We start from the raw sequence: 54,100 nt of genomic DNA on the forward strand, positions 1-54,100 counted from the left end.
CCCGCTTCGCCGGGCTGATCAGGGGCGCCCCGCCATACCCATCCGGGGGGTCAAAGTTCGACGCCGATCCAGGGTCAATGTTCAACGCTGTTTGACAGACAGCAGGCCTACGATGCGCAGGCCGGCGCCGTGAACGAGCGGTCGCGTGGGCGCTACGACGGCTTCGGCGGCAAGCAGGACGGCCGGGCCGCCGCGCTCGGCGACCTGTTCACCAAGGGCCAGGGCGAGGCCCCCGGAGACGTCGGCGCCGGCTCGGCACCCGACGCGCTGCCGCAGTCCGGATCGAACCTCGTCGTGCAGGAGCAGGCCAAGCAGGGCGGCAAGGCAGCGGCCTACGGCCAACAGCAGGGCGCCGCGCTCGGCCAGCTTCGCGCTTTCGGCGACGTGATGGGCGACGCCAGCCGCGGCCAGGCGCGCGATGCCGGTGAACTCGGCCAGATCAACGGCTTCCGTCAGGGTTCATCGGCCGCCGTGCCCTACGAACTGGAGGCGGCCAACGGCAAGGGCGCGGGCTTCAAGATGCTCGGGGACATCCTCGGCGGTGCCGGCCAGATCGGCATGTCGGCTTCGCTGAACAGGAATGTCCGTCTCGATCCGAACGTACCGATTCCGTCGATGGCGAACGTAGAGGCGGCCTCGACGGGAACGATCGACGGCCTCGGCCGTGCTCTCCCGGCGCAGCCGATGCGGCTCGGATCGTCGTTCGCCGATTTCCTCCCGACCTTCGCGCAGGCGGGCAACGCCTACAGGATGCCCTGACATCAGCCGAACCCCCACGGTTTTGAGGTCGAGACGATCGCTTGCGAAGACGTGGCTGCAGTTCGTGAAATTTCCGCGATGGATCTCTGATCGCCTCCAACCTGCCGGTTTTGTCTTGAGGTCGAGGCCAAAGCGATCGACCACGCTGCCGTCCGCGGTCCGGTGGCCTACACAGTCGAGCGGGAACAGGTCCGCATTGAGCGTCGCGCTACTTTGGCAGTCTCGGCTGAAAAGCCCTGATGGCCCATCCTTTAGGTTAAAAAGACGTGAATTTCCTGATCTGAGGCACTTGAGATTGCGGCAGGCTCCGACAACGTTCCTGTTTCTGGCGCCCGTTTGGGTCAGCATGCCTTTTTGTCAAAGTAGTGCTATCACTCCGCATCCTCTGCGAAGTCGGCCCCATCAGCCTTCGGAAGCGCGCGGACGACACGTTCGAGCATGGCTGTCTCTGACATTTTGCAGCCCACAACGCTATTAATAGAAACCGCCGGGACAGTTGGCGGGCGAGGCTTGGCTTAAGCCGAGGACCTAAGATGGGAAACGCAAAGATGCATCTCGACTATGTCAAATTTTACAATGAAATGAAGCGCCTGACCTTCCCGGATGGTTATTTGCTATGCTTGCCTGAAGATGGTTCTTATTACACTATTAATGCTGTAGTTTTTCACCAAAATCTTGGAAATGGCAGTTTTAATATCCAAGTGAATGGTAGATCCGTAGATATAGAGCGCATTCCAATGCCGGCGGCTTTTGTCGACGTGGCAGCAAGATTGACCGTCCATGATCAGCCGTTCGCGGTGAAGTTCGAAAGCCCAAGCGATTTAAGAAATGCTGAACAGATAATACAGTGCTACGACGATCTTACCGGAAAGCAAATAGGTTGCGCATATCATCTTGCAAAACGAGACTATGACTTCGGCTCAGGTGCGCTTTCATCTGAAATGAAAAGGGTCTCACGCACAGATAATGAAAGTTATTATCGATTTACTGGCTATGACGACAGTAGAAAATTGCTTGGTTTATTTAAAAAGGTGATTAAAAAAAATAATATTAGCATTCTGGACTGGGGCGTTGGCGCCGGCAGAGTTGCATCTCACCTCCGGCGACTGGATGAAGTTGATGTTTTCGGGACTGATATCGATCCCGTTAACATGGATGCACTCCACAACAGGGGGTGGCCTCGTGACAATTTTAAACTAATGGCTCCAGGCGGAGACATACCCTTTGGCGATGCCATATTTGATGCCTGCTTTGGCATCTCTGTTTTTACTCACCTGACTGAAAAACTTCAGTTCAAATATCTTGGAGAGATAGCTAGGGTATTAAAGCCAGGCGGTGTCGGCGTCTTCTCGACCCATGGAATGTTGCAATTTTTTTCCCGTATCAATGACGGGAATTTGCTAAGCGAATGGGTCGGAGCTGGCATCCATGTAACCGGCAACAATTATGACATCAGCGAAAATTTTGCTGAAGCAGATGAAAAAACTCTTTATGTTGATACGCTGCACACGTCTAGCTACATTTTTGAGAAATGGACTGAATTTTTTTCTGACATTAGGATTTTGGCCGGACAAAACGTTCCTGGACACGATTTAATTGTGTGTAGAAAGGCGCCGTGAAGACAGTCTAATCCAAAGGCTAATAAAAAGCCCCGCCCCAGCACAAGCTGAGGCGAGGGTCGCTTCCGGGTCCTTCCAGAGGCGGCGGTTGCGGCTGATCCAGCCAAAGAAGCGTTCGACCACCCATCTGCGCGGGTGCACGGCAAAGCCGACCTGATCCTTGGGTTTGCGCACGACCTCGATGGAGATGAGTGTGGTGGTCGCGGGCCTGTCACCTGCATAACCTGCATCGGCAAAGGCCTCGGCGATGAACGGGAAAGTTCGCCGCGACAGGCGTAGCACCGGTCCAGCCCCATCGCGGTCCTGCACGTCGGCCGCCTGCAGATCAAGGACGAGCGCCCGCCCGTCCGTATCGACCAGGACCTAGCACTTGCGACCCTTGATCTTCTTGCCGGCGTCGTAGCCGCGCGGCCCGCCGCTCTCTGTAGTCTTCACGCTCTGGCTATCGAGCACCGCGGCGGTGGGCGAGGCATGCCGACCAGACCGCTCGCGGTCGGCCATGACGAGCGTGTGATTGATCCGGCCGAACAGGCCGTCGTTGCGCCAGCGCGCGAAGTAGCCGAACGTCGTGCTGCGCGGAGGCAGGTCCGTCGGGATCATCCGCCACGCGATGCCGCCCCAGAGCACGTAGAAGATCGCGTTCCAAATCTCACGCCTCGTCCAGACGGGCGGACGACCGCACATCGCGGGTTCTGGCATCAGCGGCTCGAGGAGCGCCCACTCGGCGTCCGTCAGGTCAGTGTCATAGCGAAGGCTCGCGCGGCTATGCTGCCGCCGGGTAGTCGGGGTCCACACGGCGTTTCCAAGTCAGGCTTCAGCACCCTCTTGGAATCATCGCCATCCCGGCCACTCAACCCCGCCTCAGACCCTTATCGGACGGGATCTAATACCAATCGGCATTGATCATAACTGATAGGCCCACTCGCGCAGTCCGAGGGACATGATCTTCCAGGGCTGTTCGATGAGGCGGTTCCAGGCCTCGCAGCAGCGCTCGACGATGTCGTCGTAGGAGCCGAAGATCCGGTCACCGAGCCAGTTGTCACGCAGGAACTGCCAGACGTTTTCAACCGGGTTGAGCTCGGGCGCGCACGGCGGCAGCGTCAGCAGGGTCATGTTGCCGGGTACGATGACGTCGTGGGCGCTGTGCCAGCCCGCGCCGTCCAGGATCAGCACGGCATGGGAGCCAAGATCGACGCATTGGCTGATCTCGGCGAGATGCAGGCTCATCGCTTCACTGTCGCAGCGGGGTAGGACGAGACCAGCGCCTTTGCCTTTCTCCGGGTAGATTGCCCCGAAGATGTAAGCGTAGCCCGTGCGCTGATCCTTGGGGGCCGACGGTCGGCTGCCACGACGTGCCCATCGGCGCGGCAAGGTGTTCTTCTGGCCGACCCGGGCCTCATCCTGCCACCACAACTCGACGGCTGTTCCAGGGGGTAGACCCGCGCGGATCGCGTTCACGGCAGCGGGCAGGCTTTTTTGAAGGCCGCCAAGGCGGCCGGATCCTGCTCGTGATGGCGCGGGCGCACCGACAGCTTGGCAAAGCCGAGCGCCTTGACCGTGCGCCCCACCGTGCTCTCATCGAGGCTGACACCGAAGCTGGCGTAGATCCAGGCGGCGAGGTCCTTTAGCCGCCAACGCACCACGCCGTGCCGGTCTGGGTCCGGCCCCTCCTCGATCACCTGCGCCAGCGCCTGTCGCTGGGCCGCATCCAGCTTTGGCCTTTGACCGGGTGCCTTGCCGTCGACCAGCCCGGCCGGGCCAACGGCGTTGAACGCCAGCACCCAATCCCGAACCGTCTGCAGGCTCACGGCCCCGGTCCGCGCCGCGTCCATGCGGCTGGCGCCGTCATAGATCGTTGCCGCGCCAACAGCCGCCGGCTCTGACCGGCATCCCGGGTCCTCCGAGCTAGCTGACGCAAATCATCGGCGCTGAAGTCCTTACGCAGCGGTACGCAAGCCGACATGGCGAACCCTCCCGGTCCGCCTTATCGAATCACAACGGCCCCGCCGAATAAACCCCGTGAGTCCCCCTCATCGCCGATTGGTATAAGACCGCTGGACTTCGTAATGAGAAACCGGAGCATGGTTTACATGCTCCGGACCATGCCGGCCGAGTCCGAGGAACACGGGGATCGCAAAATCGATTACGTGCCCGCCTGAGACAGCGTTCGCGGTTTGCCGGACGAAGACGTCGTTGCTGCCGGGGGTACGGACCAAATGCCAGCTGTCACCATTCGGGCTGGCGTAGAGCTCTTTTTCGTTGGGCATCGCGATACTGATTGCGATCAGAGGATTCGTGACACTTGAGTAGCCGTCCATTGACCGCCATGTAGTGCTCGAACGCCACGTTTGTTCAGCTCATTTGCGATACCTACCAGCGAGGTGTTGCCCCGTAGCTTCATTGCTTTGATAAGGCTCAACAATTCTGCCCGGCGGTCATTTACGTCGCTGCTCTGCTGAACCTGAAATAGGGTCGAGGCGTGCTCCTGATTTGACCCTGTGTCTTTTTAGATCTCTCTATGAATGTTCAAACGAGGGCTCATCACGTCTCCGCGGTAAGGTCCAACGAGCCCATGCTAGCGGATCGGCTTACCGAGCCAAGTCATAAATTGTAGTGAAGGAAGACATGGCGCCCCCGCTCCTACGAGGACTCAGAGGCTTTTCGTCTTCATTTGACGGCATTTCGGGACCGTCGCATTCTAGACAGGGCGTCCACGGAAGCGCTGGACCTCAATCATTCGCCCAGCGTGCCCTGAGCGTCTCGTCCTTTTTCACGTCGTCGTAAAGAGTCTGGACTTCGCGAATGGTGAGATGACCATGGCTCCAATTGGTCTCGAGCGTATTGGTTGGCGTGAAGGCGCTGTGCGAGGCGCCGCCGAAGCCGTTGAAGGCCACAAAGTTACCGTCCGCAGCCGGATAGTCCACGCGATATGAGGGGGCGAACCCCTTCGCTCCCTTGCTGCTGACGCCGATCCGCACGAAGGCGGCGCCGAAATGCTTTTGGCAGAAACGCATGTCGCCGAGGAGGCGGCGTAGATACTCCTCCGGTTCGGCCAGATCCCTAAAAACGTCGGCGAGGGTCGCGTTAAAAGGAAGATGCTTTCGGATCATGATGCCTCGGACAGGAACGACCGGCGCTCGCTTCAACGCCAGCTTCGCCTCAGGGTTCGAGATGATGCCCAGGCCGAAGTGACATGCGGACGCTGCATCATGCAGAGTGAGCCTTCGCCGTCTCTTCATTCGCCACCGCCTCGACGTCAGCGATGGCGTTCTCAAGTTCCGAGATCCGTCGAAGGGTGCTGTCGGCAGGAAGGCTATCGGATAGTGCCGCTTCCATGATGAGGTTGCGTTGGCGCCCCTTGAGGCGTTCGAGCAGGCTGTCGAGGTTGGGCATGGTGGCGCTGTAACGAACGGCGATGATCTCGACAACCACACCCCCGGTGTCGACGAAATTCGAGATGCGCAGCTCGCGCTACACGACGCAAGTGGCCGAACTGCCGATGGCGAGGGCCGAGCAGTAGAGCGTACTTGCGACCTCCGAGCTCGACAGACCGAGATCGTTCATGGAGCCATCGGTATCGGCCCATTGGATGGCAGAAGCAGATCGGGTGCGGTCCGGCGGATTGTGTCAGCGACATACGACGCTGCGAGGTGGGCGTAGTGCTTCTCGACCATTCGGGTGCCTGAGTGGCCGAGTGCCTCAGCGACCACGATCAGCGGCGCCCCGTTGCGTACCATCGAGCTCGCGTAGGAGTGCCGCAGTTCGTGCAGCGTGATGCTCTCGAGCTTTGCTATGGCGAGCGCCTCCTTGAAATTCCTTTGGTACTGCGCGGGCTTCCACGCCTCGCCATTCTCCCGGGTCAGTAGTGCCGACTTTGGCAGACGGCCAGCGGATAGGCGGTCGAACAGACCGGCGCCGCCGACGGTCAAGGGTATGTGGCGTGCCCGACCGTTTTTGCTCTTCTCGACGAAAATCGTGCCGTTTGCCCGATCGAAGTCTCGCACCGTCAGACGCGAGAGCTCACCGAATCGGGCGCCCGTCATAAGCGCCGCGGCGACGAGATCTCTCAGCGAGCCGTCCGACGTGTCGAGGAGCCGCTGCTGCTCGGTCGCATCAAGAAACCGGACACGGGCCGAGCCGGTGTCCCGAAAGGGCTTGAGCAGGCGCCAGGCGCGGTCGTTCTCGACGAGCTGGTGTTGGTAAGCCCAATTCAGCGCGGCCTTCAGTAGCGTCAGCGTCCGGTTGGCCGTGTCACGCCGGCGGCGCAAGGCCTCTGGGTCCGAGACATCAACCTCGCGCGTGTTGACCGTGGTGGCGAACTTGGCGGTTCGCAGCCGCTTCGGTGCGTGGACCATTGCGTCCCGCCAGCGCCGCAGCTTGTCGAGCGTTAGGTCGCTGACGCGGGCCGATCCGAGCCTGGGCTTGATATGCACCCGGGCGCGTGACTTGGCGTCATAGACGGCCTTCATGCCTTCGGCCGTGCGTGCCTCCAGGTAGCGGTCGACCGCCTCGTTGACCGTGAGGGCAGGGGAGGGGGCGGATCCCGACCGCAAGCCCTTCACCCACGCTCGCGCCGCATCCTTTGCCTGCTCGTGCGTGAGGATCGCTGTCCCGTCGGCTGTTGCCGCATCATCGGCCCTTCCAAGCCGGACCTGCACCCGCTTGCCCTCGGGCGAACGAGAGGCTGCCAGCCACGAGCCGCCCTGTCCGCGTGTACCGCGGCCGCTGCGGTAGCCGAGCCGAACGCCCGGACCGATCAGCTCCCATTCCGGCGCATCGGAGGAGGGGAGTTCGCCTCGGCTCGTCCGACTAGAGAGAACACTGCGTCGGCGCGGCATAGGCTACCCTTTTCGATGTCGAATTCGTTGACAACGATGCCATGAAACTAGATGATCCACAATGAGCAGATATGAGCCAAGCCATTGTCTTTCATGAAGTTTCATACGCTATCAGCCGGGATCATAAAGTCTTATTATTCGCCCTTTCACGGCGAAAACACGGGTTCGATTCCCGTAGGGCGCGCCAACTAAATCACCGCCTTGGGTCGTGGTTTGGACGTGGTTTCACAGAGACGTCTCACTTAGCACTGTGTGCCAAACGGTGGGCCGGAGGATTTCCCGCAACCCACGATCGCAGACGTTCGTCAGGAACAGACTGCGATTCCCGTTTTGGTGCGACGCCTCCACGACGTACTTGATGCTCGGCTAATTGTCGTCCGACATCACAGTCACGAGCCAAGTTGCGTACCGGCTCACCTGTGAGATGGACGACCCACCCCGCCGGCCCGTGATCAGATCGGGCGGCGGGGAGGCCTTGTTCGTCAGCTTTCGTGGTCTCTGTCGGAGCCCGTGAGCAGGCTCAGAAGAGGGTGGCTTCGCCAGCTAAGGTGAAACCGTCACGACGGGGTCAGTCGACAACCTTGCCGTCCGCGCCAACCTTGACGGTCTGCTCGTTGTCGGCGCCCGCCACCTTGATCTCGTACTGTACCGCAGAGCCGTCCTTGGACACGTCAGCCTCGAAGGCCTTGCCGCCAGGCACCTTCTGTTCGGCGATCGCCAGCGCGTCCTTGAGCGTGGTCTTAGCATTCTGGAAATCGGCAGGCTTTAGCCGGGTGAAGTACCGCTCGATCGGCTGGTTCTCGGTCTTATAAACTTCGCCCGTGTCGGCGTTGATGTAGTGCTCGACGAGCTTGCCGCTCGGGTAGACCACTTTGATCTCGTAATGCGCCGGGTCCTTGCCCTCGACGTTCTCGAAGTCGGCGTCGATGGCACGGCCGCCTTTCTCCTCGCCCTTGCCCTCGGCAGCCATCAGCGCCTTCGTCAGGCTAACCTTGGCCACCTTCGCAGCCTGCCATTCCTTCATGTCACCATTGGTCCGCATGGCAGGTGCATTGGTGGCTCCTCCAGCAGTCGATGGCGTACCCGGCGTGGGCGCGGGAGCCGGGGCGGTGGTCTGAGCCAGGGCAAGACCGGTGCCGAGTGCGAGTAGACCGGCGGTAGCGGCAAAACGCTTCAACATGCTGGTATCCATCTTCCATGTGATAGTGAGCCGAAGCCCGGGCAAAGAACGCGGTTCTGCGGATTGCGTTCACTGCAAGTGGCGGGGCTTGTCGGAAACGCGAACGTGCCGTCGTTCGCAGATCGCCAGCCATCCCTGATCCAAAAGGCCCTTCGCCGCGCGCTTCCCATGGGGAGGCGGGGGCGATAGCACTCGGAGCGCCTGACAGAATGGCACCGAGCGGAGTTTTGAGTTTTCGTTTGGCATGGCCAGGCCGCGTCTTCCCGATGATCTCGGGGATGAGATCGCTCCGCTCCTTCCACCGCCTCGGGCCCGTCCGAAGGGTGGGCGTCGTCCGATCGAGAACCGGGCCGCACTTGCGCTGGCCTGACGTCGCAGGTCCTGCGCGATCCGGCTTGGCACGGACCGGTTCCGCCGGGTGATCCCGAAGGACCTCAGGCCATTCCCGCCGCCCCCGTGGGCAGACAGGGTAAGAGCGGCCGACGAACTTGCGCGATCGCTCGCGGAGGATGAGGTGGAACGGTCTGCCGGCGAGGGGCGACGTCAGCCCGGTGAGCGTGCCGACGGCAACGGTCGAGAGCCACCCGTCGGCACGATGCGCCACGGCTCGTCCGAGGCCGACGGGATCGCGATTTTCTCAGCGGACAGCCACTGCGCTTCGGCAAGGCAACCGCCTCGCGTTTGAACGCAGGTGCGAGCGCGCTCATAACCATGTCCGGCCGATCACGTCGCGATGCCGACATGGGCTTCGCTCAGGCGCCGTGCGGGCCCGGTGATACAATCCCCGCTTGATTCAAGCGGAAACCGTCTCACTTATTCGTGCAGAGGCCCTGCGGCGAGAGGCGGTGATGATCGCGCGGATCGCAGTCGGTGGAGAGAAACGACGCCCATTCGGCCGTGGTCCCGTAGAAGGCGTTCCGGTCGACGTCGCCGCGCACGCCCGGCACCCGGCCCGTCGACGTGAACTGCCACAGCATCCACTTGCGCCGGGCATAGCGCTGCTCGGGCTCGGCCGCGGTGGAGCGGACCCAATGGGGATAGTCCGGCAGCTCGTTCTCGAGCACGTCCTTGTGGAAGGTGATGTCGGTGTAGATGATCGGGCGCTTGCCGGTGTACCGCTCCATCTCGTCGAGCATGTACTGCACCATCGCGAGCGCCTGCGCCTTGGGCAGCTTCTTTGGGCAGAGCTGGGAATGGCCGTTCCACTCCACGTCGAGGACGGGGGGGAGGGCGGTGGGGTCGTTGGGCACGTTCTTCTTGAACCAGGCCATCTGGTCCTGCGCCGAGCGGCACCAGAACACGAAGTGGTAGGCCCCGCGCGGCACGCCGGCCTGCGCCGCTCCGTCCCAGTTCTCGCGGAACCGCTCGTCGACGTGGTCGCCGCCCTCGGTGGCCTTGATGAAGGCGAACTGGGTGCCGGCCTTGCGCACCGAGGCCCAATCGACCCGGCCCTGCCACTTCGAGATGTCGATGCCCTGGATCGGGTGGCTCTTGGCGCGGGCGACGCCGGGGTGGGGCTTCACGTCGCCCTTGTCGGGATAGAAGTCCGTGGTGCCGCCCGCGCAGGCCGCCAGCCCCGCCATCAGCGCGATGGCAGCGGTCCGGCGCATCCAGGCGCCGGGGCCGCGACCCGTCGTCGGGGGGCGCTCGTTCGTCAGAGACATCGAACCCACGTCCATCACCCTACGCGCCACGCACTTCGATCATGCAAACACCTGGATCATGGATGCCCGAGCGCAGTTAACAGACGTTTGCCGAGATTGAGGCAGATTTCCGGAAGCCGTTGCCTGTGAGCAACGTGTGGACATCGCCCCCCCGCATGGATCGCACGATGACGCGGACCCTCTTCACGATCGGCTACGAAGGGCTCGACCCCGAGCGCCTGCGCGCCGCCCTCACAGGGGCCGGCGTCACCCGCCTCGCCGACGTCCGGGCGGTGGCCAATTCGCGCAAGCGCGGCTTCTCGAAGACGGCGCTCGCCGCCTTCCTCGAGGACGGCGGCGTCTCCTACGATCACCTCCGGGCACTGGGCACGCCCAAGGCCGGCCGGCAGGCCGCCCGGGCCCACGATGCCGGCCTCATGCGCAGGATCTATTGCGAGGCGGTGCTCGACACCGGCGACGGCGGCCTCGCCCTCGACGCCCTGGCCGACCTGGCGGCACGGGGACCGACCTGCCTCCTGTGCTTCGAGCGCGAGCCGGAGCGCTGCCATCGTCGCATCCTGGCCGAGCGCCTCGCCGAACGGGGCTTCGCGGTGGTCGACCTGTTCGGTTGAAGGACCGGCGACGACCGCTTGCATGGCGCTTGCGCAGGCAGGATCGCAGCGGGCGAGACCGGTCCGTTTTATCGACTTGAGATCATTGACAATGACTCTACGTCATATCTCTCTGTGACGATTGCGGACGGCGGGCGTAGTGACGGGGATGACGCGCAAATCCCTGGATCACACCCTCAGTTTCCTGCGCTCCCTGGACCGCACGGCCAGCAGCGGCGACGTGGCGGATCTTCTCCTGGCGGAACTGTCCGACCTCGGCGTCACCCACGTGATGGCCGCGACGGTGCCGACACCGGGCACGCCGGCCCGGCAACACCAGAACCACGTCCTGCTCAACACCTTCCCCAGCGAATGGGGCCGGCGTTATCTCTCGCGGGGCTATGCCTTCCACGATCCCACCGTCCGGCGCCTGGGGACGAGCGCGATCCCCTTCGCCTGGGGCGACGTGCGCGCGGCCACGGACGACGCGACCGCCTGCCGCGTGATGGACGAAGCCGCCGAGTTCGACCTTCGCGAAGGCCTGACGATCCCGCTCCAGACCCTGGACGGGGAGATCGCGGGCTTCAGCGTCTCGGGCGAGCGGCTCGGGATCGACCCGATCGACCGGGGCATGCTCCAGCTCGTGGCCACCTATGCCTTCGGGCACCTGCTGCTGCTCAACGGGCAGGGGCTCGCCGCGCCGGTGCGGCTGGCCCCGCGCGAGCGCGAGGCCCTGCAGTGGGCCGCGGAGGGCAAGACGGATTGGGAGATCGGCGAGGTCATGGGCATCTCGACCCACGGCGTCGATTTCCACCTGCGCTCGGCCCGTAGCAAGCTCGGGACCACCAACCGCACCCAGGCCGTCGCCATGGCCCTGCGCCGCGGCCTCATCATCTGACGGCCGGCGGGACAGCGCGCGACGAGGGCGGCCGCCCCGCCGTCGCCATCATCTCGTGGGAGCGGCGGGCCCGATGAGGCTCGATCACGACCCGACGGCGCGGGACAGCGCCTGGCGCCGCTTCGCCGTCGCCTTCGCGCTCGGCAGCCTCGTGCTCGGCGCCGGCGCCATCGGCTTCGTCGCGGCGACCGATCCCTACGGCCTGCGCGCCGCACCCGGGCGGGCGCCCGGCCCGCTCATGGATTCCAACCAGCGCTTCCTCTATCCGCAGATCGTGCGCGGAGGGGCCTACGACTCGGCCGTCATCGGCACCTCCACCGCCCGCCTCCTCGATCCGCGCGACCTCGACCGGGCGCTCGGCGGACGCTTCGCGAACCTCGCGATGAATGCCGCGACGCCCTTCGAGCAGCGCGCGATGGCCCGCCTCGTCCTGGCGCAAGGGGCGCCGAGGACGATGCTGCTCGCCCTCGATTCGACCTGGTGCGAGGCCGATGCCGACACCCGCCTCGTGACGCCGCGACCGTTTCCGAACTGGCTCTACGAGCCCGATCCGTCCCCCATGATGCGGCACCTCTCCGTTCTGCGGCAGGTGAACTGGCAGAGCCTCGTCACCGGGGCGGACGTGGTGCTGCACCGCATCGGCCACCGGCCCGCGCGCATCCGCAGCGACGGCTACGCCGTCTTCACCCCACCGGACGAGCACTACGACGCCGCCCGCGCCGCCCGGCACATCCACGGCGGCACCACGGCGGTGGAGGGAGCAGAGGGGGCAGAGGAACCCGGCCGGGCGCCCGAGGTCTCGCAGGCGATGCCCGCCCTCGACTGGCTCGATGCCCTACTCGCCGCGATGCCGAGCGCGACCACCAAGCTCCTGGCCTTCATGCCGGTCCATGTGGCGGTCCAGGGCCGCCCCGGCACGGCCAGGGGCGCCCGGGAGGCGGCCTGCAAGGCGCGTGTGGCCGCCATCGGCCGGCGCCGCGGCGCCACGGTGGTGGATTTCCGGATGCCGTCCCCCGTCACCACGCAGGACCGCAACTATTGGGACCCGCTGCACTACCGGCTGCCGGTGGCGGCCCGGATCGTCGAGGCCCTGGCCCGGGCCCGCACCACGGGCGCGGACGATGAAGCGGGATTCTTCCGGGTGCTCGCCCATGCTCCGGCCGAGGCGGCACCGGCCGAGCCTGCCCCAGACGGAGCCGAGTGAGGGTCGCTTCGCTTCAGGTCGCGGCCCGCTCGGCCTCGGCCCTGGCCCAGCCCTCGCGGGTCTCGGCGGCGAAATCCTGGAAGCGGCCGGCGGCGACGGCAGCGCGGATGCCCGCCATCAAGTCCTGGTAGTAGGCGAGGTTGTTCCAGGTCAGCAGCATCATGCCCAGGATCTCCTCGGTGCGCACGAGGTGGTGGAGATAGGCGCGGCCGTAGTCCCGCGCCGCCGGGCAGGCGGAGGCCTCGTCCAGCGGCCGCGTGTCCTCGCCGTGGCGGGCGTTGCGCAGGTTGATGCGGCCGTGGCGGGTGTAGGCGAGGCCGTGGCGCCCGGCCCGGGTCGGCATCACGCAGTCGAACATGTCGATGCCCCGCTCCACCGAGCGCAGGATGTCGTCGGGGGTGCCGACCCCCATGAGGTAGCGCGGCTTGTCCCGCGGCAGGTGCGGCTCCACCGTCTCGATCATCGCCAGCATCACGGCCTGGGGTTCGCCCACCGCCAGCCCGCCCACCGCGTAGCCCTTGAGGTCGAGGTCGACCAGCGCCCGCGCGCTCTCGACGCGCAGGGCCGGCACGTCGCCGCCCTGCACGATGCCGAACATCGCCTTGCCCGGCTGCTCGCCGAAGGCCACCCGGCAACGCTCGGCCCAGCGCAGGGACAGGTGCATGGCATTGGCGATGGTGGCCTCGTCGGCGGGCAGGCGCACGCATTCGTCGAGCTGCATCTGGATGTCGGAGCCGAGCAGCCCCTGGATCTCGATGGAGCGTTCCGGGCTCATGTGGTGGGAGGAGCCGTCCACATGCGAGCGGAAGGTGACGCCGTGCTCGTCGAGCTTCCTGAGCGCCGACAGCGACATCACCTGGAAGCCGCCGGAATCGGTGAGGATCGGGTGCGGCCAGTTCATGAACCGGTGCAGCCCGCCCAGCCGCGCCATGCGCTCGGGGCCCGGCCGCAGCATCAGGTGGTAGGTGTTGCCGAGCACCACGTCGGCCCCGAGGTCGCGGACCTGGCCCGGGTACATCGCCTTGACGGTGGCCGCCGTGCCCACCGGCATGAAGGCCGGCGTGCGGATGGTGCCGCGCGGCATGGCGATGGCACCGGTGCGGGCGGCACCGTCGGTGGCGTCGACGCGGAAGGTGAAATGTTGCGACATCGGCGGTGTCATACGGGCAACGCGCCGACACGGGCAACGTCGGCGAGCGCAATGCCGCCCGCTATCGGGGCGCGGCGGGAAACAGCAGGCTCGAATCCCCATACGAGTAGAAGCGGTACCCGCCCGCGATGGCATGGGCGTAGGCCGCGCGCATGGTCTCCAGGCCGGAGAAGGCGCTGACCAGCATGAACAGGGTCGAGCGCGGCAGGTGGAAGTTGGTCATCAGGGAGTCCACCGCCCGGATCGGCGTGCCCGGCGTGATGAAGATGTCGGTGGGCCCCGAAAAGGCGTGGAGCACGCCCTCGGCATCGGCGGCGCTTTCCAGGAGGCGCAGGGCGGTGGTGCCCACCGCGACGACGCGGCCGCCGCCCGCGCGCACGGCGTTCAGGGCCTCCGCCGTGGCCGCGTCGAGCACGCCGATCTCGGCATGCATCCGGTGGTCGGCGGTATCCTCCGCCTTCACGGGCAGGAAGGTGCCGGCCCCGACGTGGAGCGTCACGCTGTGGCGGGCGATGCCGGCGGCATCGATCGCGGCCAGGAGCGACTGCGAGAAATGCAGGCCGGCGGTGGGTGCGGCCACCGCGCCGGGCTCGCGGGCGTAGACCGTCTGGTAGTCTACGGCGTCCCGCGCGTCGGCCGGGCGCTTGCCCGCGATGTAGGGGGGCAGCGGCAGGGTGCCGGCCAGGGCGATGGCCGCATCGAGGTCCGGGCCGGAGGCCTCGAAGCGCAGCACCACCTCGCCGCCCTCGCCCTTCTCGACGATGCGCGCGGTCAGCGGCTCGGACGCATCGGCCCCCAAGACGAGGCGGTCGCCCACCGCCAGTCGCTTGCCCGGCCGCGCGAAGGCGCGCCAGCGGTCGGGCGCCTCACGCAGGTGGAGCATCGCCTCCATGCGCAATCCGGTCGCGTTCTTGCGGTGGCGGATGCCGTGGAGCCGGGCGGGAATCACCCGGGTGTCGTTGAAGACGAGGGCGTCGCGGGGGCTGAGCAGGCTCGCCAGGTCGCGCACGACCCGGTCCTCCGGCGGTGCCCCGGGACGCACCACGAGGAGCCGCCCCGCATCGCGTGGCTCGGGTGGCCGCAGGGCGATGCTCGCCTCCGGCAGGTCGAAATCGAACAGGTCGACGCGCATGGCGCGCCAACAGCATGGTTTGTGTGCCGGGATCAATGGCGCCCGGTTGTCGGGCGAGGCCCGACGGGGCGGTCCGCCCGTTCGGGCGGTGATCGAACAATCGGTGCCGTCCGGGAGGCATCGGGCGGGTTCGAAACCTGCGTCCAACCTTGACGTGTGGGTATTCCCATGGAACCACCGGCCCGGCCTCCTGTTCTTGCCGAGGCGTTCCGGTGCCGAATTCTTCGCCCGGCGCACGCGAGAGGACCTTCATGCCCTGGTACGCGATCCGCCCGCGCGATGCCGCCGACCCGCGCTGGCCGCTGCCGCAGAGCCCGGTGATCACGCTGAAGGCGGCCGACCCCGACGAGGCCAGGGCCCGGTTCCTCGAAGCCTATCCGAGCCGGCCGTTCGGAACGCCGGGGTCACCCGTGGCCGATGCGGGAGAGGCCGGGCTCCACGAGGACGATTCCCTCGTCATCGAACCCTGTGACGCACCCGCCGCCCCGGATCAGCCATGACGGACGCTACCATGACGGACGATCCGATGGGGCGCGAGAGGACGGCGCCCGCGCGACGGCCCAGGCCCGTCGTCAAGCGCGTGACCCTGGACGGGCAGCTCTTGTCCTATTGGGAACGCGAGGCCTTGCGCCTCGACCAGCTCGCCGCAAAGGCGAGCTGGGGCTGGATCGCGCGCGGCTACGCCCGAAAGGCGGCCCGGGCTCGGGCACAGGCCGAACGCAGCCGCGCGCGCGAGGCCGAGCGCGCGCCTCGCGTGCCCGACGACGCGCCGTCCTGACCCACCCCATCGGAGCGGGCCCTCGATAGCCCGGGCTAAACCCTGTGGGCGGCGGTTCAACCTGTGCCGTGGCCTTGGCGCGCCGGCCTGCCGTATGACGCCCCTCGTCGGCGGTTCGCCGCCCCGGAGGTTTCGTTGGACCGCACCCAAAAGGCCGCCCTGGCCAGCGCCGGCATCGGCGCGGTGGTCACGGCCCTCAAGTTCGGCGCCTTCTGGCTCACCGGCAGCCTCGCGCTCTATTCCGACGCGCTCGAGAGCATCATCAACGTGGTCGCGGCGGCGTTCGCCTTCGTCGCCCTGCGCGTGGCGGCCCGGCCGGCGGACGAGGAGCATCCGTTCGGTCACCACAAGGCCGAGTTCTTCTCGGCGGTGGTCGAAGGCGCCCTGATCATCGTCGCCGCGCTCCTGATCTTTCGCGAGGCGGTCCATGGCATCCTGGCCCCGACGCCCCTCGACGCTCCGCTCGCGGGCCTGGCGATCAATGCGCTCGCCACCGCCGTCAACCTCGTCTGGGCCACGATCCTGCTCGGCCGCGGCCGGGCCTGGCGTTCGCCCGCCCTGGTGGCCGATGCCCGCCACGTGATGGCCGACGTCGTCACCTCCGGCGGCGTGCTCCTGGGGGTCGCCCTCGTGACGGTGACGGGAGTGTTCGTCCTCGACCCGATCATCGCCGGCCTCGTCGCTCTCAACATCCTGTGGTCGGGCTGGGGCATGGTGCGCGAGTCGGTGAGCGGGCTGATGGACAAGGCGGCCCCCCCCGAGATGGTGGGCGAGATCCGCCGCCTCATCTCCGACCACGGCGCGGGCGCCCTGGAGGCGCACGACGTACGCACCCGGCACGCGGGCCAGGCCACCTTCATCGACTTCCACCTCGTGGTACCCGGCGAGATGACGGTGCAGGAGAGCCACGAGATCTGCGACCGGCTCGAGACGGTCATCGAAGGGGCGGTGCCCGGCGCGGTGGTGGTGATCCACGTCGAACCCGGCGAGCACGCCAAGGCGCGCGGGCTGCCGGTGATCTGAGCCCGAGATCCGAATCGGCCGGCGGCCGTCCTCGATCCGTCGCGGCGGAGGACGGCCGCCGGCCGGAGGATCGTCTCAGGCGAGCAGGTCGATGGCGGAAAATCCCGTGAGGAGGTTGAGGCCGTCGAGGCGCAGGACACCGGTGGCGCCGTCCGTGGCGATACCGTTGGCATCGAGGATGAGGTAGCCGTCGCTGGCCCCGGCGACGAAGGTGTAGGACGCGCCGCCGGCGGCCGGGTTGTCGTGCGTCGTGTTGGCGTAGACCAGCAGCGCCATCTCGGCGCTGGTGACGCGGACGTCGGCGAACTCGCGGTAGTTCGCATCGTTGCCGGCGCCGTTGCCGGTCAGGATGAAGTCGAACCCGGTCTGGAAATCGGTGATCGCGTCGGCGGTGGCCGTGGTCTTGCCGGTGACGAAGGTGCCCGACAGGTCGCTGCCGAACTTGAAGCCGTCGGCCCCGGCGCCGCCGCTCAGCCGGTCGATGCCCTGGCCGGCCGTGATGTAGTCGACGCCGCCGCCGCCGCGGACGATGTCGTCGCCGGCGCCGCCGTTCAGGTCGTTGAAGCCGCCGCTCGCGCCGTAGTCGATGGTGTCGTCGCCGTCGCCGCCCTTGACGATGTCCGAGCCGGCGCTGCCGGTGATGGTGTCGTTGCCCTCGTCCCCGAAGATCCGGTCGTTGCCGGCGCCACCCTCGATGATGTCGGCGCCGTCGGGGAGAAGCGGGCCGAATGCGGGGGTGGGGGAGGTCGTCCCGACATCGATCTGGGTGGCGCCATAGAGCATCGTCGACCCTCCGTAGATCGTGTCGTTGCCCGCCCCGCCCAGGATCGCGTCCATGCCCGACCCGCCCACCAGGACCTGGGAGAGGGTGGCTTGGTGGTAGTCGAGGCTGTCGCGGCCCTGGCCGCCCAGAACCGTATCGCTGCCGGCGCTGCCGGTGATGGTGTCGTCGCCCCAGTTCCCGTAGATGCGGTCGCTGCCGCCACCGCCGTCGATGACGTCGGCCCCGTCGCCGTCGTCGACGTCCTCGACGATGATGTAGCCCTGCGGCGTCGTGTGGATCGACCCGCCGAAGATGAGGTTGGACCCCGCCCCGCCCAGGATGGCGTCCGCTCCCTGGTCGCCGCTGATGCGGGTTGTTCCCAACGAAGCCGCATAGTCGATCGTGTCGTCCCCGGAACGGCCGTAGACCGACCCGCCGTAGGCGACCGTGCCGCCGGACTTCGCATTGCCGGTGATGGTGTCGTTGCCGTCGCCGCCGTCGACGAGGCTGGCCGAGCCGCTCAGGATGACGTCGTCGCCGGCGTCCCCGTAGAGGTCGGCCCGCACCGTCGTGCTGCCGGTGTAGTCGATCCGGTCGTTGCCGTCGCCGCCATGGACGGTGTCGAGGCCGTTGGCGCCGAGGATGGTGTCGGCGCCCTGGTCGCCGTCGACGGTGTTGTTTCCGGTGCCGCCGGTGATGACATCGCCCTCGCTGCCGCCCTTCAGCACGTCGTTGCCGGCGCCGCCGTCGAGGCGGTCCGCCCCGGCGCCGCCCTCCAGGGTGTCGTTGCCGTCTCGGCCTTCGAGGATGTCGTTGCCGGCCATGCCGTAGAAGGTGTTGGCGGTGGCGTCGCCCTTGATCGTGTCGCCGCCGATGCTGCCGACGATCCGCTCGATCCCGACGAAGCGGTCGCCCGCCGCGAGGCCGGCGTTCTGCTCCTGGCGGACGAGGTCGATGACGGCGCCGGTCTTCACGGCGGCATTGGCGAAGCTGACGGTGTCGACCTCGGGCGCCGGGAACGGGAAGACCGGCGTCCCGCCGGATTTGGGCAGCTGGCCGCCGACGTAGACGTCGGCGCCGTCGGAATGGAGGAAGAGATCGTTGCCGGTGCCGCCCACGAGGCTGTCGTCGCCGGAGCCGCCCTGGAGCGTGTCGTTGCCCGCGCCCCCGTCGATGCTCACCGGGCGCGTGCCGGTGTAGCGCAAGTCGTCGTTGCGGGCGGTGCCCTGGACGACGAGCGGCGCCTTGCCCGTGAGGACGGGAGTCTTGATCGGCGTGATGGCGACTGTGGTCTTCATCGATCCCTCCTGAAGAATAGCACGCGTCGAAGACCCATTCCCACACTTGCGAGGTCGTCGTTTTTCGTGACGATAGGTCTTGATCGAATGTCTTCAGCAGTGATGTCGTCTCGGAATCTGCAAAGATGTGTCTCGACGCACGCGAACCGAGCGTCCGCCATCGAGGGTCAGGTCTGGACGGCGGCGGGACCGATCGAGACCACTGCGGGCGGTGTGGGTGAGCACATCGGTTCGAGATCGTGGGCGGCCGAACCGGCCCTCGTCGGGCACGATCGATGATTCGGGGCTCGACGGGCGGTGGGCGGGAGGGTGCTGCGATCCCCGCCTCCGGTCACCCGTCGTCGACCGTCGGCCCGAACACCGTCTCGAAGGCGGCGCGCAGGGCCATGTCGACCTCCTCCATGCTGACGAGGTGGCCGAGGTCGACGAGGCTGGTGACGCCGTGCCCGGTGATGCCGCAGGGGACGATTCCGGAGAAATGCGAGAGGTCGGGCTCCACGTTGAGGCTGATGCCGTGGAAGCTCACCCAGCGCCGGACCCGGATGCCGATGGCCGCGATCTTGTCCTCGACGCCTGCGCCCTTCTCGGGCCGCCGCACCCAGACGCCGACGCGGTCCTCGCGGACCTCGCCGCGGATGGCGAAGGCGTCGAGGGTGGCCACGATCCAGGCCTCCAGCGCCGCCACATAGGCCCTCAGGTCGGGTCGTCGCCGGTTGAGGTCGAGCATCACGTAGGCCACCCGCTGGCCGGGCCCGTGGTAGGTGTATTGCCCACCCCGCCCGGTCGTGTGGACGGGAAAGCGGCCAGGCGCGACGAGGTCGGCCTCGCGGGCCGAGGTCCCCGCCGTGTAGAGCGGCGGATGCTCGAGAAGCCACACCAGTTCCGGAGCCTCGCCCGCAGCGATGGCCGCGGCCCGGGCTTCCATGCCCGCCACGGCCTCCTCGTAGGGCACCGGCGCGTCGCCGATCCGCCACGCCACCGGGCTACCCGGGCGGGTCGGGGTGAAATCGCCGGCGCGCCGGGCCGATCGCAAGGTTTCGTTTACCAAGGCTTCACCATCGGGCGTGGACAGTCGGCGCGAAGAGCCCGCCGGTGTCCGGCCGCTCGGGCGACGGGAGACGGGCGCGTGTCGGTTCTGGAAGACCTCAAGGTCGATCTGACGGTGGTGCTCGGGCGCAGCCACATGCCGCTGCACATGCTGCTGCGCATGGGCCGGGGCGCGGTGATCGAACTCGAATCCACCGAGAGCGATATGGTCGAGATCCTGGCCAACGACCACCCGATCGCGCGAGGCCAGATCGTGGTGACGGGCAACCGCATCTCCGTCGAGATCACGCAGCTCATCCGCAAGGCCGAAGTGGTGCGGCTGCCCGGCGTCACCATCGGCGAGGGCGCCGTGCCGATCCTGGAGAGCGGCGTCGACTTTCTCTGAGGCCCGTCGCATCGTGCGCGCAGCTATTCTTCGCCGTTCGTCGGTCGGGGGCCAAACGTTTGCGCCGCCAAAGGCTTGAGACCGGGCACGGCCCGATCCGGGCATCGTTTCCGGGCCGGTCGCGAAACGGGGCGCTTGTCGGGGCGGAATCGATCTGTTATCCGCTGCGCCGCTCCACACGGAACCGCCGACGTCCTCCGGGACACAGGGACGGACCTTCGTGGCGACGATGCGGCCATGGCGGAATTGGTAGACGCGCTAGCTTGAGGTGCTAGTCCTGCAAGGGGTGGAGGTTCGAGTCCTCTTGGCCGCACCAACTTGTTTTTGTTGGTGTTTTCCCCTCAATGATCTGAAGTCGGCATGCGTGCCGACCTATGTTTTGCAAAACTTTTTGCGGACGATGTTCACTTAGCGTTTCGCCGGTGGGCATCCAGCTTGACGATGGCGCTCTGCGCCAGGGACCGTGTTCGGGCGAGATAAACCTCCAGGATCTTGGTCACGGACGCGAGGGTGTGACCCGTGATGGTCGCAATTTCCTGCGGCGTGCATCCGGCCTCCGACAGCATCGTGACCGCCGTTCCGCGCAGGTCGTGGAAGTGGAGATCCTCGGCGATCCTGGCCTTCTCGAAGGCGGACTTCCACGCGTTGTGAAAGGCGTTCTTCGTCCAGCTCTTCCCGTCCGCCTTCGTCAGTACCGTCACGGCCCGCCTGGGCGCCGCCTCGAGCGCCGTGCGCAGCGCCACCGTGCACGGGATCCACACCTTGCGCCCCGACTTGCCCTGCCGAAGAGCGATGGCCTCGCCGTCGAACGCCGACCACGGCAGTCGTAGAAGATCGCCCTGGCGCTGGCCGGTGTGGAGCGCCAGGAGCAGCGACAGCCTGAGCTCCGGCGTCGCCACTCCATCGAAGGCTGCGACGTGTTCGGGGAGCCAGATCAGCTCGGCCCGGTTGCTGCCGTAGGCGCGCTCGAACGTCGCAATCGGATTATGGGTGAGGTGGCCGCGGTTGTAGCCCCACGAGAAGACCCGGGCGAGCGCGGCGAGCTTGTTGTCGGCCGCCCGCGGCTGAGTGCGGGCAAGTTCGTCGTGCCAGCGCAGGAAGATCGCTCGGCTCCTCGGGTTCTCGACGTGCTTGAGCGGGGTCGCCCCCCATTTCGCTTCAACGGCATTGAGGTTTAGGCGCCCGATCGCGCGGGTGGAATCGGCGAGCTTCTCCCACTGCCGGGAGCCGCAGTACTGGCGGATCAGCCACATCACCGTGCCGGTGCCGCGCGCCTGGGCGACGGACCGGCCGGCCTCCTCTAACGAGGCGATGAACTCGGCGGTCCCCGGCACGCCGGTGAGGCGCTTTCCGCTGGCGCGGTGGTAGAAGTACTTCGTCGTCGAGCCATCGGCGGCGGTGTGGCTGACGGTGTTGATGCCCTTGAGCTTAACCCGCATGACCCGCCGCCCACTCCTCGAAGGATGCATCGGCACTCTCGAGAAGGCCCGAGCGGCGATCAAGGGCTCTATCGATCGCCTTGCGATCCCACCTGGTCGTCCCGGCCATGGCTCTGGGCACGATGCCCCGGCGGACCCAATCGTCGAAGGCCGCAAGGGATTCGCAGCCGCAATACTCCGCAGCCTGGTCGCGGGTGAGCCCGCGCGGAACGAGGCCGATCGGCAACGTGGTCACCCGTGCCTCCCGTTGGCCAACATCACCCGCACCCCGTCGTAGATCCGCAGGCCTGGCAGGTCAGACAGGTGCCGGCCCTGCGCATCGCGAAGCTGCCGCATGTCCCGCAGGTGTCACGGGTAAAGCCGCGTGATCGTGCGATCTCGTGGGCCGGAGGCGTGCCCGCAGCCGGTGCTTGCACCGCGGGAAACGGCTCTGCCTGCGCGCCCTCGAACAGGTGGGTGCGCAGGATGCGCTCGATCTCCGCAGCGGCAGACCCGAGCGCGGCCGGGTGGATGGTGCGCAGGACGGCGCCGTCGGTCACGACGATGGTCCAGGCGATGGGGGTATCCGTAGTCATGCACGCACCTTGGGCATGCTGTTGAAGGGTCGATTGAAACCGACCGATTTCCGATACCTCCCGGTCATGGTTCTCGTGCTCCTCTCTTTGATGAGGAGATCCAAGCCATGTCGATCACCACCTCGATTACATCCGTGGGGCTGCTGAAAGCGACGGAACTGATCCAAGCGGCACGCACCGATGCAGCGATTGACCGTGAGGCTGGCCCGCGTCTCGTCTCGGTCGATATCGGGCGATCGGTGGATGCCGAAACGCGGGAGCAAGAATCCTCTCGGCCTCTTCCAGCATCGCAGAGCCGAGTGGTCGACATTTTGGTTTGAGACGGTGCCGGTCGCGCGAACAGACCTTCCCGCCAAAGCGTTTCCTGCAAAACAGGAGCGCAGCGCATGTCGAACGAACGGAAGACTGATCCCGGATCCTTGGCGGAATCGAGCTACGATCAGAGCAAGGGCCGGCTGTCCCGTCGCCCAGAGGAAGGCCTCGCTTCCGGTCCGCAGGATTCTGTCAGCGGCGAGGTGCAAGAGACACCGGTCGAGCCGAGCGAGCGAGCCACCGAGGCTGTCGAACGAGCCCAGAAAGGGGAGGGATAGCGGGAACGTCCCTTTCATCATGCGCTGATCGCTTCAGGTCCGTGCCCGAGGCGCGCGGCGGTACGGACGATGGCGAGCACGTTCCGGCGCAGGTCCACATCCTCGATCGCGGCGTAGGCCTTGAGCAGTTCGATAGCGCCTGCTTCGACCTGCAGGCCGGACATCTCGGACGTGCCTTCCTCGCCGCCCTCGTTTAAAAGGGTCGACACCGGCACTTCGAGGTGCTTAGCGATCTCGTGTAGGCGGCCGGCACCGACGCGGTTCAGGCCCTTCTCGTATTTCAGGACCTGCTGGAACGTCACGCCGATGGCGGCGCCCAAGGCCGATCGGCTGACGCCCTTGCCCTTACGCAGCGTCATGATGCGCAAGCCGACGGTGCGATCGTCGTCAGTGGTGGCTCTCGTGGTCATGGGCTCGCTCCTCGTGGGTGAGAATGGCGGCGGTGCACTGTGTCAGGCGGCCTCGCTGCGATCGCCGGGGAAGCTGTCGTTAGCGGCGTCGAAGTCGGATGCCCGACGCGTCAACTCGTCCAGGATCGGGAAGAGTGCCGTATCGGCGCGGGCATCGAGGCCGCGGCGGAAATCGGCGAGGGCCACGGCTCCTCGGTCTGCCGCCTCACGCGCGGCCACGTAGAGGCGCTCGCGTGCCGTCATCGGCGCTGCGCCGCCCTTCGCCCACGTCGCCAGGGCTCGGCCGACGCTCTCATCGATCCGCCTGTCCAAAGGCACGGCCGCCCGATGCTGGTCTTGCAACTTGATCGGGATCGGCACGCCGGGGTTGGTCGGCGCCAGGACGAACGACGTCGTCAGCTCGTAGGGGAATCGCTTCTCAACGATGGGCACCCACCGCTCGGCGAGCGGTAGATCCTTGGCGGCGGTGATGACTGTCTTCTTGAAGTTCTTGCCGTTCCGGCCTTCTTCCTCGACCGTCTCCATGCGCATCTTCTCGTCGGCGCGCATGCAGATCACCAGGTGCGCCCGGCATTGGAGCAGGCGGGACACCAGGCGCTTGTGCCGGGTCTTGGGCTCCTTCCACGCGCCGATCGACGCCTTGTCGCGCGTCACGGCCTCGTCGAACCGCCATCCCTTCTCCTCGGCGGCGGCGCGCGACTTCACCACCGACTCGTCGACGATGACGTCGTGCATCTCCTGCAGTCCGCCGTCGCCGTCCCAGACGTGGGAGAAGCTGTCGACCAGGATCACCTCGAAGCCGGCGGCGTCCGCGGCCGCGATCGTGTCGCGGTAGGCCTCGGGCGTGAACGGTGGGCGCAGGTCGCAGTGCTGGAAGCCGAAGACGGTCTCGGAAGGCTTCTCCCCCGGCGCCGGCGCGTAGTGCTTACCGCGGCCACCCTCGGTGTCGACGAAGGCGATCTTGCTGTCGTCGCCACCGGCGAGCCCGCGCCCGATCTTGAGGGCGGACAGGGTCTTGCCGCTGCCGGTCGGGCCGGCGAGACCGATGAGGAGGCCGACGCGATCACGGACGGCCGGTGCGAATGCGAAGGTCACGCCGCATCTCCAAAGCCATAGGGACGGTAAGGGCTGGTGGCGGGGTCGTAGTTGACGCCGGTGAGCTGCGGGTCGGACACCTCGCGCTCGGTCCAGCGGTTGGCCGCCCACTCCGGGTATTCGACGCGGATGATCTCGGCCGGGTAGCCGGGCCAAACCTTGGCCTCGAGGCAGCGGTTCCAGGTCTGGATCGCGACGTCGACCTTGCGGGCGCCGATGCCCATGCCAATCGCATCGGCCTCGGCCACCGACAGGCCGTGCGGCGCGTCGTTCTCGATGAAGGCCCACCGGAACCGCACGCGGCCGGCCAGGCGCGGAAGCAGGGTCTCCAAGGCCCGCACGTAGAAGGCAGCTTGCACCTCCATGCCCATCTGCTCGACGCGTCGGCCGAGGCCCTGCGGCGCAGCCGAGACGTTGCCGCTCTTCACGTCCCAGATCACCGCGCCGTGGTCGTCGATCTCGACCTTGTCCATCATGATCCGGAGCCACGCGCCGGATCGGTCCCGCACCACCGCGACGACCTCGGCCTGCGCCTGGGCGAAGCCTTCGCAGCCGGGGATGAGCGCCATGCGGGTGACGAAGCGGCCGGCCATGGCCTCGGCCTTGTCGATGTCCGGCTTCAGGATCGGGGCGTTGCCCTCGGCGTAGGCGGCGGCCCGCGCGGCCTTGGCGTCCTTCGTCCGGTAATCGTCGGCGTCGATGATGACGAGGTCGGCGCCCTGGCCGAGGATCAGCTTGTGGACCGCTGAACCGTTCTCCGTGATGCGGCTGGGATCGACCTCGTCGTCGGGGGCCTTGCCGAGGCGCGGATGCTCGGCCCAGGCGTGCTCTGGACTGTGCGTCAGGAACAGCTTGGCGATCGACGACGACAGGCTCGGCTCGGGCGCCGGATCGGCGTGGTAGACCTTGGCCGGCATCCGGTAGAGGCCCGGGCCGGGCACGCGGCCCTCGGTGTGCTCGATGATGTCCATGGTGTTCACTCCGCGGCGTCGGACAGGGGGCCGGGCGAGGCCCGGCGGACGAAGACGCGCGTCGTCTCGTTGACGGCGGCGAGATGGCGAGGATCGAGCGGTGCCTCGATGGGCGGCGCAGGGAAGCCGGCGGCGGCGTTGACGGCGGCGGCCATGAACTCGGCGAGCCACATGCGCACGGCCGGGTCGGCGAAGACGGGAAGCACCATGGCGACGGGGCGGCCCTGAGCGTCGACGATGACGGCCTCGGACGAGGACCGCACCGCGTAGGGGCCGGGGAACCCGGTGGCGGAGAGGAGGGCGCTCACGGCCACACCCTCCACCCGAAGAGCATGGCGGCCGCTGCGAGCACCATGGCGGGGACGAGGGCGACGAGGCGGGCCGTGTGGCCGGCCAGGACGCGGAACGTCTCGACCGGATCGGCCGGTGTGGCCAACATGCGGTTCACGACGTCAACGAAGGCCCAGAGCGCGCCGAAGATGATCGGGACAAGGGAAAGGGCGAGGCAAGAAAGCTGAGGGTCAATCATCAGGGCTAGCCTCCGCCTGGGCGAGCTTGGCGCGGCCGGTGTCGGTCAAGACGGGCTTGGCTCGGGATCCGTGGCCGGATGAACCGGATCAGGGCGGATCGCTGGAGCGCGGCATACTTCCTGGCAGTGGCTCGGCGTCCCTCCGCGATGGTGCGCAACGACGTGATCGTGTCGACATGGCCGATCATCACGCGGCCCTTGATAGTCCGATTTCGAACGCGTCAAGCCGGTGCTCGACGTTGGAGTGGGCGACCGGCGCGTCCGTGGGGTCATACCGCTCGACGCCGTAGGCCTCACAAGCGGCCCAGAGGCAGCCGGGAAGGTCGGCGTTGTAGGCGTCGCGCCACCAGTCGACAGCGGCATGAAGTGCGGCACAGGTGACGTCGGCGATGGTGCCGGACGCGAAGTCGACGCGATGGACTGATGCCAGAGGGAAGGGCGTTCCGTCGGCGACGCTGCGGACCGCCTGCGCGAAGCTCAGGCCAGCGCGGTCCTCCTGGTGGTACAGGCCGTCCGCCGCTTGGCAGGTGATGAGGTGAGAGACGAGAGGCACTGGCGAGACTCCATCACGATCTGCGATGGAAATAAGTAAGCATAACTTAATTTATTTAGCAAGCGCTTTTCGTAAGCCGAGCTTACGTCAGTAGCCAAAAGAGAGAAAAAGGCCGCTGTTGATAACCTGGCCAGGGCTGGACTCGCGATGGGATTGCCGCGATCAGAGGCATACTGAGAACAAAGAGCGAACATGTATGACTGGCGCACGGCTCGACGGTATGGACGACCTCGTGGCTCTAGGCGTCGCCTGCGAGAACTGTGGCCGGAAGCGGAGACTGGCCAAGTCGCACATCGTGCGGATGATCGGCACCGGCATTAACACCGTTGAGCAGCTTGGGCAGAAGCTTAAATGCCGGTCCTGCGCTGAGCGCGGCGTTATGAGCAAGAACATCACGATCACACCTTACTATCGGTGCGACATCGCCGCGAATGTAAAGGCTCTATGAAATTCCTAGCGCCTCTTCCCAAGGCACAACGCGATGGAGTCGCACGGCCGCGCGCTCGAACTCTATGTCCATCGGCGGGTTAAACTGCTCGACAATGACTTTTGTCGGGGTGCGTGACTTAAGACGCTTCAGAAATGCCTTGCCAGGCTCGCCGCTGTCGTCCGGCAGCATCTCAACGACGACATCGTCGCCGATCTGCGGCGCTCGGTTTGGATTGATGTAGAAGGTCGCGTTGGGGCGCCAAGCCGGATACATGCTATCGTTGCTTACCACGAGAGCGAAAAGCCCCTTGACGTTGGCGAGGCCCGGCGGGCGGATCGCGTAGTCGTTTTCCTGACCGTTCATCTGGAAATCGGCATCGTCTCCTCCGACCGCGATTCCGCGTACAGGCACGTCCCTGGCTAGACCTTGAAGGCTAGATATGGGCGGGGCCGACACGGCCTGCCGGACATTCTGCTCAGAAACGTCAAGGCCATAAGCGAAGCGGTTCCGAAGCGTCTGTCCAGCTGCTGCGGCAATCTTCGGACCAGCAGCGCCGGACCTCTCTATCGCTTCCTTAAACGGCGGTTCGTTGAGGACGATGTCAAATACGTGAGCTACTCGAAGGAGATTTTCGGGCGACGGCGTAGTTGTTCCCGATTCCCACTGCGAGATCGCCGAGGGGCTGATGTCCAGCATCCGAGCCACGCCGACCTTCTTCAGGCCTTTGGCCTCTCGCGCCTTGCGGAGTGCATCGCCTAGCTCGTTCGCCATGTGAAACTGAATAAGCGTCACTTACCAACTTTCAAGTTAATTCTCGCTTGTGCGCTATCGTAAGCCGTGCTTATGATGAGAACATGAGTGAAGCAGCCCTTAAAAAAGCTATCGAGTTGGCGGGTGGCCATGCTGCTCTTGCCCGGTCGTTGGGCATCAGCTCCGCGGCAATCAGCCAGTGGCAATCGTGCCCACCTTTAAGGGTGCTGAAGGTCGAAGCTGCGTCTGGCGTTCCCCGCCACGAGCTTCGCCCCGACCTCTACCAGTCGCCCGCGTCGGGAATGGTCGGGCCCTCCGAAGTGAGCGTCGCGTAATGGCTGCTATTGCTGCCGTCACCGGCCTCCTCGCCATTGTCCTCCTCGACGGCATGCATCACGGGCTGAGTATCCGCGCTTCTGGTTGGCCTCGTCGTCATGCTCATCGGCCTCGTTGCGTTCTGCCGCTGGGCGTGGACGCTATGAGCGCCGGGCTCAGCCGGCCGATCGCCGCGACCGTACAACGCCCCCTCGTTTCGACAGGCGGTTGCGGCGTCCAATCCCGAGATCACGCTCGTGGAAGGCGTCAGCCTCCGGTGCGTGAGCGAGCCGGCCGGACCCATCGCAATCTGACCCCGGCCGGCTCGTCCCTTTCCATGCGCCATCGGCTGATGCTCCCCAGCCAGCCCGATCGCGCCCTGTACCTGCGTTCCCTGCTGAACCTCCTGCATCTCCCTGCCCCCGCTGCCGTGCTCACCGTCGGGAACACCACGCGCGTTACCGAGCACGGCGTTGGCTCCGCGATCCTAGTCTTGGCCGAAGCGGGCGAGTTCTTTGGCGAGCGGTGGATCGCACGGCCGCAGCCGGACCAGACCAGCTTGCTCGACGAGCAGAACGACGAAGATGGCGAGGAAGCAGGGTCCGGCGACGGTACGCCCGCGCCGGTGGCGGAGGCTGATCGCGAGTTCGGCGGGGAGGGGCCGGCAGATGAGCCAGCCCCTAAGCGGCAGCGTTGCACTGCCCGCGAAACCGTAGCGGCTTGAACTGTCATGGCCTCGCCCATCATCATCCGCCTTTCAGGCCTACCGGTCGGGAAGGGACGACCTCGCTTCGCCAAGGCGACCGGTCACGCGTTCACCCCCGGCCGGACGCGCTCCTACGAGAGTGCGCTTAGGCTCGCAGGGCAGGATGTGATGGGCGAGGCCGCCCCGATCGACGGGCCTCTTGCCGTGTCGGTGGTCGCTGTCTTTCCCGTGCCGATGAGCTGGCCGAAGAAGCGGCGCGCTGCCGCCCTCTCGGGTGATTTGTGGCCAACGATCATGCCGGACGCCGACAACCTGCTGAAGGTGCTCGATGCCCTGAACGAGGTCGTCTGGCGGGACGACAAGCAGATCGCCAAGGCGGCGATCGAGAAGCGGTACGGCGCCAAGCCTGAGCTGGTGATCCAGATCGAGGAGCTGGCGCCCGTCGTATCGTCGCCCGTCCTCTTCCCTGGCTCTGCCACGGCTGGGATCGCGGCATGATCAGCTACACCCGCCCCTCCGACCTTCCCGAGCCTGCGCAGCGCGTGGTGGCCTGGTGCCTCGCCGGCTGGACGCTGGTGGCCGAGCCGGGCCCGCGCGGGCGCCGATACCGCCTCGATCCGCCTCCGGCCCGCCGACCAGGCCAGGGGCCGGCGCCGCACAAGACGATCACGCCGAGCGCGGCCGAGACCGCGATCGGGAGCCGGTTCCTGGTCGGTCGCGGCGATGGGCTATTCGGTGACGCGCAATCGTGGACCGCCGCATGAAGCCCGGCCCCGTCTTCCGACCCAGCCAGATTCACGCCATGGGCCTCGCCCTCCTCGAGAACGAGCGCGCCGAGGCCCGGGCCCGCATGTCCACCGGCGCTAAGGGCCGGAAAATTTCCGGACCCTCCGACGCTCGCGACCGTATCGCCCGTCACTTCGGGATCTCCGGGCGCCAGCTCGAAAAGATCGGTGACGTCTGCCGCGCCGCCGAGGCCGAGCCCGACCGGTTCGGACCGCTCCTCGCCGAGATGGACCGTACCGGCAAGGTCAACGGCCCGCACACCAAGCTCCTGCGCGCCAGGGACGAGGAGCGCATCCTCGGACTGCAGCCGGTCGCCGGCCGCTTTCGCACCCTCGTCGTCGACCCGCCATGGGGCGAGGACAACATCTCGGATGCGGCCGGGCACGACTATGCCCTGATGTCGCTCGACGAGATCCGGGCCATGCCTGTCGGCGAGTGGGCCGATGACGACTGCCACCTGTACCTTTGGGCGACGAACAACACGCTCCAGGTCGCCTTCGGCCTCCTCGAGCCGTGGGGCTTCGCCCACAAGACGGTCCTGACTTGGACCAAGGCGGACATCGGATTCGGGCGCTACTTCAGGAACAGGACCGAGCACGTCATCTTCGCCGTGCGCGGCACGCTGCGCACCCGGGCGCCGGCGCGCGCCACGCCGACCGATCACGACTGGCCCGTCGGGCAGAACAGCGAGAAGCCCAAAGGCTTCTACGACCTGGTCCGCGCCTGCAGCTTCCCGCCCTACGGCGAGGCCTTCCAGCGGCTTGCCCGGCCCGACTTCGTGAACCTCTACCAGCCGGCGCCTGCGCCGCTGCTCGTGGCGGCGGAGTAGCGCCATGGGTCAAGCTTCCCCCGACTGGATCGCCGACCGCCGCGCGGCCGAGCACGAGTTCCTGGAGCGGTTCGCCGACCTGGAGGCCGTGCTGCTCCGGGTCGACGGCTACATCCGCCGCGCCGACGAGGCCGCGGCCGCGCTGGCGAAACTGCCGAACGCCAACCCGGCCGACCGTCAGCGCGAGGCGGCCGACCTCCGGCGGGTCGCATTGATCGCTGCGCATCATCTCGCCAACCTCGATCGCGTGCATCTCATCGAGGAGCCGTCGCGGATCGTGCGCTCGAACGGCCGGACGGCAGGGGCACGCCGATGACGTGGAGCCCGCAGCAGGAACAGGCACTGAAGGCCGTCGAGGCCTGGCGTACCTCGGACGAGACGACGCCGTTCTACCTCGGGGGCTATGCCGGATCGGGCAAGACGACGCTCGCCAAGCACCTGGCCGCCGGCGTCGACGGCGACGTGCTGTTCGCGGCCTCCATCGGCAAGGCGGCCCTCGTCCTGCAGTCGAAGGGCTGCGCGGACGCCTCGACGATCCACAGCCTGATCTACCGCGTCCGGGGCGGCCGGCGCGGCGGCCCGCCGACGTTCGAGCTGAACCACGACAGCCCGGTGGCGGAAGCCGACCTCGTGGTGATCGACGAGGTGTCGATGGTGGGCCCGGAGCTCGGGGCCGACCTGATGTCGTTCGGCGCCAAGGTGCTGGTGCTCGGCGATCCCGCACAGCTCCCGCCGGTCAATGGGGCCGGGTACTTCACCGGCCGCCAGCCCGATTTCATGCTGACCGAGGTGCATCGGCAGGCCGCGGACAACCCGATCATCCGCCTGTCGATGACGGTGCGCGAGGGCGGCCGGCTGTCGTGCGGCGCCTACGGCGAGAGCCGCGTGATCCGACGCGGCGCGCTCGGCCAGTCGGCCGTGATCAAGGCCGACCAGGTCCTCGTCGGGCGCAACGCGACGCGCCAGTCCGTCAACGAGAAGGTCCGGGCGATCCAGGGGCGTGATCCGGGCGGGCCGGAGAAGGGCGACCGACTCGTCTGCCTCAAGAACAACCGGCAGCTCGGTCTCCTCAACGGCGGCCTCTGGACCGTCCGCGACGTCGTCGACCACGACCGGGACGCGATCCGGCTTACGGTGAAGCCGCAAGATGAGGCCGATGCCGAACCGCTCGGAGTCGCGGTGCGACCGGAGTTCTTCGCCGGCACTGAAGCGAGCCTCGAGGCCGACGATCGCCGCGGCTTCGACGAGTTCACTTATGGCTACGCCCTGACCGTCCACAAGGCGCAGGGATCGCAGTGGGACGACGTCGTGCTGTTCGACGAGGCCGGCGCCTTCCGCGAGCACTCCCGCCGCTGGCTCTACACCGGCCTGACCCGGGCGGCGACGCGCGTCACGGTGGTCCAGTCATGAGCCACCTGCGTCAGGTCGACCTCGACTGGTTCGTCGCGGGTGATGTCTCACCCTTCGCGCTGGCCGGCTATCTCGCCGATCCGCGCGAGACCCGGATCCCGTTCTCCGTGCCGTTCGATGCCCGCTTCACGGTCACCCGCGAGGCCGTGCGGTTCCTGCGCGGCCGTCTCTTTGTCAGGGCCGTGGACTGCCAGGGCGAGCCCGACGACCTCGTTGCCGCCTATCTGATCCCCGCCATCGAGGGCGGATGGCTCATCGACTGGATCGCTTGGCACCCGCGATCGGGCCGCCTCGCCACGCTCGAGGGGTGCGTCGGGTTGCTCGGCGGCGATGCGATCTGGCGCGCCAGCCGCGACGAGCCGCTGGTGCTCGCGGCCGACCCGCGCGCCTGGCTGGCAGGATGGCGGACCGGCGCCTGCATCGTCGACGAGACGATCGCGCGGCAGCAGCTGCTCGAAGTGCCGGCGATCCAGGCGCCGGATGTGGAGGTGGGCCAGAAGCTCAAGGCGATGCTCGAGGAGGTCCGTCTGCCCCGCATCGTGGTTCCCGTCTCGGCGATCGGCACGGTGGCGGCATGACGGACGTCATCCGGTTAGACGACGCCGAACGACAGCAGCGGCAACAGCGGCGCAGGAGCCGGCAGGAGATCGACCGCGCCTCGGACTCGAGCGAGGATCACGGCCTGCCCATCATTAAGGTGGTGGCGAGCGAGCTGCCACGCGTCGTCGACGAGGCGGAGCAGGTGCTCATCAACGCGGCCGAGCCGATCTTCTCGCGGGCGGGCAACCTCGTGCGCCCGATCACCGACGTGGTACCGACCGGCGGCGGCCGCCTGGTTCGCATCGCCCGGCTGCGGCCGCTCGGGGCCGATGCCCTCACCGACGTCCTGGCGCAGACCGCGAAGTTCCAACGGTACGACGAGCGCCGGCGCGCCTGGGGCAACATCGACCCGCCGGCGAAGGTCGCCGCGACGCTCCTGTCCCGCGAAGGCAAGTGGCGCGTGCCGCCGGTGGCCGGCATTATCACCACGCCGACGCTGCGGCCCGACGGCACCCTGCTCGACAAAGCCGGCTACGATCCGGCGACGCGTCTCTACCTGATGCTCGACGAGACGCTCGAGATGCCCGAGATCCTGGAGGCGCCGAGCCGCGAGGACGCCGTCGACGCGCTGACGCTGCTCAAGGAGCCCCTGGCGGGCTTCCCCTTCGTGAAGGCGGTCGATCAGGCCGTGGCGCTGTCGGGCATCCTCACCGCGGTGATCCGGCCCGCTCTGCCCGTAGCACCGCTGCACGGCATCCGGGCGAGCACGGCCGGGACGGGCAAGAGCTTCCTCGTCGACGTCCTGTCGACGATCGCGACCGGCCGGCCCTGCTCGGTCATGGCGGTGGGTAAAACCGAGGAGGAAACCGAGAAGCGCCTCGGGGCCCTGCTCCTCGACGGCGCGCCGGTCATCTCGATCGACAACGTCAACGGCGAGCTCGGCGGCGACATGCTCTGCCAGATGACCGAACGGCCGCTGGTGCGCGTGCGCATCCTTGGCAAAAGCGAGGTGCCGGAGATCGAGTGCCGGGCGACGGTTTTCGCCACCGGCAACAACCTCACCATGGTCGGCGACATGACGCGCCGCGCGGTGATGTGCACCCTCGACCCGCGCGTCGAGCGTCCCGAGCTGCGCCAGTTCGACTTCGATCCCATCGCCAGGATCCTCGACGACCGGGGCGCCTACATCGCGGCGGCGATCACCATCGTGCGCGCCTACCGCGCCGCCGGCTCGCCGCCGATGTGCGGGCCGATCGGCAGCTATGGGGCCTGGTCGGATTCGGTGCGGTCCGCGCTGATCTGGCTCGGCGAGGCCGACCCCGTCGCGAGCATGGACATCATGCGCGACGAGGACCCCGAGCTCGTCGTGATCAGCGAGCTGTTCGAAGCCTGGCGCGCGGCCCTCGTCGTCGGTGCGTCCTACACCTCGATCCAGATCGAGGAGGTGGCGTCCGAGCGCTTCATCGAGGGCGCGTACATGCACCCCGATTTCCGGGACATCCTCATGCGGCAGGCCAACGCCGGCCCCGTGATCTCCACCAAGCGCCTCGGCCGATGGCTCACGCGGATCAAGGGGCGCGTCGTCAACGGCTGGCGCCTGGAGATGCTCGCCGATGCCAAGCGCGGCAATCGCTACGTCCTGGTCCAGGTCGATCGCGACGTCCAGGAGACGATGCTGTGACCCCCAATCGCAGCCGCCTGACCTGGGGTTTGGGGTGTTTCAGGGGTCGTTTCCACGCGCACGCGCGAAACTCGCAACTGCATCTTTTTCCATTCCTACTGAGAACCACCCCAAAAACCATACAAACCCTCACACTAAGAGAGAGGAGGAAAGGTTTAGCCGGATGAGCACACGACAGGGTGGCGCCGATCCTCCCTTGTCTTCTCGGCGATGGACCTGCGCGGATGTCGAGCTGTGGCTGCTGGCGGCCTTCCGGGCCATGCCGACGACGGCGATCTACGCGCCGCGCGGCAACACCCTGATGGCGATCGGTCCCGACGTGCCGAGCGCCACCTTCGACATCGTCTCGTTCTCAGGCACCGTGCTCGGCGACAGATCCAACGAACGCCGGGCAGTGCTGATCTGGGCGCGGTGCAAGGCGACGAAGGGCTTGGTCGGCGGATCGATCGCGCAGTTCTGCATCGAGACGGGATGGCGCCGGTCGACCTTCGAGGACCGCCGCCGCCGCGCCTGCCAGCGGATCGCCGACGCCAAGAACAGCGCGGATGCCGCAATCTCAGCCCGCGACAGCGACTTGACACCCGTAAAGTCGGCATCGGACGCCATGCAGACAGTTTGAGCACAGGGGCACCACCGTGACCGCGTCGGCCAATCCGTCGTCCAGCACCACCCGCACCGCCAAGAAGCGCATCGCCTCGGCCGCACGCCGGCAGGCACGCCTCGTCCTGCCGTTGCTGGCGCGGGACGTCGAGGTCGAGATGGGCGAAGGCCTGTTCCCGGATGCCGAACGGCCCGGCTGCTACCACTCAGCGCCGATCAACCGCCGCACCGACGTCCTGGCGGCCGAGCGCGCCTCGGGCCGCATCACGCAAGCCCAGCTCCTCGTGGGCCGGATGATCCAGGTCGTCTACGAGCGCGGCTCTGGCGCCCGCCTCGGATCGGCCGGCTGGGGGGAGGGTGGTTCGCGCGACCAGACAGTCGCCCACGAGCTCGCGATCATCCTGTCGATCGAGGACGCCCAGAAGGTTCGGAAGTTCACGGCCCGCGTCGAGCTGGCGATCGGCATGGTGGGGGCCCGGTTCCTCCGCCAGATCCTGGCCGAGCGCGTCACCTTCGCGACCTACGCGGCCCAGCGCGGCAAATCCGGCGACAAGGCCGTGGCGCAGGTCGCGGCACACTTCCGGTTCCTGCTCGAAGGCCTGACCGAAGCCCAGTACACGTCGAGAGCGTCGGCGGCGACGCTGATCCGGGACGAGTACGCGGCCCAGGCTGCCGATGTCGGCGATCGCCTGAAAAGGTCGGCAGCAATGGCAGCGGCGTAGGAGGCGGAAGCCATCTAATGGTCGAAATCTAACCCTTGGTACCCACCGCCTAAGGCCCGCTTCCGACCTTTTGCGGACCCTCGGCAAGTCCGATTCGCATCAGCTTGATGGAGGATGACCTACGTCCGGGTATTTGGGAAGCGGACGTTCGGCATTGCGCCTAGACCCACAACCAGAAGCACTCAGAGCTGCGCCTGTGTATCCGTGACGTGCTTGTAAGAACAAACCTCATCAGGCATGGCTCGCCTATGTCCGTGCGCCGCACCGTTACCGTCTCGATCACTCCGGAACAGGACGCGCTCCTTCGCGCCTTCCTCGCCTCGGGCCGCTACCGCAGCATCAGCGAGATTTTGCGCTCCGCGCTTCGCCTGCTGGAGCGGGACGAAGCGTCAACCCTCGCGGCGATTAGGAGCCCGGCTGCGCATGGCTAGGCGAACCGTGGCTAATTCGGTGGGCTGGGAGGCTGCGTTCCTAAATGGCGGTGAGATGGGCGCGCGGATGCAGGCTCATGATTGGTCCCGTTCCCCGTTAGGTCCTCTCGACGCCTGGCCTGCACCGTTGCGTATGACGGCGAGCCTCATGCTGAACTCTGCATTCCCGATGTTTATCGCTTGGGGCCAGGAGCTCGGATTTATTTATAATGATGCCTACGCAGAAATCCTTGGCAATAAACACCCGGCAGCGCTTGGCTGTCCATTTGAGGTAATTTGGTCTGAGATCTGGCCTGACATCAATCCCCTAATTCAGCGTGCCATGGCCGGTGAGGCGACGTTCTCAGCAGATCTACCTTTGCACATGATGCGTCGAGGGCAATATGAAGACACATGGTTCACGTTCTCCTACTCGCCAATCCGCGACGAAGATGGCCGCGTAGCAGGAATGTTCTGCTGCTGTATGGAAACGACAGCAGGCGTTCAATCACAAGCTGATCTCGCCGATCTGAATCTTGACCTCGAAAGGCAGGTGGCTGAACGATCTCGCGAACGGGATCGACTCTGGCGTAACACGCAAGACATTCAGGTCATCATCAACGGTGCTGGCGTCTTTCAGGCCGTCAATCCTGCCTTCACCGCGATCCTCGGCTGGGCACCTGAAGATGTGTACGGCAGGTCGGTGTTCGACTTTGTGCTTCCGGACGATGAGGCGTTGACCAACCGTGCGCTAGAGCTTGCGCGTGTCGAGAACCTGCCGGTCGTCGAGAATCGCTACCGCCACAAGGACGGAGGCTTCCGTTGGATCTCGTGGGTTGCTGCCCCCGAGGCGGAACTGATCTACGCCAGCGGACGGCACATCACGGCAGAGAAGGAGCAGGCTGAGACCCTGAGCAGGACCGAGGAGGCCCTTCGTCAAGCGCAGAAGATGGAAGCCGTTGGGCAACTTACCGGTGGGCTGGCCCACGACTTTAACAACTTGCTCGCAGGCATCTCCGGCTCCCTGGAGCTGATGCAGACCCGGATACAGCAGGGCCGCCTTACCGATGTGGACCGCTACATGACGGCGGCTCAGGGGGCGGCGAAGCGCGCGGCTGCCCTGACGCATCGGCTGCTCGCGTTCTCGCGCCGCCAGACGCTCGACCCAAAACCGACAAATGTGAACCGGCTCGCGGCCGGCATGCAGGAGTTGATCCAGCGTACAGTTGGCCCGAACATACAGGTCGAGGTCGTTGGCGCGTCCGGGCTCTGGCCGGCTCTGGTCGATCCCTCGCAACTTGAGAACGCACTGTTGAACCTGTGCATCAACGCTCGTGACGCGTTGCCGGACGGCGGGCGCATCACCATTGAGACCGCCAACAAGTGGCTCGATGAGCAAGCGGCCATCAAGCATGCCATTGCCGAGGGGCAGTACCTCTCGCTGTGTGTCACCGATACAGGCGTTGGGATGTCGCCCGAGGTGATCGCGCGGGCCTTCGAGCCGTTCTTCACCACCAAGCCGATCGGCGAGGGGACCGGCCTTGGGCTTTCGATGATCTACGGCTTTGCCCAGCAGTCGGGTGGGCAGGTCCGCATCTACTCGGAGGTTGGACAAGGCACCACGGTGTGCATCTACCTGCCTCGCCATTACGGCGAGGTCGCCGACGATGACGCCTCCATGAGAGCCTCCGACCTTCCGCGTTCCGAGCAGGGCGAGACGGTGCTGGTCGTGGACGATGAGCCAACTGTCCGCATGTTAGTGACCGACATCCTTGAAGACCTTGGCTACGCGGCAATCGAGGCGGGCGACAGTGCGACAGGCCTGAAAGTGCTGCAATCGGATGTGCGCATAGACCTCCTTGTGACTGATGTCGGGCTCCCCGGCGGTATGAACGGGCGGCAGATGACTGACGCCGCGCGGGTCCATCGACCCGACCTCAAGGTGCTGTTCATCACCGGCTACGCGGAGAACGCCATTCTTGGCAATGGGCAACTCGCGCCTGGCATGGCGGTGCTGACCAAGCCATTCGCCATCGACACGATGGCAGCGCGTATCCGCTCGATGATTGAGGCAGCGCGGGAGGCAGGGCTGCAACGTCGAAGCTGATGGTCCGCTATGGCTCCTAGGCGGAACGTCCGCTTCAGGCCGAAGGGTCAGGGTCCGGTTCCATCCTTAGCGGACTTCTGCTGGTCCTGGCGCACCGGCTTATGCGAATAACTTGCAGCCTGCACTGCTTACGGCGAGGCTGACATCGTCAAACTCGCTCGAAAGGTGCCCCATGTCGACTGAGCTCACTAAGGGACCGGCGTCATACTTTCCTTCGATCGAGAAGAAGTACGGACGCCCAATTAGCGAATGGCAGCAGATTGTCCGGGACCGACTACCCGCAAAGCACATGGATTTGGTGTCGATACTAAAGAGTGAGCATGGGATGGGCCACGGTCATGCAATCGCGGTCGTCGCCTATGTGCTATCTACGGGGAAGGGGTAGCTGCTTTCTGCCGCAAAGGTGGCGCGGTCGCTTTCTACACATCGCGAACGAGAGCGCTTCCTTGACCCGACGGGCGAACCGTTGCAGAAAGACAGCGTCGCGAGACGTGGGGGCCGCAGCCGAAGGGTTGGCGGCCCTTCGCATGTCCGCTCCTCTGGCCGGTGGCTGGATGCCGTGAGGCACCGGCGGCATCGCGGAACGCCGGGATCGTGCCCCGGACCCCGGCCCTCCCCATTTCGCACGGCGAACCTGCCCGACAGCTTTCGCGTTGGGGCGGCAGACGCGCGCGCGGCTTTTCTGCCACGATCGGACCACGATGACGGATCGCGAGCGAGCCGAACAGGTCCACGACCTGCTCCGCCAGGCCGACCGGCTCCGGGTTCCGGGCCATCGGCACACCGTCGAGACGTTCCTCGGCGAGATCGGCGACCTGCGCCTCGGACTACGCCGCCTCTACCGTGATCTGACCGGCGCCGACCTTCCCCGCGAGGCGGTTCCGCGCCGCTCGGTTGCCGCATCCTTCCAGCCCGGATCGATCCCCGGCACCCTCGCGACCGTGGCGTTCCGGGCCCGGCCGAAGGCGCTCGCCGCGCGGGCCTGAAGCCTCACTCGAAACCACTCTCAACGCGGCTTTCGAGTGAGCTTCGTCGTTCGGCCCTGATCGGCTTTCGCCCACGATGAGCCTGGGCGCACGATAATCGCCCTTCTCGGGCCTCCAAACCAGGGTTTTCGGCATGTCGGAGGGCGCCCTTATCGTGCGTCCGGCGACGGCCGTCTCGACCTCGGTCGACGGTCTCGATGCCGCCGCCGCCGGGTTCGCCGCGGCCTCGAAATCGGACGCCACCCGCCGGGCCTACGCCGCGGACTGGCGCGCCTTCACCAGCTGGTGCGCCGACCAGGGCGCGGACACGCTGCCGGCCTCGTGCCGCACGGTCGGCCGCTACCTGACCCACCTCGCCGGGCTCGGCCGGTCCGTCTCGACGATCGACCGCCGGGCCGCCGCCATCGCCGCAGTTCACCGCGCCGCCGGCCACACCGCCCCGACCGCGCTCGAAGAGGTCCGGTCGATCCTGGCCGGCATCCGCAACACGCTCGGCCGCCGCCCCGTCAAGAAACAGGCGCTGACCGCCGATCTCGTCGCCAAGGTGGTGCGCAAGATCAGGCCGGACCTCGCCGGGCATCGCGACCGCGCGCTGATCCTGCTGTGCTTCGGCGCAGCGCTGCGCCGCTCCGAGCTCGTCGCGCTCGACGTCGTCGACGTGGAGACGCACCGCAAGGGGCTGCTCGTCCGCATCGGGCGATCGAAGACCGACCAGCAGGGCAGGGGCCGCACGGTCGCCGTGCCCGACGGCAAGCTCAAGGTCCCGGCGGCCCTGGCAGCGTGGCTCGCCGCCTCGGGCATCACCGACGGTCCGATCTTCCGCGGCGCCGACCGCGGCCGCCTCTCGTCCGACCGTCTCACGGCCGGCCAGTTCGCCCGCATCGTCAAGGCACGGTGCGCCGCCGTCGGCCTCGATCCGGAGGCCTTCAGCGGTCACTCGGCCCGGCGCGGATTCGCGACGACGGCCGGGGATGTCGGCGCCGACCTCCGGCACATCGCCGGTCACATGCGGCACGCCAAGCTCGAGACCACCCTCGGCTACATCGAGGACGGCGAGCTGTTCCGCGACAACGCCGGCAAGGGGTTCCTGTGATGCCCTTGCCCGTCCACATCGAGCTCGCATCGAGCTCCGACGCCGCCCCGCTGTTCCTGGCGCTCGCCGGCGAACGGATCGTCTGGACGCCGGACCGCGATATCGCGGCCACCTTCGCCGATGCCCCGCAGGCCTGGGACGCGGCCTTCGCGCTCTCCCTTCCCGTCGTCCGGGTTCGCTGATGACGCCGCCCGCCTTCATGCGCTGGCTCCGCGAGTTCGCGGTCCAGGTCGCGGACGGCCGCCCCACCGCGGCGCAATGGGTCCAGGTCCTGGCGACGCTGGCCAGCGTTCGCCGCAACACCGCCGACCCGCGCGAGCTGCAGATCACCTTCCTCCCCGGCGGTGCGGTGCGCACCGACGAGTTCCGCCTCACAGGATGCGCGCTTTGACCGATCACGATGACGAGGCGGTCTACCGCTGCCCGGTTAGCGTCCTGCGGCGGGTCCCGGGCTCGACGATCGTCGCCAGTCCAGCGGCCCGGCGACGGATGCGCGTCAAAGTCATGGGCTGCGAGATCAGCGCCGGCGAGGACTCGCTCGGCGTCACGGGACCGGACCCCGCGAAGCTCTCGGCCGACGAGGCTCGCCGGTGCTTCGGCGTCGAGCAGGGAGCAGCGTGATGCAGCTCCTCGCCGTCATCCTGGTCTGCGCGTCGACGATCAGCCCGGCCGACTGCACGCGCGACACGGCGCTCGACGTCGTCACGCAGCCCGCGGCCCTGCCGATGGAATGCATCAAGGCCGGCGAACTCGTCGGCGCCTCCGCCCTCGACGTGCGCCGCGAGGATCGCCGCTACGTCATGGTCCGCTGCGAGCGGCGAAAGTCCAGCTGAGATCAGGACCCCAAGCAATGCCATTCCAGCCTGGCCAGAGCGGCAACCCCGGGGGCCGCCCGAAGGCCTCCGCACGCGTCCGTGACGCCGCGCGAGAGCACACCGAAGCCGCCCTGCAGGTCCTTATCGACATTGCGGTCGGCGGTACGAGCGAGGCCGCCCGGGTCTCTGCCGCCTCGGCGATCCTCGATCGTGGCTACGGCAAGCCCAGCCAGCCGGTCGACGGCGACGGCGAGGGCGGCGAGATCCCCGTCGGTCTGACCGTGAAGTTCATCCGGCCGCCCGCCATCCCCTGATGACGATCGAGTTCCCCGAGAAGCTCGCGTTCCTGTTCGAGCCGGCTCGGTACAAGATCGCCTACGGCGGCCGCGGCGGCGCCAAGTCCTGGGGCTTCGGGCGGGCTCTCCTGATCCTTGGGGCACAGCGTCCACTCCGCGTGCTGTGCGCCCGCGAGTTTCAGAACTCGATCGCGGAATCGGCTCACGCGCTCCTGGCGCAGCAGATCGACCTCCTCGGGCTCTCGCGCTTCTACGAGATCCAGGAAAAGCGCATCTACGGGACGACGGGGACCGAGTTCATCTTCAAAGGGCTTCGGCACAATGTGGCCTCGGTGAAGTCGACCGAAGGCGTCGACGTGTGCTGGGTCGAGGAGGCCCGCACCGTCTCGAAGTCGTCCTGGGACGTGCTGATCCCGACGATCCGCAAACCCGGCTCGGAGATCTGGGTCAGCTTCAACACCGAGCTCGAGGGCGACGAGACCTATCAGCGGTTCGTGAAGCGCCCGCCGACCGGCGCGCAGGTCGTCAAGATCGGATGGGAGGACAATCCGTGGTTCCCGGAGGTCCTGCGGCAGGAAGCGCTCGACCTGAAGGAACGCGATCCGATCGCCTACGAGACGGTCTGGGGCGGCAACTGCAAGCAGGTGCTCGACGGCGCGATCTACGCCAACGAGATCCTGGCGGCAACGCGGGTCGGGCGCTTCACGAAGGTCCATTACGACCCGTCGAAGCCCGTGCACACGTTCTGGGATCTGGGCCGGGCGGACAAGACCTCGATCTGGTTCGCCCAGATCGTCGGCTTCGAGTTCCGGCTGATCGATTACTACGAGAACCGCGGCCACGCGCTGACGCACTATCTCGACGTCCTGAAGGCTCGCTCCGAGCCGGAGGGTGAGGCTCCGGGCTACGTCTACGGGGAGCACTGGCTCCCGCACGACGCCCGGAACGAGTTGCTCGCCTCCGAGCGGACCATCGAGCAACAGATGTGGGCCGCCGGGCACAACGTCCGGATCACACCGAAGCTGCCGGTCGCCGCCGGCATCGATGCGGCGCGCCAGATCTTCGACCGCTGCTGGTTCGACGAGGACCGCTGTGCCGACGGCCTGCAGGCGCTGCGGAACTATCGCTACGAGGTTGACCCCGACACGCAGCGGTTCTCGAAGACCCCGCTCCACGATTGGGCCAGCCACGGCGCCGACGCCTTCCGCTACTTCGCGGTCGGGATCGCCGAGCCGCGCGAGGACGCCCCGCCGCCGTCCGGCCCCAACGACGTCTACGCCCGCCGCCGCCGCGAGCGCCACGAGCCGTCCGGGTCGGGATGGTCGACCTGACCCGTCTGACGGCACCCATGCACATCTCGGCCCGACCCCGTTCGGCTTTACCCCTCGCACATCACGGAACCGGCATGAACGACATCGACGACGATGCCGGCGCGCCTGGCGCCGACAAGCGCGAGGCCATGGACCGCGATGCCTTGGTCCGCAGGCTGAAGGCCTGGTACCGCATCGACCGGGACGCATCGGCGATCTGGCGCAAGGAGGCGCGCGAGGACTACGACATGGTCGCCGGTCGGCAGTGGTCGACCGAGGACGAGGCCGTGCTCAAGGAGCAGGGCCGGCCGCCGATCACGTTCAATCGCATGCTGCCGGTGATCAAGGCCGTGGCCGGCTCGGAGGTCAACAGCCGCCAGGACATCCAGTATCTGCCCCGCGAGATCGGCGACGCAGCCAAGAACGAGCTGCTGACCGAGGCCGGCCGCTACCTCGCCGACGAGGCGCAGGCCGAGGACGAGGAGAGCGACGCCTTCGTCGACTGCGCGATCACCGGGATGGGCTGGGTCGAGATGCGTCTCGACTACGAGACCAACCCGGACGGCGCCTACGTCGAGGACCGGGTCGACCCCCTCGAGATGATCTGGGACTCGAGCGCCCGCAAGCGCAACCTCGCCGACGGCCGCCGCCTGTTCCGGGCCAAGACGATGGACCGGGCCGAGGCCGAGGGGCTGTTCCCCGACGCAGAACCGACCGAGCTCGACGCGGCCTGGGCCGAGAACCGCGACGACGACGCCCACGACAAGATCGCACCGGGCGAGTCCCGCGCCGATCGCGGTCTCGATCGCGATGCCGGCTCGGGCAAGGTCACGATCGTCGAATGCCAGTGGTGGGAGCGCAAGCGCGTCGTGATGGTCATCGACCCGACGACGCGCGAGCCGACGGAGATGGACGAGGCCAAGGCCGCGACCCTGCTCTCCCGCGCCGCGACGGTCGGCATCACGATGCAGACGTACCGGGTGACCAAGCGCGTCTATCGCCGGGCCTTCATCGGCGCCACCGTCCTCGAAGTCGGGCCGGCCCCGGCCGGCGACCAGTTCTCCTACGCCTGCCTGACTGGCGACCGCGACCACAACAAGGGCACCTGGTTCGGCATCATCCGGGCCATGAAGGACCCGCAGCGGTACGCCAACAAATGGCTGTCGCAGACCCTCGACATGCTCAACCGCCAGGCCAAGGGCGGCATGATGATGGAGAAGGGTGCCGTTCCGGACCAAGCCGCGTTCGAGCGCAGCTACGCCAAGCCCGGCGGCATTTCCTGGGTCAACGACGGCGCCCTGATGGGCGGGCGCATGAAGGAAAAGCCCCTGCCGCAGCTCCCGGCCGGGCACTACCAGCTCATGGAGTTCGCGATCATGTCGATCCGCGATTCCTCGGGCGTGAACCTCGAGCTGCTCGGCCAGAAGCAGCAGGAGCAGGCCGGCGTGCTGGAGTACCAGCGCAAGCAGGCCGCGATGACGATCCTCGCCACCCTGTTCGATGCGCTCCGCCGCGCGCGCAAGCACATCGGCCGGGTCCGGCTCTACTTCATCCAGACCTACCTCTCGGACGGCCGCCTGGTGCGCATCGCCGGCGATGGCGCCAAGCGGGTTGTGCCGCTGCTGCGCGACAGCACCATGGGCGAGTACGACGTCATCATCGACGACGCGCCGGCGAGCCCGAACCAGAAGGAAGTGATCTGGTCGACGTTCACCAGCGTCTTCCCGGTCATCAAGGACATGATTACCCCGCAGGTCCTCGTCGAGATCCTGCCCTACTCGCCGTTCCCCGACAGCTTCGTCGCCAAGATGCGCGACCTGCTCTCCCAGGCCGGCGGGTCAAGCCCGGAGGCGCAGGCACAGGCCGGCGTCGCGATGCAGACCGCGATGGCCAAGATCCAGGACCTGACCGCCGGCGCCAACCTGAAGAACGCCAAGGCCGCCCGTGAAGGCGCCGGGGCCGAGCGCGACGGCGTCGAGGCGGCGATCGCGCAGCTGACGATGCAGGCCGGCCCGCCGATGAGCGCGGCCGCCTGAACCCCTTCCGCCCGCCGGCGGCGCACGCCGGCATCCGTATCCTTCACGTCACGAGGACAGCATGGACGACCACGATCTCTCGTCGGGCGGCGACGCCTTCACGGCCGAAGAGCAGGCCGCCTTCGACGCCTATGCCGCCGACGATGGCGTTGACGCGGGCACAGGCGGCGTCGAGCCCCCCGCGGGCGAGGCGAGCACCGTTTCCGCCGCCCCGGCCGCTGCTGCGCCTGCTGGCGAACCTGCCGCACCGGGCGAGGTGGTAGATCCCGATGCTGCCGACGCCGACGATGCGGAGGCGAACAAGGGCCGGTTCGTACGCCATGGCGCGTTCCACCAGGAGCGCGAGCGCCGCAAGGCCGAGGCCGCCCGCGCCACCGCTGCGGAGGCCGCGCTCACCGAACTGCGCGAGAAGTTCGCGCGCGGTGACGAGCGCCTGAAGCTCCTGAGCGAGGCGATGCAGCGCCCAGCCGCGACGCCGGCCGCCGCCGAGCCGCCCAAGGTGATCGACCCGAACGAGGACATCTTCGGCGCCTACGAGCAGCTGAAGTCCGAGGTCGAGGCGCTGCGCACCAGCCAGACCCAGCTCACCGAGGCGCAGAAGGCCGAACGGGCGCAGGCGCAGGAGCGTGAAGAGCACGCCTCGGCGATGACGAGCTACGCCAGCGATGCGCAGCGCTACATGGCGACCGAGCCGGCCTTCGCGGACGCCTACAACCACCTGATCGGCTCCCGCGTCGCCGAGCTCAAGCTCTACGGCGTCGACGAAGCGACCGCGATGCGCGAGGTCGCGGCCGAGGAGGCCGGGCTGGTGAAGGCGGCGATCAAGGCGGGCAAGTCGCCGGCCGAGCACATCTACAAGATCGCCCAGGCGCGCGGCTTCATGCCGAAGGCGGCGGAACCGGCCAAGCCCGCCGCGCCCGCCGAGACCCAGGCCGAGAGGATGGCCCGCATCTCCGCCGGCCAGACCGCGGCGAAGTCGCTCTCGGCCGCCGGTGGCGCCCCGGCTAGCGAGGTCACCATGGATATGCTGGCCAGCATGAGCGAGGCCGAATTCGAGAAGTACGCGACCGCCAACCCGGCGCGGGTGCGTGCGCTGATGGGAGGCTAAACCAAGCCGCGCCAAATCCTAGGTTAAAGGCTTTGAAGCATATCTGAGGCGCGCGGAAGGGCGTCATTCGGAGCTGTGAGTGTCGGGATTTACCAGCCCAGTCGTGCTGTCGATGGCTACCTTCATGAGCAGTGAGACAACCAACGGCGGCGATACGGTTTTCCTTCGGTTGAACGCAGTCGACGGCAAAAAAGTTGTTCTGCTAATGCTTTAACACGCCAGCGTAGAATTTGCATCCTGTGCTTACAGGTTTGTTTCTGAGAACGTCGCAAACGTTTGTTAGCTCGCGTTCAGCATCTGTCCGTTTTAGGATCCCGCGCTGTTCTCCAGGCCGCTCTTAACTCAGCGGACGTGGGAGGAAGCAGGACAGGCACATGATTGAAGACAGCAGCTCCACTATGCCAGCACCTCTGCAGGCAGTAGTTCTAGCATCACTTCGCGCATTAAACTCCCAGGTTGAGCTGCCTTCAAATATCCGTGAACATCTCGGTTCTGAGATGCGAACATTTTACAACTATGTCTTCGCAGAGCGACCACCAACTCAACTGCTTGATCTCATAGCGCAGCTCGAATCCGTGTTGAGTTCGCGGGATAACTTTAGTGCTGAAACATTTCGAAATGATTTGCTGGCCGAGATTTCCGGATTACGAGCCTTTGCGATGTCGCTAGCCAACAGTTCGGCATTAGCTGACGATCTTGTACAGGAGACAATGGTTAAAGCCTGGGCGAACCAACATCGCTTTCAAGTTGGTACCAACTTTAAAGCCTGGCTTTACACGATCCTACGCAACCATTTTTATACCGAATGCCGGAAGCGCAGGCGTGAATTCGAGGACGTAGAGGGAGAGAAAGCAAACCAGATGACTGCGCTGGCAGACCAAGAGTACTGTGTCGATTTGCAGATAGTATGGAATTATATAGATAAGCTACCACCTCGTCAGCGTGAGGCCCTTGTTCTCGTGGCAGCTCAAGGCATGACTTACGAAGATGCAGCCAACCTTGTAGGCTGTCAGGTTGGTACAATGAAAAGCCGGGTCAGCCGGGCAAGAGATCTCTTGGCTCGGTCCTTAGGAATGGATGAGGAACGGCGCTCAGTATGAGCCAGCGCCTCTCGTTAAAAATACTGCCAACAGTCGACTGTATTTTGGCGAAATGGTATCGTTGGCGTGGCGGCTAAATAAGTCGCTGTTCCATTTCGCCAGGAATCATTACATAGGCAGTTCACTGGAGAGCCTAAGCTGCGGCGCACTCGGGCGAACTATGCTTCGGTAATAAAAGTGAAGCCTGCACTTGAGACCAGCGGCTCAGGAAAGCATTTACAACCGTCGGATCAAAATGTGTCCCTGCGTTAGCCACTAAATGTGCGTGAGCTCTTTCAGGCAACCAAGCCTGCTTATAGGGTCGCTCGGTCGTAAGTGCATCGAAAACGTCTGCTACAGCTACTATCCGCCCGGACAATGGCATAGCAATACCTTTTAAACCGTACGGGTATCCGTTGCCGTCCCACCGTTCGTGGTGGCTTGCAGCAATTTCGGCCGCGAGCTGCATAACAGGTGATGCACTCCCACCCAGAATGCGCTTACCTCTTTCAGCATGTTGTTCCATAAGCAGGCGCTCCTCAGGCGTAAGGGGCCCCGGTTTAAGTAGTATGGCATCTGGAAGAGCGATTTTACCAACATCATGCATAGCGGCAGACAGACTCAACAGCCGGCATTCATCAGAGGTAAAGCCTAGCGCCTGGGCAATCATCCCGGTGTACGCTGAGACCCTGGCGATATGATCGCCAGTCTCTGTATCCCGATTCTCCGCTGCACGCATCAGCGTTGAGATAATCTCACGCTCTCGCTCCTCAACCAAGGCTACAGCAGCGGCGACATCGCGAACGAGTTGAACGGCATGTTCTTGCTGAACCCTAAGCGCGTTGGAAAGAGCAAGTAAATTCGTAACCCGAGCACGAATTTCGAACGGGTCCACAGGCTTGCCCAGGAAATCCGTCGCGCCTGCCTCCAGTGCTTCACGGCGTAGTCCGCGTTGATCAAATGCAGTAACCATGACAGCAGGAACGTTCGCAAGGCTGGGAATGCACCGAACCGCCTGGATGAACTCGATGCCATTCATGCCCGGCATCTCATAGTCGGTTATCACGATCCCAATATCGGCTGCATTCTCTTTTGCGAACGCGAGCGCTTCCATTGGTAAGGTAAAATCACGAGGCCAGCATTCCGCAAGTGGCTGCAAGGCCGCAACCATTAGGAGGTTATTCATTTCAGAATCGTCGAGTACCAGCGCCAACATTAGGATCTAGTTCCCGGCCTGTTCGGCCCTCATATGTGATCGGCCTCTTTAAAGGAGCCGCTCTACGTGGTCTAAAGTTATACGAGCCCTCGCTTTCTAAGCGCTGAATCTCAAATTTCTCTGAATGAATTGTAGCGATACCGCAAAATATGCCTACTGGAACTTTTGTTTAAATTTAGAGACACTTAATAATTCTTTTTTGCCGTATCCAGGCGGGAACTGTATAACCAAGCCCGGGTGGCGCTTGAGCGACGTCCAAATCCTCCTAGCAAAGCAATCAAGATCGGCGACAGAATGTGCAGGCTCACAACGCAATTCGCTTTCGCAGGTGCAGATAAGAAGCATCGAACTCTGCAGCCTGAAGAAGCTCGTCCCAGGCCTCGATGACCAGGGTGTTTTTGCGCAGGGTAATCATGCCTTTAGCGCGCATCTCCTGAATGACGCGGTTGACGTGCACATTTGACAGGCCGGTCGCATCGCCAAGGTCGAGCTGCGTGACCGGCAAGGGACAGCGATAGCTATCAGCAAGACCAACGGCTTCTTGCTTGAAGTACAGCTCGCAAAATAGGTGCGCCAAGTGATCGAAGGCCGAGCGACGGCCCATGCAGAGTATCCACTCGCGAAAGATGCCCGCCTCCACGAGGGTGTCACGCCAGAACTTCGCTGCGATGTTGGGAAAGCGGGTCGTGAGATCGTGCATGGCCGCATGCGGGATGAAAGCGACGGTGGCGGCCGTGAGCGTGGCGAGGCTGTGATCCATGACCGGGATGTGCAAGCTCTGCAGGTCGGGGATATCGCCGGCAATGTGGAACGAAAAAATCTGGCGCTTGCCTGCGCTGATGATTTTGTATCTGCAGAGCCAGCCTTCGAGGACGAGGCAGCAGTGTGAGGGCTTGTCGCCTTCGCTTACGACGTCCTGGCGTGGCTGAAACGCCTGCATTCTAACAGGCAGGCTCTCGATGGCTGCCCGCTCCTCGTCCGAGATGGTGGTGATGCTCTCCAACTTGCGGATGAGCGGCAACAGGGGATGAGTGATGTTCGACGCCATGATGGCTTCGCCTTGTGTTGCAGGCGGAAGCGCGCGGCTCTCCCAGGCATCAGCACCTGTGACGGGACCGCTGACGATAAAAGCCGTCATAAAGCAGCTTTATGAAATATTCCTAATTTAAAATGTGATCGACCGAATATCTTTTTATATATAGCAATTATAGATTGCATCCAGCTTTTGAGTTAAGTCATTGCCGCCGCGCCTGACTCCCTTGACCCGACGGGCGAACCTCCTGCATTGACTACGCGTCGCGAGACGTGCGGGCCGGTCGGCCCCGTCCCCGCCCATCCGAGTTTTCCAGTTAGGCCGCCGGCGGTACCCCGGCTAGCGAGGTTACCCTCGATATGCTGGCCAGCATGAGCGAGGCCAAGTTCGAGCGGTACGCGACCGCCAACTCGGCGTGCGTGCTCTCATGGGAGGCTAAGACCGTGTTGGGGCCGATGATCACGGCCTAGATCGTCCACGACGCCAACGCGCCGCCAGCGCTATCCAATCTGTCCTTTGATCCAAGCCTGTGCTTCGTCAAGACTTTCGAACGTCGGTGGGTTGGGGTCGCCGACACGGCCGAAGCCCGCTTCCAGAGACCACCTTCCGGCCTCGTCTCCATGCGCGTCCGACAGGCGGACCAATACCGCAACGACACCGCCGTCGACGAACAGGATCTGGCGCTCCGTGTCGGAGAGGTGGATCGGCTGGAAATGCAGGCTCATTTCGCAATGCGCTTTCGCAGGTGTAGATAAGAAGCGTCGAATTCTGCAGCCTGGAGAAGCTCATCCCAGGCCTTGATGATCAGTGTGTTGCTTCGTAAGGTGATCATACCCATGCCGCGCATTGTCATCAGTACGCGATTGACATGTACGTTAGACAGGCCGGTTGCATCGGCGAGATCGACTTGCGTAATCGGTAAGGGGCAGCAATAGTCATCGGCAAGACCAATGGCTTCCTGCTTGAAGTACAGTTCACAGAATAGGTGCGCCAAGTGATCGAAGGCCGAGCGCCGGCCCATGCATACCAGCCACTCGCGGAAGATGGCCGCGTCCACGAGGGTGTCACGCCAGAACTTCGCAGCGATGCTTGGAAAGCGGGTCGTGAGGTCGTGCATGGCCGCGTGCGGGATGAAGGCGACGGTGGCGGCCGTCAGCGTGGCGAGGTTGTGGTCCATGACCGGGATGTGCAGGCTCTGCAGGTCAGGAATATCGCCGGCGATGTGGAACGAGAAGATCTGCCGTTTGCCTTCGCTGATGATCTTGTAGCGACAGAGCCACCCTTCGAGGATGAGGCAGCAATGAGAAGAAGCGTCGCCATCGCGCACGATGTCCCATTGTGCCCGCAGCGCTTGCACCTTGACGGGTAGACTTTCGATGGCAGCCCGCTCCTCGTCCGAGAGGGTGGTAAGGCTCTCCAACTTGCGGATGAGTGGCAGCAGGGGGTGCTCGACGTCTGATGCCATGATGGCTCCGCCTTGGATTACATGCCGAAGCGCGAGGCTATCCCGGCAATCCGCACCTGTAACCGGAGCACTGCCGATATAATTATCGCAGATTAATTCGGCTCAGAGATCCTGCCGAAGAGAGTCTGAAGACGGGCCATTTTCCCCAGGTCATCCGAGCGGCACATTTCAAGCTTTATGCAGCTTGCGGTTCGCTTCCGAATTAAATCACTACTAGCTCGCGCTCCCCCTTGACCCGACGGGCCAACCTCCTGCATTGACTACGCGTCGCGAGACGTGCGGGCCGATCGGCCCCGTCCGCGCCCATCCCAGTCTTCCGGACCTGCTCGACACGCCATCCGCCTCCCGCGGTCCATGGCGCACCCGCGCATGTCCGTCCGCCTGATCGCCCGTCACGCGATCCGCGCAGCCGCGTCAGAGCCCTCGCCCGATCCCCGTCACGGATCCCGTCCGACCACCGTCCCCAACGGCACATGGGGCCCGGCTTCCGTCCGCCCGCGACGCACGCGGCACGAACCCTCCCCACGGAATCCCAAGCCCCAGAGGCACCCCATGTCCTACACCGCATATGGCGCCAACGATGCCATGGCCATCAAGCTGTGGTCGAAGAAGCTCGCGGTCGAAGCCAACAAATCCATCGATATCGATCCCCTGATCGGCGAGGGCGACGGCGCGATCATCCAGGAGAAGACCGAGACCAAGAAGGGCAACGGCGACCAGGTCACCTTCGGCCTGCGCATGCAGCTCGTCGGCGACGGCTTCAGCTCCTCGGATGTCGCCGAGGGCAACGGCGAGCAGCTCGGCACCAACTCCGACAAGGTCACCATCGACGAGCTCGGGCACGTCGTCGGCGTCAAGTCCGAGAACACGATCGACCAGCAGCGGGTGCCGTTCAACCTGCGCGAACAGGCCCGCGGCGGCCTCGCCGACTGGTTCCAGACCCGCAAGACGAAATCCTTCTTCGCCCACGTGTGCGGCTTCACCCCCGTGAACGCGCTCGGGACCAACGCGAAGAAGTACAGCGCCAACAACGCCGTCACCGCGCCCTCGGCCGGCCGCATCTTCCGCCCCAACGCCCGCGCCAACGACACGGCGCTGGTCACGGGCGACTTCATGACCCTGGACCTGATCGACAAGGCCGTCGAGCTGGCCAAGACCGGCGGCTCCACCGGCAAGATCATGATCCGCCCCATCGTGGTCGGCGGCCGCAAGGTCTACGTGATGTACCTGCATTCGACGCAGGTCACCTCGCTGCGCACCAACACCGCGTCCGGCCAGTGGCTCGACATCCAGAAGGCCGCCATGGCCGGCATGGAATCGAGCAAGTCCCCGATCTTCTCGGGCGCGCTCGGCGAGTACAACGGCGTCGTGCTCCGCGAGGCGCAGGACGTGACCCAGGGCGTGTCCGCCGACGGCAAGACCGCGGTGCCCAACACCCGCCGCGCCGTGCTGCTCGGTGCCCAGGCCGCGACCATCGCCTACGGCAAGGCCGGCGGCGAGACCCGCTACCGCTGGAACGAGGAGCTCCTCGACCACAAGCGCAACCTCGAGGTCTCGGCCTGGGCAATCTGGGGCCTGAAGAAGACGACCTTCAACGGCGACGACTTCGGCACGATCGTGGTGCCGACCTACGCCGCCCCGGTCGCCTGACGCGATCTGACCTGAACCTCCGCGCGGGGCCGAGCCGGTCCCGCGCTTCGTCCGTTCCTCATCCTGATCCTGAAAGGGCCCGACATGGCCACCAACGTCGCCCCCGTGCGGCCGTCGACTCGCGAAGTCCGTGAGCAGATGGCGCACACCGTCCGCCGGACCGTTACCTTCGCCGAGGGCGCCTTCGCCTTCACGGCCTCGCTCCCCGAGGGCAGTCTCATCGTCAGCACCCTGGTGCTGATCGAGACCGCCTTCTCGGCCGGCGCCACCCTGACCGTCGGCACCACGCCGGCCGGTACCGACCTCGTCGCCGCCGCGGATTCGGCTGCCACCGCCGCCGGCGCCAAGCGTCCGGATACCGCGACCCTCAAGGGCCGCCTCGCCGGCGACACCGTGCTCTACGGTAACATCACCGGCGGCCCGGTCGCCGGCGTCGCCACGATCGTCTTCCTCTACGTGCCCAATAACGACGGCTGATCCGTCGCACGACAGCGAGGGTCCGGAAACTTTCCGGGCCTTCGTCCCTGCCGATACGACGAGCCGAGGGCCCCGATCCATGCCGAACGCCCAAGGCGCGCCGACGCTCGGCGACCTCCTCGACGAGATCGAGGACGATATCGCGCGCGCCGACCTCTCGGCGCAGGTCGCGACGGCGGTCCAGCGCGCGATCCGCCATTTCGAGACCGAGCGGTTCTTCTTCAACGAGCGGATCCTGACGTTCCAGACCCTGCCGGGCGTCGACGTCTACGGGGCCGGCGACACGGCCGAGATCCCCGAGCTCATGGCGATCGACAGTGCCGTGCTCCTCGAGGGCGACCAGGTCACCACCCTCCAGCGCATCGCCGAGGCGCAGGTCGAAGCCTGGGACGATCCGGCCTCGGGCTCGCGCCCCTGCGCGTACTCCTACTTCGACCGCTCGCTGCGGCTGTGGCCGATCCCGTCCGGAGAATGGACGGTCCGCCTTTCCGCGCACATCCGCCTTCCGCCGCTGCAGGACCGCGACGCCACCAACGCCTGGGTCGACGAGGCCTCCGGGCTGATCGCGGCGCGCGCCAAGTGGCATCTCGCCCTCAACGCCCTGCGCGACCCGGCCTTCGCCACGATGCAGGCGAGCATCGTGACCGACGAGCGCAACGCGCTGCGCGGCCGGTCCAACGTCATCGCTTCCTCTGGCCAGGTCATGGCCTACACCGTCTGACCCGGAGCCCACCCCGATGGCCGACCTCGCCCCGATCACCGACTATCCGAGCCTGCTCGCCGCGCTCGAGGCCTATCTCGCCCGCGACGATCTTCAGGCTTTCGCGCCGCTGTTCGTTCAGCAGGCGGAGGGGCGGTTCAACACCGACCTCAAGGTCGTGGACATGCACGCCTCGGTCGGCCCGACCGTCCTGGACGCGAGCGGCGGCGTCGCCCTGCCGGCCGATTTCATCGACTGGATCTCGGTGCGCTGGTACCCGGTCGCTCCGTCGACCCAGCGACCGCTCTTCCTGAACTATCGCGAGCCCGATAGCCCCGAGTTCCGCCACCGCCACCGGCCGAACGGCGTCCCGTCCTTCTACACCCTGCTCGGGGGCAAGGTGCGGATCGCCGCGGCCGTGCCCGGGTCGCTCGAGGTGTTCTATTACGAGCGCATCCCGCCGCTGACGGTGGCCTCCCCGGTCAACTGGCTCATCACCAAGGCGCCGGAGGTCTACCTCTACGCCGCGCTCTGGGAGGCGATGCTCTTCCAGAAGGACGAGGTTCGGTCGGCGCAGTGGTCGGTCCTGCTGAACTCGCGTCTGGCCGCGATCTTCGGGCAGACCGATTCTCAGAAGGTCGGGACGCGCCAGGCCCGCGCGGCCAACGATGCCGCCGACATGGCCGCCGCCAAGAACATGACCTGATCCGATGGCGGCGCTGGTCAAGCTCGCTCCCTTCGCGCCCGACGTCGCGTCGGTGGACGCCTCGGTCTCGAGCGTCGCCACGAACGTGACGCCGCGCGCCGACGGCTATGGCCCGGTGCTCTCGCCTCTGCCGATCTCGCTGCCGCTCCCGGCCGACTGCCGGGGCGGCGTCCAGGTCAACAGCCCGGCGTTCGGGTTCCCGATCTACTTCGCCGCGACGCAGACCAAGCTCTACAAGTTCAACGGCGGCACCTCGGGCTGGGACGACGTGTCCAAGCCCGGCACGGTCTACTCCGTGCCGCCGGGCGACTATTGGTCGTTCGCGCTCTACGGCTCGCGCCTCGTCGCGGTCTG

At 66.0% G+C, this 54,100-nt stretch carries 63 protein-coding genes, 1 tRNA gene and 3 pseudogenes (1 of these 67 cut by a window edge); 43 read left to right on the forward strand and 24 right to left on the reverse strand.

The window, feature by feature from the left end; all coding sequences use genetic code 11:
- Window positions 1–129: 129 nt before the first annotated feature.
- On the forward strand, window positions 130–759 hold the full coding sequence (locus ASG59_RS02030; RefSeq protein WP_056406739.1) for a hypothetical protein: 630 nt from the start codon (window positions 130–132) through the stop codon (window positions 757–759).
- A 548-nt stretch (window positions 760–1,307) separates the two neighbouring features.
- Window positions 1,308–2,378, forward strand: a complete 1,071-nt coding sequence (locus tag ASG59_RS19610; RefSeq protein WP_162245428.1) for a class I SAM-dependent methyltransferase — start codon at window positions 1,308–1,310, stop codon at window positions 2,376–2,378.
- Here ASG59_RS19610 and ASG59_RS02035 read toward each other — a convergent pair.
- The 6 genes and pseudogenes from ASG59_RS02035 to ASG59_RS02065 form a co-directional block, all read right to left on the reverse strand.
- A pseudogene (locus tag ASG59_RS02035) lies at window positions 2,352–3,173 on the reverse strand (IS5 family transposase). The gene ASG59_RS19610 and the pseudogene ASG59_RS02035 sit on opposite strands and share 27 nt — an antisense overlap.
- 108 nt (window positions 3,174–3,281) lie before the next feature.
- Window positions 3,282–4,341: pseudogene (locus tag ASG59_RS19615) on the reverse strand (IS630 family transposase).
- Window positions 4,342–5,107: 766 nt separating this feature from the next.
- The gene (locus ASG59_RS02050; RefSeq protein ID WP_056406743.1) at window positions 5,108–5,488 is read right to left on the reverse strand and encodes a hypothetical protein; all 381 of its coding nucleotides are present in this window, start codon (window positions 5,486–5,488) and stop codon (window positions 5,108–5,110) included.
- A gap of 97 nt (window positions 5,489–5,585) precedes the next feature.
- On the reverse strand, window positions 5,586–5,810 hold the full coding sequence (locus ASG59_RS02055; RefSeq protein ID WP_244475599.1) for a hypothetical protein: 225 nt from the start codon (window positions 5,808–5,810) through the stop codon (window positions 5,586–5,588).
- A gap of 128 nt (window positions 5,811–5,938) precedes the next feature.
- A complete protein-coding gene (locus tag ASG59_RS02060; RefSeq protein WP_244475600.1) occupies window positions 5,939–7,036 on the reverse strand; it encodes a site-specific integrase in 1,098 nt (365 codons plus the stop codon).
- 748 nt (window positions 7,037–7,784) lie between these two features.
- Entirely contained in the window at window positions 7,785–8,396 is a 612-nt protein-coding gene (locus ASG59_RS02065; protein ID WP_082494620.1) for a PepSY domain-containing protein, read from the reverse strand.
- A gap of 244 nt (window positions 8,397–8,640) precedes the next feature.
- Here ASG59_RS02065 and ASG59_RS20220 point away from each other — a divergent pair.
- Window positions 8,641–8,754: pseudogene (locus ASG59_RS20220) on the forward strand (IS5/IS1182 family transposase); the annotation flags it as partial.
- 451 nt (window positions 8,755–9,205) lie between these two features.
- Here ASG59_RS20220 and ASG59_RS02070 read toward each other — a convergent pair.
- Complete coding sequence (locus tag ASG59_RS02070) at window positions 9,206–10,060, reverse strand: GH25 family lysozyme (protein ID WP_056406914.1); 855 nt, start codon at window positions 10,058–10,060, stop codon at window positions 9,206–9,208.
- Window positions 10,061–10,227: 167 nt separating this feature from the next.
- Between ASG59_RS02070 and ASG59_RS02075 the strand changes: the two genes are divergently transcribed.
- The 3 genes from ASG59_RS02075 to ASG59_RS02085 all read left to right on the forward strand — a co-directional run bounded on the left by ASG59_RS02075 (window position 10,228) and on the right by ASG59_RS02085 (window position 12,752).
- Window positions 10,228–10,671 carry a DUF488 domain-containing protein gene (locus ASG59_RS02075; protein ID WP_056286108.1) on the forward strand — a complete coding sequence of 148 codons (444 nt, stop codon included), beginning with the start codon at window positions 10,228–10,230 and terminating at the stop codon, window positions 10,669–10,671.
- Between the two features lie 148 nt (window positions 10,672–10,819).
- Window positions 10,820–11,548, forward strand: a complete 729-nt coding sequence (locus ASG59_RS02080; protein WP_055888613.1) for a LuxR family transcriptional regulator — start codon at window positions 10,820–10,822, stop codon at window positions 11,546–11,548.
- 73 nt (window positions 11,549–11,621) lie between these two features.
- Entirely contained in the window at window positions 11,622–12,752 is a 1,131-nt protein-coding gene (locus ASG59_RS02085; RefSeq protein ID WP_056406748.1) for a hypothetical protein, read from the forward strand.
- A gap of 13 nt (window positions 12,753–12,765) precedes the next feature.
- Here the strand turns inward: ASG59_RS02085 and tgt are convergent, their stop codons facing one another.
- Both tgt and queA read right to left on the reverse strand, forming a co-directional pair.
- Window positions 12,766–13,914, reverse strand: a complete 1,149-nt coding sequence (gene tgt, locus ASG59_RS02090; RefSeq protein WP_056406750.1) for a tRNA guanosine(34) transglycosylase Tgt — start codon at window positions 13,912–13,914, stop codon at window positions 12,766–12,768.
- A gap of 49 nt (window positions 13,915–13,963) precedes the next feature.
- Complete coding sequence (gene queA / locus ASG59_RS02095) at window positions 13,964–15,034, reverse strand: tRNA preQ1(34) S-adenosylmethionine ribosyltransferase-isomerase QueA (RefSeq protein ID WP_056406751.1); 1,071 nt, start codon at window positions 15,032–15,034, stop codon at window positions 13,964–13,966.
- 251 nt (window positions 15,035–15,285) lie between these two features.
- On the opposite strand from queA, the gene ASG59_RS02100 reads away from it, so the two are divergent.
- The 3 genes from ASG59_RS02100 to ASG59_RS02110 all read left to right on the forward strand — a co-directional run bounded on the left by ASG59_RS02100 (window position 15,286) and on the right by ASG59_RS02110 (window position 16,835).
- Window positions 15,286–15,534 carry a hypothetical protein gene (locus ASG59_RS02100; RefSeq protein ID WP_055888622.1) on the forward strand — a complete coding sequence of 83 codons (249 nt, stop codon included), beginning with the start codon at window positions 15,286–15,288 and terminating at the stop codon, window positions 15,532–15,534.
- Between the two features lie 26 nt (window positions 15,535–15,560).
- Complete coding sequence (locus ASG59_RS02105; protein WP_055888970.1) at window positions 15,561–15,812, forward strand: hypothetical protein; 252 nt, start codon at window positions 15,561–15,563, stop codon at window positions 15,810–15,812.
- 135 nt (window positions 15,813–15,947) lie between these two features.
- A complete protein-coding gene (locus ASG59_RS02110) occupies window positions 15,948–16,835 on the forward strand; it encodes a cation diffusion facilitator family transporter (RefSeq protein WP_055888624.1) in 888 nt (295 codons plus the stop codon).
- 75 nt (window positions 16,836–16,910) lie between these two features.
- Here the strand turns inward: ASG59_RS02110 and ASG59_RS02115 are convergent, their stop codons facing one another.
- Window positions 16,911–18,896, reverse strand: a complete 1,986-nt coding sequence (locus ASG59_RS02115; protein ID WP_056406753.1) for a calcium-binding protein — start codon at window positions 18,894–18,896, stop codon at window positions 16,911–16,913.
- A 331-nt stretch (window positions 18,897–19,227) separates the two neighbouring features.
- On the reverse strand, window positions 19,228–19,929 hold the full coding sequence (gene lipB, locus ASG59_RS02120) for a lipoyl(octanoyl) transferase LipB (RefSeq protein WP_244475601.1): 702 nt from the start codon (window positions 19,927–19,929) through the stop codon (window positions 19,228–19,230).
- A gap of 93 nt (window positions 19,930–20,022) precedes the next feature.
- Between lipB and ASG59_RS02125 the strand changes: the two genes are divergently transcribed.
- Window positions 20,023–20,328, forward strand: a complete 306-nt coding sequence (locus ASG59_RS02125) for a FliM/FliN family flagellar motor switch protein (protein ID WP_055888628.1) — start codon at window positions 20,023–20,025, stop codon at window positions 20,326–20,328.
- 231 nt (window positions 20,329–20,559) lie between these two features.
- Window positions 20,560–20,644: transfer RNA gene (locus ASG59_RS02130), tRNA-Leu, on the forward strand.
- An 88-nt stretch (window positions 20,645–20,732) separates the two neighbouring features.
- On the opposite strand, the gene ASG59_RS02135 is transcribed toward ASG59_RS02130, so the two are convergent.
- Both ASG59_RS02135 and ASG59_RS02145 read right to left on the reverse strand, forming a co-directional pair.
- A complete protein-coding gene (locus tag ASG59_RS02135) occupies window positions 20,733–21,767 on the reverse strand; it encodes a tyrosine-type recombinase/integrase (RefSeq protein WP_056406755.1) in 1,035 nt (344 codons plus the stop codon).
- 257 nt (window positions 21,768–22,024) lie between these two features.
- A complete protein-coding gene (locus ASG59_RS02145) occupies window positions 22,025–22,342 on the reverse strand; it encodes a hypothetical protein (protein WP_056406759.1) in 318 nt (105 codons plus the stop codon).
- A 107-nt stretch (window positions 22,343–22,449) separates the two neighbouring features.
- On the opposite strand from ASG59_RS02145, the gene ASG59_RS19625 reads away from it, so the two are divergent.
- A complete protein-coding gene (locus ASG59_RS19625; RefSeq protein ID WP_082528580.1) occupies window positions 22,450–22,662 on the forward strand; it encodes a hypothetical protein in 213 nt (70 codons plus the stop codon).
- Window positions 22,663–22,949: 287 nt separating this feature from the next.
- On the opposite strand, the gene ASG59_RS02150 is transcribed toward ASG59_RS19625, so the two are convergent.
- The 6 genes from ASG59_RS02150 to ASG59_RS02175 all read right to left on the reverse strand — a co-directional run bounded on the left by ASG59_RS02150 (window position 22,950) and on the right by ASG59_RS02175 (window position 26,490).
- A complete protein-coding gene (locus ASG59_RS02150) occupies window positions 22,950–23,342 on the reverse strand; it encodes a helix-turn-helix transcriptional regulator (RefSeq protein ID WP_056406761.1) in 393 nt (130 codons plus the stop codon).
- 42 nt (window positions 23,343–23,384) lie between these two features.
- Window positions 23,385–24,548: an AAA family ATPase gene (locus ASG59_RS02155; RefSeq protein ID WP_082528582.1), complete on the reverse strand. Its 1,164-nt coding sequence runs from the start codon at window positions 24,546–24,548 to the stop codon at window positions 23,385–23,387.
- Window positions 24,434–25,408, reverse strand: coding sequence for a PD-(D/E)XK nuclease family protein (locus tag ASG59_RS02160; protein ID WP_056406916.1), 975 nt, complete (start codon window positions 25,406–25,408; stop codon window positions 24,434–24,436). Before ASG59_RS02160 ends, ASG59_RS02155 begins: the two co-directional genes overlap by 115 nt.
- A gap of 5 nt (window positions 25,409–25,413) precedes the next feature.
- A complete protein-coding gene (locus ASG59_RS02165; RefSeq protein ID WP_156399084.1) occupies window positions 25,414–25,716 on the reverse strand; it encodes a hypothetical protein in 303 nt (100 codons plus the stop codon).
- Window positions 25,713–25,847, reverse strand: coding sequence for a hypothetical protein (locus ASG59_RS21380; RefSeq protein WP_277996089.1), 135 nt, complete (start codon window positions 25,845–25,847; stop codon window positions 25,713–25,715). Before ASG59_RS21380 ends, ASG59_RS02165 begins: the two co-directional genes overlap by 4 nt.
- A gap of 277 nt (window positions 25,848–26,124) precedes the next feature.
- Entirely contained in the window at window positions 26,125–26,490 is a 366-nt protein-coding gene (locus tag ASG59_RS02175) for a hypothetical protein (RefSeq protein WP_056406769.1), read from the reverse strand.
- A gap of 220 nt (window positions 26,491–26,710) precedes the next feature.
- Here ASG59_RS02175 and ASG59_RS20775 point away from each other — a divergent pair, with 220 nt between their 5' ends.
- Complete coding sequence (locus tag ASG59_RS20775; RefSeq protein ID WP_162245429.1) at window positions 26,711–26,938, forward strand: hypothetical protein; 228 nt, start codon at window positions 26,711–26,713, stop codon at window positions 26,936–26,938.
- On the opposite strand, the gene ASG59_RS19635 is transcribed toward ASG59_RS20775, so the two are convergent.
- A complete protein-coding gene (locus tag ASG59_RS19635; RefSeq protein ID WP_082528583.1) occupies window positions 26,933–27,712 on the reverse strand; it encodes an XRE family transcriptional regulator in 780 nt (259 codons plus the stop codon). The two genes, ASG59_RS20775 and ASG59_RS19635, sit on opposite strands and share 6 nt — an antisense overlap.
- A 62-nt stretch (window positions 27,713–27,774) precedes the next feature.
- Here ASG59_RS19635 and ASG59_RS19640 point away from each other — a divergent pair, with 62 nt between their 5' ends.
- The 25 genes from ASG59_RS19640 to ASG59_RS19655 all read left to right on the forward strand — a co-directional run bounded on the left by ASG59_RS19640 (window position 27,775) and on the right by ASG59_RS19655 (window position 46,520).
- On the forward strand, window positions 27,775–28,005 hold the full coding sequence (locus tag ASG59_RS19640; RefSeq protein WP_082494625.1) for a Cro/CI family transcriptional regulator: 231 nt from the start codon (window positions 27,775–27,777) through the stop codon (window positions 28,003–28,005).
- Between the two features lie 317 nt (window positions 28,006–28,322).
- A complete protein-coding gene (locus ASG59_RS02190; protein ID WP_056406777.1) occupies window positions 28,323–28,709 on the forward strand; it encodes a hypothetical protein in 387 nt (128 codons plus the stop codon).
- 6 nt (window positions 28,710–28,715) lie between these two features.
- Window positions 28,716–29,189 carry a RusA family crossover junction endodeoxyribonuclease gene (locus ASG59_RS02195; protein WP_082528584.1) on the forward strand — a complete coding sequence of 158 codons (474 nt, stop codon included), beginning with the start codon at window positions 28,716–28,718 and terminating at the stop codon, window positions 29,187–29,189.
- On the forward strand, window positions 29,186–29,455 hold the full coding sequence (locus ASG59_RS02200; RefSeq protein ID WP_056406779.1) for a hypothetical protein: 270 nt from the start codon (window positions 29,186–29,188) through the stop codon (window positions 29,453–29,455). Before ASG59_RS02195 ends, ASG59_RS02200 begins: the two co-directional genes overlap by 4 nt.
- Window positions 29,452–30,306 (forward strand): MT-A70 family methyltransferase, encoded by an 855-nt coding sequence (locus ASG59_RS02205; RefSeq protein WP_244475602.1) that lies wholly within the window; start codon window positions 29,452–29,454, stop codon window positions 30,304–30,306. Before ASG59_RS02200 ends, ASG59_RS02205 begins: the two co-directional genes overlap by 4 nt.
- Window positions 30,307–30,310: 4 nt before the next feature.
- Entirely contained in the window at window positions 30,311–30,622 is a 312-nt protein-coding gene (locus tag ASG59_RS02210) for a hypothetical protein (protein ID WP_056406781.1), read from the forward strand.
- Window positions 30,619–31,716 carry an AAA family ATPase gene (locus ASG59_RS02215; RefSeq protein WP_056406783.1) on the forward strand — a complete coding sequence of 366 codons (1,098 nt, stop codon included), beginning with the start codon at window positions 30,619–30,621 and terminating at the stop codon, window positions 31,714–31,716. The genes ASG59_RS02210 and ASG59_RS02215 overlap by 4 nt, the downstream gene beginning before the upstream one ends.
- Window positions 31,713–32,294, forward strand: coding sequence for a hypothetical protein (locus ASG59_RS02220; RefSeq protein WP_056406785.1), 582 nt, complete (start codon window positions 31,713–31,715; stop codon window positions 32,292–32,294). The genes ASG59_RS02215 and ASG59_RS02220 overlap by 4 nt, the downstream gene beginning before the upstream one ends.
- Window positions 32,291–33,937 (forward strand): hypothetical protein, encoded by a 1,647-nt coding sequence (locus tag ASG59_RS02225; RefSeq protein WP_056406787.1) that lies wholly within the window; start codon window positions 32,291–32,293, stop codon window positions 33,935–33,937. Before ASG59_RS02220 ends, ASG59_RS02225 begins: the two co-directional genes overlap by 4 nt.
- A gap of 259 nt (window positions 33,938–34,196) precedes the next feature.
- Window positions 34,197–34,556, forward strand: a complete 360-nt coding sequence (locus ASG59_RS02230) for a hypothetical protein (RefSeq protein WP_056406789.1) — start codon at window positions 34,197–34,199, stop codon at window positions 34,554–34,556.
- Between the two features lie 16 nt (window positions 34,557–34,572).
- Complete coding sequence (locus tag ASG59_RS20865; RefSeq protein ID WP_056406791.1) at window positions 34,573–35,259, forward strand: hypothetical protein; 687 nt, start codon at window positions 34,573–34,575, stop codon at window positions 35,257–35,259.
- 248 nt (window positions 35,260–35,507) lie between these two features.
- On the forward strand, window positions 35,508–35,690 hold the full coding sequence (locus ASG59_RS02240) for a type II toxin-antitoxin system ParD family antitoxin (protein ID WP_056406793.1): 183 nt from the start codon (window positions 35,508–35,510) through the stop codon (window positions 35,688–35,690).
- A 55-nt stretch (window positions 35,691–35,745) separates the two neighbouring features.
- Window positions 35,746–37,776 (forward strand): PAS domain-containing sensor histidine kinase, encoded by a 2,031-nt coding sequence (locus ASG59_RS02245; RefSeq protein WP_082528585.1) that lies wholly within the window; start codon window positions 35,746–35,748, stop codon window positions 37,774–37,776.
- Between the two features lie 172 nt (window positions 37,777–37,948).
- Window positions 37,949–38,161 (forward strand): DUF4287 domain-containing protein, encoded by a 213-nt coding sequence (locus ASG59_RS19650; RefSeq protein ID WP_082528586.1) that lies wholly within the window; start codon window positions 37,949–37,951, stop codon window positions 38,159–38,161.
- Window positions 38,162–38,477: 316 nt separating this feature from the next.
- Complete coding sequence (locus ASG59_RS02250) at window positions 38,478–38,762, forward strand: hypothetical protein (RefSeq protein WP_056406795.1); 285 nt, start codon at window positions 38,478–38,480, stop codon at window positions 38,760–38,762.
- A 154-nt stretch (window positions 38,763–38,916) separates the two neighbouring features.
- Window positions 38,917–39,855, forward strand: coding sequence for a site-specific integrase (locus ASG59_RS02255; RefSeq protein WP_156399085.1), 939 nt, complete (start codon window positions 38,917–38,919; stop codon window positions 39,853–39,855).
- On the forward strand, window positions 39,855–40,037 hold the full coding sequence (locus ASG59_RS02260; RefSeq protein ID WP_056406799.1) for a hypothetical protein: 183 nt from the start codon (window positions 39,855–39,857) through the stop codon (window positions 40,035–40,037). The genes ASG59_RS02255 and ASG59_RS02260 overlap by 1 nt, the downstream gene beginning before the upstream one ends.
- On the forward strand, window positions 40,037–40,246 hold the full coding sequence (locus ASG59_RS02265; RefSeq protein WP_056406801.1) for a hypothetical protein: 210 nt from the start codon (window positions 40,037–40,039) through the stop codon (window positions 40,244–40,246). Before ASG59_RS02260 ends, ASG59_RS02265 begins: the two co-directional genes overlap by 1 nt.
- Window positions 40,243–40,476 carry a hypothetical protein gene (locus ASG59_RS20225; protein ID WP_156399086.1) on the forward strand — a complete coding sequence of 78 codons (234 nt, stop codon included), beginning with the start codon at window positions 40,243–40,245 and terminating at the stop codon, window positions 40,474–40,476. The genes ASG59_RS02265 and ASG59_RS20225 overlap by 4 nt, the downstream gene beginning before the upstream one ends.
- A complete protein-coding gene (locus tag ASG59_RS02270) occupies window positions 40,476–40,688 on the forward strand; it encodes a hypothetical protein (RefSeq protein ID WP_056406803.1) in 213 nt (70 codons plus the stop codon). Before ASG59_RS20225 ends, ASG59_RS02270 begins: the two co-directional genes overlap by 1 nt.
- A gap of 17 nt (window positions 40,689–40,705) precedes the next feature.
- The gene (locus ASG59_RS02275; RefSeq protein WP_055888684.1) at window positions 40,706–40,984 is read left to right on the forward strand and encodes a DUF5681 domain-containing protein; all 279 of its coding nucleotides are present in this window, start codon (window positions 40,706–40,708) and stop codon (window positions 40,982–40,984) included.
- On the forward strand, window positions 40,984–42,297 hold the full coding sequence (locus ASG59_RS02280) for a PBSX family phage terminase large subunit (RefSeq protein ID WP_055888686.1): 1,314 nt from the start codon (window positions 40,984–40,986) through the stop codon (window positions 42,295–42,297). Before ASG59_RS02275 ends, ASG59_RS02280 begins: the two co-directional genes overlap by 1 nt.
- A 74-nt stretch (window positions 42,298–42,371) precedes the next feature.
- Complete coding sequence (locus ASG59_RS02285; protein ID WP_056406805.1) at window positions 42,372–44,312, forward strand: portal protein; 1,941 nt, start codon at window positions 42,372–42,374, stop codon at window positions 44,310–44,312.
- A 61-nt stretch (window positions 44,313–44,373) separates the two neighbouring features.
- Window positions 44,374–45,420, forward strand: coding sequence for a hypothetical protein (locus tag ASG59_RS02290; RefSeq protein WP_056406807.1), 1,047 nt, complete (start codon window positions 44,374–44,376; stop codon window positions 45,418–45,420).
- 374 nt (window positions 45,421–45,794) lie between these two features.
- Window positions 45,795–46,520, forward strand: coding sequence for a sigma-70 family RNA polymerase sigma factor (locus ASG59_RS19655; protein ID WP_082528587.1), 726 nt, complete (start codon window positions 45,795–45,797; stop codon window positions 46,518–46,520).
- Window positions 46,521–46,653: 133 nt separating this feature from the next.
- Here ASG59_RS19655 and ASG59_RS19660 read toward each other — a convergent pair whose 3' ends face one another.
- The 4 genes from ASG59_RS19660 to ASG59_RS02305 all read right to left on the reverse strand — a co-directional run bounded on the left by ASG59_RS19660 (window position 46,654) and on the right by ASG59_RS02305 (window position 50,213).
- On the reverse strand, window positions 46,654–47,715 hold the full coding sequence (locus ASG59_RS19660) for an HD domain-containing phosphohydrolase (RefSeq protein ID WP_082528588.1): 1,062 nt from the start codon (window positions 47,713–47,715) through the stop codon (window positions 46,654–46,656).
- A 304-nt stretch (window positions 47,716–48,019) separates the two neighbouring features.
- Window positions 48,020–48,853: a Crp/Fnr family transcriptional regulator gene (locus ASG59_RS02295; protein ID WP_244472443.1), complete on the reverse strand. Its 834-nt coding sequence runs from the start codon at window positions 48,851–48,853 to the stop codon at window positions 48,020–48,022.
- A 395-nt stretch (window positions 48,854–49,248) separates the two neighbouring features.
- The gene (locus tag ASG59_RS02300) at window positions 49,249–49,473 is read right to left on the reverse strand and encodes a hypothetical protein (protein WP_055888694.1); all 225 of its coding nucleotides are present in this window, start codon (window positions 49,471–49,473) and stop codon (window positions 49,249–49,251) included.
- Window positions 49,470–50,213, reverse strand: a complete 744-nt coding sequence (locus tag ASG59_RS02305; protein ID WP_055888696.1) for a Crp/Fnr family transcriptional regulator — start codon at window positions 50,211–50,213, stop codon at window positions 49,470–49,472. The genes ASG59_RS02300 and ASG59_RS02305 overlap by 4 nt, the downstream gene beginning before the upstream one ends.
- A gap of 552 nt (window positions 50,214–50,765) precedes the next feature.
- On the opposite strand from ASG59_RS02305, the gene ASG59_RS02310 reads away from it, so the two are divergent.
- The 5 genes from ASG59_RS02310 to ASG59_RS02330 all read left to right on the forward strand — a co-directional run.
- A complete protein-coding gene (locus ASG59_RS02310) occupies window positions 50,766–51,863 on the forward strand; it encodes a N4-gp56 family major capsid protein (RefSeq protein ID WP_056285888.1) in 1,098 nt (365 codons plus the stop codon).
- 138 nt (window positions 51,864–52,001) lie between these two features.
- A complete protein-coding gene (locus ASG59_RS02315; RefSeq protein WP_244475603.1) occupies window positions 52,002–52,340 on the forward strand; it encodes a hypothetical protein in 339 nt (112 codons plus the stop codon).
- Between the two features lie 79 nt (window positions 52,341–52,419).
- Window positions 52,420–53,061 (forward strand): hypothetical protein, encoded by a 642-nt coding sequence (locus ASG59_RS02320; protein ID WP_056285892.1) that lies wholly within the window; start codon window positions 52,420–52,422, stop codon window positions 53,059–53,061.
- A gap of 16 nt (window positions 53,062–53,077) precedes the next feature.
- Window positions 53,078–53,746, forward strand: a complete 669-nt coding sequence (locus tag ASG59_RS02325; protein ID WP_055888706.1) for a hypothetical protein — start codon at window positions 53,078–53,080, stop codon at window positions 53,744–53,746.
- A 4-nt stretch (window positions 53,747–53,750) separates the two neighbouring features.
- Window positions 53,751–54,100 carry the 5' end (the start) of a hypothetical protein gene (locus ASG59_RS02330; protein ID WP_055888708.1) on the forward strand. It continues 1,135 nt past the right edge of the window, so only the first 350 of its 1,485 coding nucleotides appear in the window; the start codon lies at window positions 53,751–53,753; its stop codon lies beyond the right edge, outside the window.

The sequence above is a fragment of the Methylobacterium sp. Leaf466 genome (assembly GCF_001425565.1).
In the GTDB taxonomy this organism is placed as follows: Bacteria; Pseudomonadota; Alphaproteobacteria; order Rhizobiales; family Beijerinckiaceae; genus Methylobacterium.

Coding starts and splice junctions, on each gene's coding strand:
- ASG59_RS02240 (WP_056406793.1), top strand. CDS start 35,508: ATGTCCGTGCGCCGCACCGTTACCGTCTCGATCACTCCGGAACAGGAC.
- ASG59_RS19640 (WP_082494625.1), top strand. CDS start 27,775: ATGAGTGAAGCAGCCCTTAAAAAAGCTATCGAGTTGGCGGGTGGCCAT.
- ASG59_RS02050 (WP_056406743.1), bottom strand. CDS start 5,488: ATGATCCGAAAGCATCTTCCTTTTAACGCGACCCTCGCCGACGTTTTT.
- ASG59_RS02210 (WP_056406781.1), top strand. CDS start 30,311: ATGGGTCAAGCTTCCCCCGACTGGATCGCCGACCGCCGCGCGGCCGAG.
- ASG59_RS02215 (WP_056406783.1), top strand. CDS start 30,619: ATGACGTGGAGCCCGCAGCAGGAACAGGCACTGAAGGCCGTCGAGGCC.
- ASG59_RS02160 (WP_056406916.1), bottom strand. CDS start 25,408: ATGGACATCATCGAGCACACCGAGGGCCGCGTGCCCGGCCCGGGCCTC.
- ASG59_RS02310 (WP_056285888.1), top strand. CDS start 50,766: ATGTCCTACACCGCATATGGCGCCAACGATGCCATGGCCATCAAGCTG.
- ASG59_RS02070 (WP_056406914.1), bottom strand. CDS start 10,060: ATGTCTCTGACGAACGAGCGCCCCCCGACGACGGGTCGCGGCCCCGGC.
- ASG59_RS02150 (WP_056406761.1), bottom strand. CDS start 23,342: ATGACCACGAGAGCCACCACTGACGACGATCGCACCGTCGGCTTGCGC.
- ASG59_RS02320 (WP_056285892.1), top strand. CDS start 52,420: ATGCCGAACGCCCAAGGCGCGCCGACGCTCGGCGACCTCCTCGACGAG.
- ASG59_RS02305 (WP_055888696.1), bottom strand. CDS start 50,213: ATGGCATCAGACGTCGAGCACCCCCTGCTGCCACTCATCCGCAAGTTG.
- queA (WP_056406751.1), bottom strand. CDS start 15,034: ATGCGCGTCGACCTGTTCGATTTCGACCTGCCGGAGGCGAGCATCGCC.
- ASG59_RS19610 (WP_162245428.1), top strand. CDS start 1,308: ATGCATCTCGACTATGTCAAATTTTACAATGAAATGAAGCGCCTGACC.
- ASG59_RS02105 (WP_055888970.1), top strand. CDS start 15,561: ATGGGGCGCGAGAGGACGGCGCCCGCGCGACGGCCCAGGCCCGTCGTC.
- ASG59_RS02085 (WP_056406748.1), top strand. CDS start 11,622: ATGAGGCTCGATCACGACCCGACGGCGCGGGACAGCGCCTGGCGCCGC.
- ASG59_RS02205 (WP_244475602.1), top strand. CDS start 29,452: ATGAAGCCCGGCCCCGTCTTCCGACCCAGCCAGATTCACGCCATGGGC.
- ASG59_RS02075 (WP_056286108.1), top strand. CDS start 10,228: ATGACGCGGACCCTCTTCACGATCGGCTACGAAGGGCTCGACCCCGAG.
- ASG59_RS02280 (WP_055888686.1), top strand. CDS start 40,984: ATGACGATCGAGTTCCCCGAGAAGCTCGCGTTCCTGTTCGAGCCGGCT.
- tgt (WP_056406750.1), bottom strand. CDS start 13,914: ATGACACCGCCGATGTCGCAACATTTCACCTTCCGCGTCGACGCCACC.
- ASG59_RS02135 (WP_056406755.1), bottom strand. CDS start 21,767: ATGCGGGTTAAGCTCAAGGGCATCAACACCGTCAGCCACACCGCCGCC.
- ASG59_RS02325 (WP_055888706.1), top strand. CDS start 53,078: ATGGCCGACCTCGCCCCGATCACCGACTATCCGAGCCTGCTCGCCGCG.
- ASG59_RS02115 (WP_056406753.1), bottom strand. CDS start 18,896: ATGAAGACCACAGTCGCCATCACGCCGATCAAGACTCCCGTCCTCACG.
- ASG59_RS02225 (WP_056406787.1), top strand. CDS start 32,291: ATGACGGACGTCATCCGGTTAGACGACGCCGAACGACAGCAGCGGCAA.
- ASG59_RS02220 (WP_056406785.1), top strand. CDS start 31,713: ATGAGCCACCTGCGTCAGGTCGACCTCGACTGGTTCGTCGCGGGTGAT.
- ASG59_RS21380 (WP_277996089.1), bottom strand. CDS start 25,847: ATGTTGGCCACACCGGCCGATCCGGTCGAGACGTTCCGCGTCCTGGCC.
- ASG59_RS19660 (WP_082528588.1), bottom strand. CDS start 47,715: ATGTTGGCGCTGGTACTCGACGATTCTGAAATGAATAACCTCCTAATG.
- ASG59_RS02290 (WP_056406807.1), top strand. CDS start 44,374: ATGGACGACCACGATCTCTCGTCGGGCGGCGACGCCTTCACGGCCGAA.
- ASG59_RS20775 (WP_162245429.1), top strand. CDS start 26,711: ATGGACGACCTCGTGGCTCTAGGCGTCGCCTGCGAGAACTGTGGCCGG.
- ASG59_RS02145 (WP_056406759.1), bottom strand. CDS start 22,342: ATGACTACGGATACCCCCATCGCCTGGACCATCGTCGTGACCGACGGC.
- ASG59_RS02065 (WP_082494620.1), bottom strand. CDS start 8,396: ATGTTGAAGCGTTTTGCCGCTACCGCCGGTCTACTCGCACTCGGCACC.
- ASG59_RS02265 (WP_056406801.1), top strand. CDS start 40,037: ATGACGCCGCCCGCCTTCATGCGCTGGCTCCGCGAGTTCGCGGTCCAG.
- ASG59_RS02270 (WP_056406803.1), top strand. CDS start 40,476: ATGCAGCTCCTCGCCGTCATCCTGGTCTGCGCGTCGACGATCAGCCCG.
- ASG59_RS02100 (WP_055888622.1), top strand. CDS start 15,286: ATGCCCTGGTACGCGATCCGCCCGCGCGATGCCGCCGACCCGCGCTGG.
- ASG59_RS02300 (WP_055888694.1), bottom strand. CDS start 49,473: ATGAGCCTGCATTTCCAGCCGATCCACCTCTCCGACACGGAGCGCCAG.
- ASG59_RS02230 (WP_056406789.1), top strand. CDS start 34,197: ATGCCGACGACGGCGATCTACGCGCCGCGCGGCAACACCCTGATGGCG.
- ASG59_RS19625 (WP_082528580.1), top strand. CDS start 22,450: ATGTCGATCACCACCTCGATTACATCCGTGGGGCTGCTGAAAGCGACG.
- ASG59_RS02200 (WP_056406779.1), top strand. CDS start 29,186: ATGATCAGCTACACCCGCCCCTCCGACCTTCCCGAGCCTGCGCAGCGC.
- ASG59_RS02295 (WP_244472443.1), bottom strand. CDS start 48,853: ATGACGGCTTTTATCGTCAGCGGTCCCGTCACAGGTGCTGATGCCTGG.
- ASG59_RS02285 (WP_056406805.1), top strand. CDS start 42,372: ATGAACGACATCGACGACGATGCCGGCGCGCCTGGCGCCGACAAGCGC.
- ASG59_RS02250 (WP_056406795.1), top strand. CDS start 38,478: ATGACGGATCGCGAGCGAGCCGAACAGGTCCACGACCTGCTCCGCCAG.
- ASG59_RS02275 (WP_055888684.1), top strand. CDS start 40,706: ATGCCATTCCAGCCTGGCCAGAGCGGCAACCCCGGGGGCCGCCCGAAG.
- ASG59_RS02245 (WP_082528585.1), top strand. CDS start 35,746: ATGGGCGCGCGGATGCAGGCTCATGATTGGTCCCGTTCCCCGTTAGGT.
- ASG59_RS19655 (WP_082528587.1), top strand. CDS start 45,795: ATGATTGAAGACAGCAGCTCCACTATGCCAGCACCTCTGCAGGCAGTA.
- ASG59_RS02260 (WP_056406799.1), top strand. CDS start 39,855: ATGCCCTTGCCCGTCCACATCGAGCTCGCATCGAGCTCCGACGCCGCC.
- ASG59_RS02315 (WP_244475603.1), top strand. CDS start 52,002: ATGGCGCACACCGTCCGCCGGACCGTTACCTTCGCCGAGGGCGCCTTC.
- ASG59_RS19650 (WP_082528586.1), top strand. CDS start 37,949: ATGTCGACTGAGCTCACTAAGGGACCGGCGTCATACTTTCCTTCGATC.
- ASG59_RS02190 (WP_056406777.1), top strand. CDS start 28,323: ATGCGCCATCGGCTGATGCTCCCCAGCCAGCCCGATCGCGCCCTGTAC.
- ASG59_RS02195 (WP_082528584.1), top strand. CDS start 28,716: ATGGCCTCGCCCATCATCATCCGCCTTTCAGGCCTACCGGTCGGGAAG.
- ASG59_RS02080 (WP_055888613.1), top strand. CDS start 10,820: ATGACGCGCAAATCCCTGGATCACACCCTCAGTTTCCTGCGCTCCCTG.